The sequence below is a fragment of the Gemmata sp. genome, assembly GCF_051859125.1.
Lineage (GTDB): Bacteria > Planctomycetota > Planctomycetia > Gemmatales > Gemmataceae > Gemmata.
The window spans coordinates 1-41489 of sequence record NZ_JBHYGG010000276.1 but is presented as its reverse complement, the minus strand read 5'-3'; the positions used below and the strand labels follow the sequence as shown (position 1 = coordinate 41489).

Sequence of the window (41489 nt, the reverse complement as noted above, 5' to 3'; positions counted from 1 at the left end):
CGGTCCACGGCCGCATGAAACGAACGTCTACCAACTAATGTGATCCCTACCCGGCTCACTTCCCGAGCGCCTTGCGGACGGCGGCTTCGAGGTCCGCTTTCGCCCCGGGGTGGCCCTCCCACAGCACCGCCCCGCTCGAATTGAGCAGGACGCCGCGGGGGTAGCTCTCGACGCCGAGCAGGTCGCGGACCGCACCCGAGTGCGCCCCGGGCTCGACGAACAGCGGGTAGTTCGTGTTGTTCGCCTTCGCGTACCGGGCGGCGGCGGCCACGCGGTCCTTGATCGGCACGTCGTCGCACAGCACCGCGATCACCTGCAGCCCGGCCGCGCCGTACTTCGACTGGAGGTCCTTGAGGACCGGCACCGCGGGCTTGCAGTTCGGGCACACCGTGGTCACGAACTCGACCAGCACGACCGAGCCCGAGCGGTTGGTCGGGAAGTCCCAGTTCCGCTCCATCGTGTCGACGAGCCGGAAGCTCACCCCGCGGCCGGTCTTCACCGGCTTCGGGTCGGCGAACGGGGCGGACGGCCCCGGCGGCAGTTGCGGGACCGGCGGGCCGGGGATGCTCGCCGCCGGCGGCGCGAACGGGGACCGCGGGCCGTCGGCGACGTTCTCGGGCCGCGCCGGGCGGCCCCCGGTCGGTGTCAGTTCGTCGGGTTCCGGGATCGCGCCGGTTCCGGGCACGGGCGGCCGGGCGGCCGGGGGCGGCGCGCCGAGCGACGCGGGCACCGGCCCGCTGGCCCCGGCCCCGGGACTGTAGGCGCCGTCGCCGGGGCGGGCGGGCGAGAGCGGGCCGACGCCGGCCGACGGGATGCGGTCCCCGTCCGCGGGCACCGGCGGGGGCGGGAACCCCTCGACCGGCCTGTCGTTCGACTTCGGGCCGCCGGGCGCGCCGAGGTCGTCGCGGAGCACGATCGTCAGCACCGGGTTCGGCACCCGCACCTGCACGAGCCCGGTCAGTTGCCGCCCGTCCTGCGTCGCCTCGGCCGTGAGGTTGTAGACCGACCCGGGCTTCAGCCCGCGGGTGAAGAAGTACCCGTTGTTGTCGGCGTAGATGCCCTTGGCCCCGGCCCCGGGCGCGTCGTTGACCGCCTCGACGCGGATGAAGATGTTCTTGGCGGGGCGGTTGAAGACGTCCACCACCTTGCCGCCGACGCCGTCCTGGGCCTCGGCCCGGGCGTCGAAGTTCGCGGCACCGGGGTCGGCCCAGGAGCCGCCCTTGGGCACCGACGTGTTCGTGCCGGGGAGCCGCGCGACCGGGTCGAGCCAGGCCGGCCCCTTGCCGGCGTCCTTGCCCTTGTCCTTGGCGCGGCTGTTGAGGGCGCCGACGGGCTCGCGGTCGGACGGCTTCGGGTCCGTGGTGCTCTTGCACCCGGCGAGCGCCAGCATGGCCGCGATCAGTCCGGCACTGTGCCGCCCCATGCCCTGCCCCCACTCCCGGAACAACCCGGGCGACCGCCACAAGCCGAACAACCATCCGTGCGTCAGAGTGATCCCCGGCGTATCATTCCGCCGGGCGGGCCGGGGGTCAAGCCCACGTCGGCCCCGGACCGCCGCGATTCGGGTTGAGCCCCGACAGTGTGCGGGTTATAGCGGGTCCGCGGGTTCCGGGTTCCTTGACGGCCCCGACCGCCGGGTCTATCGTGAAGCCGGCCGATCCCACTCGCACGACGCGGGCACCGACATGAACGACCGCACCTACCGCTGGCTCCTGGTGACCCTCGCGGTCGTGGGCCTGACCACCGACCTGGTCACCAAGTACCGCGTGTTCCGCTGGCTGTACAACGAGGGCCAGGTCGTCGAGGGCCACGCGGGCTCCTACGACGTCGTGCCCAACTGGTTCATGCTGACGGCCCAGTTCGACCCGACGGCCAAGCTGTGCGACTGCGGGTTCGAGGGGCTCCAGACGTGGAGCGCCCCGGTGATGCCGCGGGTGAACCACGGCGCGCTGTTCGGCCTGGGCGGGGAGCACAAGGGGCTCGCGAACAACACGTTCGCGGTGGTGAGCCTCGGGGCCGCCGTCGCCATCCTCGTCTGGGGGATGCAGCGGAAGACGGCCCGCGAGAAATGGCTGATGGTGGCGCTGGGCCTGATCCTCGGCGGCACCCTCGGGAACCTGTTCGACCGGCTCGTGTTCAACGGCGTCCGCGACTTCATGTTCTTCTACAAGATCGACTGGCCGGTGTTCAACGTCGCCGACTGCTGCCTCGTCGTCGGGGCGGGGCTGCTGTTGGTCCAGGCGATCTTCGTCCCGCCGCCGCCCGACGAGGCCCCACCGGCCCCGGCCGCGGAAGCGCCGAAGGCCTGACCCGGGCACCAGATAACGCGAACGGCCGCCCTTACCGGGGCGGCCGTCTGCGTTGCGTTCACATTCGCGCTTCGAATTTTTCGGCGAAGCCGTTGCGAGGGGTTGCACCGGGTGGGGCGGCGGGCTATGATTCCGTGAGACGCAATCTCAATCCCACCCGAACCGCGTCCCGCGTCATGGACTTCGACCTCGACATCCCCACCACGACTCCCCCGTGCGGCGGCGAATGCCGGTCGTGCCCGTCCGTCGGCAGTTGCCCGGACCGCGTCGTGTGCCGGTGCTTCGGCGTGACCGAAGAGGCGCTCATCGGGGCCGTGATCACCCTCGGGCTGCGGACCCTGAACGAGGTCCGCACCCACACCGAGGCCGGCGACGGGTGCTGCTGCTGCCACCGCGAGATCACGCAGTACCTCGCCGTCTACTCGCCGTCCGCGTCGTCCCCCTCGGTCATCTGCTCGGTCAAGTAGTTCTGCTCGCCGACCTTCTCGATCAGGCCCAGCTGCGTCTCCAGCCAGTCGACGTGCTCCTCCGACTCGTGGAGGATCTCGAGCGCGAGCTTGTGGGTGCCGTTGTCGAGCAGCTTGATCGACAGGTTCACCAGCTCGTTGTACGCCTTCACGCCGCTCGTCTCGAGCTTCAGGTCGTTCTCGAACTGCTCCTTCACCGCCGTGCCGACGCGGATCACGTCGTACCGCGCGATGTCGGGCACGCCGTCGAGGAACAGGATGCGCTCGATGAGCTTGTCGGCGTGCTTCATCTCGCCGATCGACTCCTCGTAGTGCTTGGCCGCGAGCTTCATGAAGCCCCAGTTCTTGCACATCTTGGCCTGGATGAAGTACTGGTTGATGGCCGTCAACTCGATGGTCAGCGCCCCGTTCAGGGCGGTGATGATGTCCGGGTGGCCTTTCATTGCGTGGCTCTCGCGGGGGTGAAGCGGGACGGGCGGTCCCCTGTGTGATAGCTCGCCGGCCGCGGTCGGACAACCACCAAGCCGGTGAGAAGTGCTGGCGCCGTGAGGCGTTGAGACCGGCTCTCATCTCACACCCCGTGGCCCCCGGGGTGGAAACATTGCGAAATACCAACTGGAAGCAACTCCTTCGGGTGTCCAGTTTTAGGACAGGCCGCCGCTGCGGCTGTGCTTGGCAAGCCGGCCGGGAGACGGTAAAAAGGAGGTAGGGCAGGACGCCCAACGTGATCTCTCCGGCACCGCCGCAGGAGTTGGCGGGCCGAACGCAGGAGGTTCAACCCTTATGGCGCGTCGCAGCGCCGACTCGGACACGGTCCCCAGGTCCGCCACCGGCCTCCGCCGGTCCGACCGGTTCCTTTCCGGGTTGCAAGGCACGGAACGTGTCGTCCTCGTGTCCCACGTCAACCCCGACCCGGACGCGCTGGCCAGCATGCTCGGCCTGGCCCACCTGGTCGAGCACCGCCTCACCAAGCCCACGCTGCTCACCCGCGACGGGCTGATCGGCCGGGCCGAGAACAAGGCCATGGTCGACGGGCTCGACCTCGACCTCGTCCCGATCGAGGAGGTCGACTGGCGGCCCGACGACGCCATCGTCATGGTCGACAGCCAGCCCAACACCGGGCGGCACACGTTCCCCGAGGTGCTGCCGATCTACGCGGTCCTCGACCACCACGACACCCCCGGCGACCTCGACCGCGTCTCGTTCGCCGACATCCGCGCGACCGCCGGCGCGACCTCGACCGTCGTCACCAAGTACCTGATCGAGCAGGAGGTGCCGGTCACCGAGAAGGTGGCGACCGCCCTGCTCTACGGGATCGAGACCGAGGTCACGGGCTACCCCCGCGAGGCCGGCCCGGCCGACGACGACGCCCTCCTGTTCCTGTACCCGCTCGCCGACAAGGACCTGATCGCCCAGATCCGCAACGCCCGGCTCCCGCACAGCCACTTCGAGGTGCTGCTCCAGGCGCTGCAGAGCTCGTTCATCTACGACCGGCTCATCATCAGTTGGGTCGACGACCTCCCGCAGCCGGAGCAGGCCGCCGAGGTGGTCGACTTCATGATCCGGTTCGAGAAGGTCGACTGGGCGGTGTGCGGCGGCGTGTGCGGCGACAAGCTGATCCTGTCGCTGCGGGCGGCGATCGAGCACGCCTCGGGCGGCGAGCTGCTGCGGCAGGTGGTCGGCAAGCTCGGGCGGGCCGGGGGCCACGAGCGGCGGGCCGGCGGGTGCATCCCGCTCGCCAGCACGTCGCGGTCCGCGGTGGACGAGCTGCAGGCCGAACTGCGGCGGCGGTTCCTGAAGGCGTTCAAGATCGAGGACGTCCGCGGCCAGCGCCTCGTGCCGCTGCGCGAAATGCTCGAGAACTTGCAGTCGTGACCCGAGGGGTGCGGCCCTCAGTACGCGAGGGTCGCGCCCCCGGCCGGCCCGTCGTACACGAGGACGCACCGCGCCAGCACGTCGCGGCCGATCACCGCCTCGATGCCCATCGTCGCGAGTGTGAGTTCGTCCAGCGGTAGCTCGGCGATGACGAAGTGGTCACTCGCGTTTCCCGACGGATGCAGGATCACTAAGCCCGCATCGTAGGCCGGAACGAGGAGCGAACCACCGAAGATCGCCGGACCGGCTTCCACCCCCGGCGCGTTGGTGAACCCGGCTCCCTTGTACGGCAACTGGGCCTGCGAAATCACCCGCGGGTCAACGCACGACCGCTCGGCCCCCGTGTCGATGACGGCGGTGACGACCACGGGTTGCGGAATTGGTTGGTGGGCTGTTCGCAACCGCAACACCTCGTGCCGACTCAACCCCACCTGAACCCGGACCTGGATTCCGTCGGCAATGCTCTGTTTGAGGGCGATGATGGGCATCAAACAGCCTCCAGGAGAGCTTGTTCCTCCGGGACCTGAAAGTAAGTAGCGAGCAAGGGCAGGAATCGCGGGTCGATGAGTTGGGCCAGAAACCTTCCGTCGGGCACGACGGCGTACCCGTGCTGGATCGCGTCGTGGTAGGTGTCCCAGACGCCGTGGACGGTCTCGCCCTTCGCCACGAAATACTTGCCGGCGTCGCCCGCGTCGAGCAAGCGCGGTAGTTCGCGAGCGTACACGGCGAGTTCGGTTCGGAGCGGGATCAACTTCTCAGGGAATGCGTGCGGTGCGTTCGCGGTCATCGGCGGTCCTCCGGTTCGCGTCGGACCCCATTCTAACCGCGGTTCCCGCCCACCTCTACACCTTGTCGATCGGCAGGATGCCGCCGGGGAGGATCGGGTTCGGGCGGTTGCTCACGTCGTACACCATCGCGTGCGGGTCGATGCCCAGGTTCTTGTACACCGTTGCCAGCACGCTCGGGTACGGGATCGGCTCGTCCTTGACCTCGGCCGCGGCGCTGTCGGTGCTCCCGATCACCTGCCCGACCTTCATCCCGCCGCCCGCCAGCAGCGCCGAGTTCACCCGGCTCCAGTGGTCGCGGCCGGCGTCCTTGTTGATCTTCGGCGTGCGGCCGAACTCGCCCCACACGCACACGGTCACGTCGTCGCCGAGCCCGCGGGCGTAGACGTCCTCGATGAGCGCCGAGATGCCGGTGTCGAACAGCGGCAGGTGCTGCTTGAGGTGCTTGAAGTTGCCGCCGTGCGTGTCCCAGAACCCGTAGGCGACGGTGACCACGCGGCACCCGGCCTCGACGAGCCGCCGGGCCATCAGGAGTTGGTCGTTCAGCATCGGCGCGCCGTCGCCCATGTGCTTCGGCGACCCGCGGCCGTACCGGTTGCGGACCTGCTCGGGCTCGCGGGTCACGTCGAGCGCATCGACCAGCTTGCTCGACGTGAGGACGTCGAACGCCCGGTCGTGGAACGTGTCGGCGGCCACCGCGTTCGTCTGCTTCGCGGCCGCGGCCCTGCGGAACGCGTCGAGGTTCTCGAGCAGCGCCTTGCGGTTCCGGAGTTCGGCCGGGGTGACGGTGAGGTTCTTCATCACCGCGATCTCGTCGCCGTCCACCTTGACCGGGGCGGCGGCGCGGCCCAGCGCGCCGGGGCCGGGCGAGTTGTACGGCTTGTGCTGCATCGTCGGCGACAGGTCCACGAACGCCGGGGTGATCGGGTCCGTCTGGCCCTGGAGCCGGGCGACCACGCTGCCGAAGTGCGGCTTGTTCTCGCGCTTGGCGGTGTCCATCGGCGTCGCGGTGTAGCTCTGCCACGAGCTGTGCTCGTCGCGCTGGCCGACGAGCGACCGGAGGACGATGAGCTTGTCCATCATCTTCGCGAGCTTCGGCAGGTGCTCGCCGAACTGCACGCCGGGCACGTTCGTGCTGATCGGCTTGAATTCGCCGCGGACCTCGGCCGGCGCGTGCGGCTTGAGATCGAACGTGTCCTGGTGGGCGAGCCCGCCGGACAGGTAGACCATGATGACGGACTTCTGCGTCCCCGTGCCGGCGGCGGCCTCGGCCCGCATGAGGCCAGGGAGCGTGAGCCCGCCGAGGCCGAGCGACCCGGCCCGGAGGAACGACCGCCGAGAAACACCGTCGCAGAAGCGGGCAGCGGGGCCGGGGACGGTGAGCATCGAAGGGACTCCGGTGCGGAGCGCGTGGCGGGGGCGGGCAGGTGTGGTCATCGTACCCGGGGCCGGGCCGCGGCCCAACCTCCCAGCGGCCCACGCAGCCGATTTGTGATTGTGTCTATCGGAGCGTCCGGTGCCCGGTCGAGCGGGAACTCGGCGCCGGGCTCGGCCCGCGGTACAATCATCCCCGCATCCCGCCCCGGAGCGCCCAATGAACGGCCCGCAGCCCGACCCCGACCCGACGCGGACGGCCGCGCTGTCGTCGATCGCACCGACCACCCCCACGAACCTGGAGACGGTCGCGCCGGTCCCGGCGGCCGAGCCCGCGGCCGCCCCGGCGGCCCGGTTCGGGGAGTACGTCCTGCTCGGCGAACTCGGCCGCGGGGGCATGGGCGCGGTGTACCGGGCCGAGGACCCGCGGCTCAAGCGCGAGGTCGCCCTCAAGGTCATGCTCCCGCAGTTCGCGGCCCACGACCAGGCCCGCGCGCGGTTCGTCCGCGAGGCCCGCGCCCAGGCCCGGGTCGAGCACGACCACGTCGCCGCCATCCTCCACATCGGCGACCACCAGGGGCTCCCGTTCATCGTCATGCCGCTGCTGAAGGGCATGACGCTCCACGCCGCACTCCGGGCCAACCCGCGGCCCCCGCTCGCGGAGGTCATTCGCATCGGCCGGGAGGTGGCCGAGGGGCTCGCGGCGGCGCACGAGAAGGGGCTCGTCCACCGCGACATCAAGCCCGCGAACGTCTGGCTCGAAGGGAAGAAGCTCCGGGTCAAGATCCTCGACTTCGGCCTCGCACGGGCCGCCGACACCGACGCCACCGACGCCACCGACGGGCCGGTCACCCGCGAGGGGGCGGTCGTCGGCACCCCCGCGTACATGTCGCCGGAGCAGGGCCGCGGGTTGCCGGTGGACGGCCGCACCGACCTGTGGAGCCTCGGCGTCGTCCTGTACCAGATGACCACCGGCGAGCTCCCGTTCCGCGGCGCGAACACGCTCGCCATCCTCACGGCGCTCGCGATCGACCACCCGCCGCCGCCCGCCCACCGCAACCCGGCCGTCCCACAGCACCTCTCCGACTTCGTGGTGCGACTGCTCGCCAAGGACCCGGCGTACCGCCCGCCGACCGCGGAGGCTGCCGCCGAGGAGCTGCGGGCGATCGAGGCCGGGCTGGTGAACGCGGTGCGGGTGATCCCGCTCGACGCCCCGCCGCCGATCGTTCTCGCGCAGGACGGCCAAGACCCGTTCGCCGAACTCGACGCGACCGAGGCCAGCACCGCGGCGTCGGCGCACTCGGTCGGCGCCGTACCGGAGGCGACCCCGGTGCGAGCGGCCGCGGCGAAGAGGCGCGGCGGGTTCCCGGTGTGGGCGCTGGTCGGCGGCGTGCTGCTCGCGGTCGCGGGGGTGATCGGGTTCGTCGCGTCGCAGATGGGCAAGAAGCCCGAGCCGGAGGTAGCGAAGGAGGAGCCGGCCCCGCCGCAGAGGTCCGGCCCGAAGAAAGACTCCACACCGCCCGCAGCCGGGGGCGCGGACCGGGCGGCCATCGAGGCGATCCACCCGTTCGCGCACCTGACGCTGCTCCTCCCGTCGCGGGAAGGGCAGAACTTCGGGCCGGGCGACGCCCTGCCCGACGGGCCGCTGGAGGTGGCCGGGATCAGCGCCGCCTCCAACCACGCCATGCCGCCCGACTTCGCCGCACTGTCACTCAAGGCCATCGCCGGGCAGAAGTCGTTCACGGGCTTCTACGACGCGTACCAGCTCACCGAGTGGACCGAGGCAGAGTTCGCCCGGCTGGCCGAACTCCCGTGCCGGACGACTCTGACCCAGTTCCGCACGGGCCTGCACCTGACGCCCAAGTCGGCGGAAACGCTGAAGCGGTTCCCGAACGTGACCGGCCTCGGCCTCCTCGCCGGGGCGGCCGACGACGCGGTCCTCGGGAACCTGAAAGACGTCTCCCAGCGGCAGCAGTACCTGGTCGTCCGCGACCTGGGCAAGTCCGGGCGGGTGACCGGGGCGGGGTGGGCCGCCGTGGCCGGACAGGACTGCGGCGAGATGGTGCTGGTCAAGCCGGTCGGGATGAACCGCGCGGCGTGCGAGGCGATCGCCCGGATGCCGAAGCTCACCGCTCTGACGATCGACGGCGGCGCGCTCGACGCCGGGATGCTCGAGGCGCTCTCGAAGTGCCCGAACCTTGGGAGCTTGAACCTGACCCGCACGGCCGTTGCCGCGGGGGCCGGGAAGCACTTCGCCGACTTCCGGTCGATTACGCAGTTGCTCTGCACCTTCTGTGGCCCCGGGTTAACGGACGACGACGCTCCCCACTTCGCATCCATGAAGACCCTCCGGTCTCTCAGCCTCAACGGCACGGGGGTCACGGAGGCCGGGGGGAAGCTGCTCAGCGCCGCCCTGCCCCGGTGCCACATCGACGCGGGCGAGAAGTCGTTCGAGCCGACCGACGCCCACTTCCGCGAGGCGAGCCGGTTGCTGGGGCGGGGCGGGTTCGAGGTCGTGCTCAAGCGGGCCGACGGGGGCGTGGTCCGGGCGAAGGTGCCGGGCGACCTCCCGGAAGCGGCGTTCACCCTCAGCGGTGTCGTCGCGATCGGCGCGTCACCGCTGGGGCCGTTCAACGACGACGACCTGAAGCGGTTGGCCGCCACGCCGACGCTCGATCAAGTCATTGCCGCGAACACGGTGGTCACGGCGGACGGCCTCCGAGCGCTGCTGGCCTCTCGAAAGACACTCACGAACTTGTACCTCGCCGGGACGAAACTGTCCGACGCGGAGTGCAAGGTGGTCGGCGCGTTCACGGAACTCACCAACCTCCACGTCGGGGCCGCCGGATCGACGATCACCGACGCCGGGATCGCGGACCTGGGGAAGCTGACCCGACTCGCGAGCCTGACGCTGCACGGTACGGGCCTCACGGACGCCGGGCTGAAGCACCTCACGGGCCTCACGCGGTTGACCTTCCTCTGGATCGATCTCACGGCCGTTTCGGACGAGGGCATCGGCACCCTCGCCGGTCTGACATCGCTCACGGACCTGAACGTCTCGGGCACCCGCGTCACCGAGGCGGGGTACAAGAAGCTCCGGGCCGCGCTACCGAAGTGCAAGATCACCTGGGAGGACCCGAACCGTGCCATCCCGAAGGCGTTCCTCGGCCGCGCCGGCTTCGAGTTCACCTTGCGACTGCCGAACGGTACGACGATGAATGCGACCAAGCCCGAAGACCTGCCTCCCGGGCCCTTCACCGTCACCCGGATCGCGAACGGGTCCACGGTCCCGATCAGTAACGCGGACCTGGTCCGCCTCTCCGCGCTCCCCGGTGTCGAGAACCTGGCCCTCGGCGAGCACCGCCTGACCGACGCCGGCCTCGCCCCGCTCCTGAACTGGAAGGGCTCGCTCCAGTTGATCGCGCTGCGCGGCGGCACGGTCACGGACGAGGGGATGGCGGTCGTGGCCGGCCTGCCGCGGGTCGGCGTCCTCGACCTGGTCGGGATGGGCGTCACCGACGCGGGGGTGGAGCGACTGGCCGGGATGGCGGCCGTGTACCAGTTGGCCCTGAACCGGACCCGGATCACGGACGCCGGACTGAGGCACGTCGCCAAACTCCAGTCCCTCGATACGCTCTGGCTGAACGAGACGGCCGTGTCGGACGCGGGTGTCGACACGCTCGGCACGATGAAGGGATTGAAGGCCCTCGGGCTCCACGGAACCCGCGTCACTGACGCCGGGTTCAAGCGGCTCAAGGACGCCCTGCCGAACTGCAAGATCGAGTGGTCCCCGCCGGCCGCCCGGACCCTGCGGCCGGAGGACGGGTGGGTGCGGGTGCTCGCGGTCGTCGACCTGGCGAGGGACCACCCGCAGGGGGTCGGCACCTGGGTGAAGACCCCGGCCGGGTTCCTCGGCTCGCACGACCGGCCGGACAACGCCGTCCGGCTCCGGTTGCCGCTCACCGTCGCGGGCGACTACGAGCTGGCGGTGGACCTGGAGCGGCCGAAGGGCGCGCGGGCCGCACCCGTCGTCGAGTTCCCCGTCGGGGACAAGAACGGGGCCGGGATCGCGCTGGACCTCGGCGGCAAGGCGGGGCTCGGGGTGATCGACGGCAGGGACATCGACGAGAACGGCACCGCGACCGACTTCGCCCTCGCGGACGAGCGGCCGGTGTCGCTCACGGTGCGGGTCACCACCGCGGGCGACACCGCCACGGTCGTGGCGCTCGTCGACCAGAAGCCGCTCGTCTCGTGGAAGGGGAGGACCAGCGCCCTCACGGTCGAGAGCGGGGCGTTCGCCCCCGGGGCGGTCGACATCACGTTCGGCCCGCCGGGGAAGCTGATCGTCCGCGACGTGCGGTTGCGGATGCTGACGGGCGAGGCCCGCCCGACCCGCCCCGGGGCCGGGGCCGCACTCTTCGACCGGAAGGGGCCCTGACCGGGGTCCGCGGAAAACCGCCCCGGTCGCGCTTCCGGTGGGGCCGACAGTCCGTAAACTATTCGGTGGTGCGCACGCGCACCGGCGCTCCCCAACACCGCAAGGGCTACCCAAGGACCCCGTCGTCATGGCCGCACCGACCTCGACCCCCAGGACCGCACCCACCGGCACCCCCATGAACGGGGCAGACATCCTCGTCGAGGCTCTCATCCGCCACGGGGTCGACACCGTCTTCGCCTACCCGGGCGGGGCGAGCATGCCGATCCACCAGTCGCTCACCAAGGTCACCGACCGGCTCCGCACGATCCTCCCGCGGCACGAGCAGGGCGGCGGGTTCATGGCCCACGGGTACAGCCGCACCACCGGCAAGGCCAGCGTGTGCGTGTCCACGTCCGGCCCCGGCGCGACCAACTTCGTGACGTGCCTGGCCGACGCGAAGATGGACTCGATCCCGATGATCGCCATCACCGGGCAGGTGTCCACCAAGGTGCTCGGCAACGACGCCTTCCAAGAAACGCCGATGGTGGAGATCTGCCGCGGGATCACCAAGCACCACTACCTGCTGACCCGCGTCGAGGACGTCGCCCGGGTGATGAAGGAGGCGTTCCACATCGCCACCACCGGCCGCCCCGGGCCGATCATCATCGACGTGTGCAAGGACGTGCAGCAGGACACGACGATCCCGAACTGGGACGTGGCGATGGACCTGCCCGGGTACCGCCCGATGCGGAAGGCCCGCCGGGCCGAGCTGGAGCCGGTCATCGCCGCGATCCGGGCCAGCAAGAAGCCGTTCATCTACGCGGGCGGCGGGATCACCCACGCCGCCGCGGCCGCGGAGCTCAAGGAGTTCGCCGAGCTCACCGGCATCCCGGTCGGCCTCACGGTGCACGGGCTCGGGAACTTCCCGTCGGACCACTACCTGTGCCTCCAGATGCTCGGGATGCACGGCACCGTGTACTCGAACTACGCGGTCAACGATGCGGACCTGCTGCTCGCGCTGGGCGTGCGGTTCGACGACCGGGTGACCGGCAAGCTCACCGAGTTCGCCAAGCACGGCAAGATCGTCCACATCGACATCGACCGGAGCGAGATCCACAAGAACAAGTTCGCCGCGGTCCCGGTCCACGGGGACGTGAAGTTCGCGCTGGCCGAGCTGAACGCTCTGCTCCGCGAGGAAAAGAACGCGGACCTCGTCGGCGGCGGCCGGTACGGGGACTGGTGGCGGCAGATCGACGCCTGGCGCGAGTCGGACCCGCTGAAGTTCCAGGACCCGGGCCGGAACATCATCCCGCAGTTCGCCATCAAGCGGCTGTGGGAGATCCTCCGGGACCGGAAGCAGCTCGACGACACGATCATCACCACCGGCGTGGGCCAGCACCAGATGTGGGCGGCCCAGTTCTTCCCGTTCAACAAGCCGCGGAAGTGGATCACCAGCGGCGGCCTGGGCACGATGGGGTTCGGCCTGCCGTCGGCCCTCGGCGCCAAGGTCGCGTTCCCGAACAACCTCGTCATCGACATCGACGGCGACGGCAGCTTCCTGATGAACGTGCAGGAGTTGGCCACCGCCCACGCCGAGAAGATCCCCGCAAAGGTGCTGCTGCTCAACAACCAGCACCTCGGCATGGTGATGCAATGGGAGGACCGGTTCTTCGGCTCGAACCGCGGCCACACGTACCTCGGGGCCGGCGAGGACAAGCCCCCGTACCCCGACTTCGTGAAGATCGCCGAGGGGTTCGGGGTCGAGGCCAAGAGCGTCGCCGCCCGCGACGACCTCGACGCGGCCCTGATCGAGATGATCGAGAGCAAGGGCCCGTACCTGCTCAACGTCCACGTCCCGCACCAGGAGCACGTGCTCCCGATGATCCCGGGCGGCATGAGCGTCAAGGACATCATCAAGGCGTGAGCGACTGAGTGAAGCGTCGGAAGCCCGCGGGACCGGTCCCGCGGGCTTCCGACGTTTCGGGGGTCACGCCTTCCGGCGGTAGTGGGCGGTCATGAAGTGGTGCCACCGGCCGTCGTCGCCGAGGACCCGCGACGTCAGAATCCGGTGGTCCGGAGACACGATCTCGATGGCGTCCTTGTACTTCGCCGTCTTCGAGGGGTCGGTGAAGCTCGGGCCGTCGGCGTCGAGCGTGAGCACCGTCCCGGCCGCGTCCAGCTCGCCCTCGTAGACCCACAGGTTCGTCATCATCGAGCCGATGAACGTGCCCACGAACTTCTTCTTCGCCGGGTCGAAGCCGAGGGTCATGACGGTCCGCCCCGGGCTCCCGTCGGGCATGGCGGTCAGCCCCTCGCACAGCACCCACGTCGCCAGCGACCGGACCGACTCGGACCCGGTGTGGGTCGTCGGGGGCTGGCCCGGCCCCATGCTCGCCTCCATCTCGCTGTCCCAGTCGCCGACGAGTTGCTCCAGCCACTTGTGCTCGGCCTGCGGTTCCGCGTGCATCGCTCCTCCGGGGTTGGGTGGAAGCGGGAGGGTACGCTGTCGGCCGCGGACTTTCGAGGTCAGAAGGCGGCCCGCCCAGCAGATGGTGACCCGGCGGTTACAGGGCGATTCCGTGTTTCACACCGGGTTGTTCGGGTGTGCCCCCTCGCTGGCGCTCGGGGTTCGCCAAGAAGCTGGCTGTTCGGGGCGAACCCGGAGCGCCAGCGAGGGGGGTGGGCACACGACCCACACCACCCAACGTGACACACGGAATCGCCCTGCCGGCGGCTGCTGCCGGTGCAGAAGCGGCGCCGCCGGTGCGTGCCACGCACGGGACGCGCGGTGATGAGGGGTCTTCGAGGCAGAGGTCCGAACGCGGGTGCGTCCCGAGTGCCCGTTTTGCACGCCGCGCGGTACTCCCCTTGAGTTCGCCCCGACCCGGGCGAGTGCTCCGGCCGCCGGCCCGCGCCCGGCCGCTCGCGGTGCGGTCGCTTTTCGGGTGAATCGCCGGCGCGCCGGAGCGGATACCGTTGTGTGCGAACCCGGGACCCGGTGCCATGCCCGAAACGGAAGCCCCCGACCGCCGCGCCCTCTTCGCGGACCACCTGCTCCGGCACCGGGGCCGGCTGTTCGCGTACGTCCACGCGCTGGTGCGCAACCTGGCCGACGCCGACGACGTGTTCCAGCTCACCGCGCTGGCCCTGTGGCGGCGGTTCGACGCCTACGACCCGTCGCGCAGTTTCCTCAACTGGGCGCTCGGCGTCGCGCGCCTGGAAGCGGCGTCCTGGCTCCGCGCCCGCGCCCGCGACCGGCTCCGGTTCTCCGACGACCTCACGGCGGTTCTGCTTGAGGCGTTCGCCGCGCTGCCCGACGAGACCAGCTCGCGCCAGGACGCGCTGCCGAAGTGCGTGGACAAGCTGCCCGAACCCGACCGCGAACTGCTGACCGAGTGCTACCACCGCGGGGCCGACGTGGCCGCCGTCGCCGCCCGACTCGGGCGCTCCGCGTCGAGCGTCCACAACTCGCTGGCGCGCGTCCGCCGGGCGCTGCACGACTGCATCGAGCGGGCCGTCGCCCGCGGAACGGGGAAGTGAGCATGGCCGAGCAGCCGATGTCCGACCGGCTCCGCGAACTGGTCGATGCGTACCTCGACGAGACGATCGCCGCCGCCGAACTCGTGGAACTCGAAGGGCTCCTCCGCACCGACGCGGCCGCCCACGGCTACTTCGCCCGGTACGCGCGGACCCACACGGACCTCGCGCTGGAGGTCGCGTCGCGGGCCGCCGCCGCGCGGACCCTCGCCGGGATTCCCCGGTCGCCGGCGGTGCCGGGCGGGCCGCCCGCAACCCGGACCCTCACGCCGCGGTACGCGCGGTGGGTGGCGGCCGCCTCGCTCCTGCTCGGGATGTCGATCGGCGGCGCGGTCGGCCTCCTCGCCGCGCCGCCCCGACCCGGCGTGCCCCCCGTTCCCGTCCCGCGGTCCGTCGCGCTCGACTTCCGCGAGCCCCGGCCCGGCTCGCTCGCCGACGCGACCGGGAGCGGCACCGGGTTCACCCACCGGCTGCCCGGCACGGGTGCGGGACTGCCGGCGGCCGACCCGAACCTGCGGCTCCGCGCCGGCGGGCTGGAGCTGACCGCCACCGGGAGCGACCTGAACACCCGGTTCCGGCTCGACCAGGCCGAGTTCCCCGGGGTCCGCCTGGCCGACCTGGGGTTCACCGGGGCCGAGGACTTCGAGGCGGTCGCGGCCCTGGCCGACGTGCCCGCGATGGCGTTCGTGGGCCAGTTCGGCGTGTACGCGGGGACCGCCGGCGACTGGGCCGTGCGCGGCGGGCTGGTGAGCCAGCGGGCGCCGGACGCGTACCGCCAGTTCGTGGTGAACACCCGCGACGGCCGCGACAAGGACGCGTACTTCGTCGGCCTCGGCGCCCCGGGCGACGACCTGCGGGTGCGGCTGTCGCGCACCGGCGGGAAGTTCGCGGTCGCGGTCGAGAACCGCACCACCGGGGCGACCGGCACCCTCGCCACCCGGCACCCGGAGTTCCTCGACGGGCGGGCCGACCTCGTGGTCGGGGTGTTCGCGTGCGACCCGCGTGGCACCGATCACACGGCCGTCCGCTTCCGCGAGTTCACCGCCACCGTGTGGGCCGCCCCGCCGGCCCGCTGACCGCGGCGACGCGTTCACCGAATCCGGGTGAATCTCGCCCGCCCCGCGGCGGAGTAGGTTGCACACCCCCCAGACTCCCCCGCCGGTCGCCCCATGACGCGCCCCACCCGATCCCGCCTCGCCGCCGTCGCCGCCTGCCTCGCCCTCTGGGCCGGACCGACGGCGGCGCAGACCGTCCTCGTGAAGCCCTACGTCCAGCCCGGCGACGGGGCCGCGCTCGGTAAGGCCGACGCGAAGGTGCTGTGCTGGCTCACCGACCAGACGCCGGGCGAGTTCGTCGTCGAGTACGAGGTGCCCGGCGGCCGCCCGGTGACGCTCAAGCCCGAGCGCGTCGCCCTCGACTTCGCCAAGGGGCCGGAGCCCAAGAAGTCCGGCGCGGACAAGCCCGAGAAGCCCGCGGACCCGGACGACCCGCCCGAGAAGACCGGGGCGCTCCCCCCGGAGCGCGAGCAGCACTACTTCAAGTACGTCGCCAGGCTCGGCGACCTGCCGCTCAACGCCCAGGTGCGGTACCGCGTGAAGCTCGGCGACACCGTGGTGCGCGAGGCGAGCTTCCGCACCCGCGCCACGCCCGAGAAGACCGTCCGCTTCGCCCTCGTCGGCGACCTCGCCAACGGCAAGGACCACCAGAAGGCGATCGCGTACCGGCTCGCCGAGGAGAAGCCCGAGTTCCTGGTGGCGCTCGGCGACATCGTGTACCCCACGGGCCGGGTGAGCCAGTACATGAGCTTCTTCTGGAAGACGTACAACGACGTGGACGCGGCCGACCCGAAGGCCGGCGCGCCGCTCATGGCGTCGGTCCCGTTCTACCCGGTGCTGGGCAACCACGACGTCGCCGCGAAGTTCCCGACCGTGCCGGACGCGCTCGGGGCGTACTACTTCTTCCACGCCCCGCGGAACGGCCCCGGGGTCGGCCCGTGGGTCACCCCGCTTGGCTCCGACAAGGCCGCGGCCGCCGCGTTTCGCGCCGCCGTGGGCGACAGCTACCCGTCGCTCGACGCCTACTCGTTCGACTACGGCCCGGCCCACGTCGTCGTGCTCAACAGCAACCAGTCGGGCAACGTCGACCAGCCGAAGTTGCGGCAGTGGGTCGAGCAGGACCTGAAGGGCTCCGCCGCGCGGTGGAAGCTGGTGTGCCACCACAACCCGGCGTTCTCCAGTTCGCCGCAGCACTACACCGAGCAGTCGGTGCGGCTGTGGCACCCCATCTTCGAGGCGGGCGGCGTGGACCTGGTGTTCGCCGGGCACGTCCACAACTACCAGCGGACGGTGCCGCTGACGTTCGCGCCGGCGTCGCCGAAGCGGGACAAGCGGGGCCGGGCCGACGGCACGTTCGCCCTGGACCGCGAGTTCGACGGCGCGAAGACCACCGTCCCCCGCGGGATCGTCCACGTCGTGGCGGGCGGCGGCGGGGCCACGCTCTACGGCCCCGGCCTCGACAAGACCGCCCCGCTGCTCCGCAAGGAGCACGGCGACAACTACGCCGACTACACCGCGAAGATGGTCGCCGACCGCCACTCGTTCGTCGTGCTCGACGCCTCCCCCGACGCGCTCACGCTCCGCGCCATCGACGCCGCCGGGAAGGTGTTCGACCAGGTCACACTCACCAAGCCGCAGAAGTGAGCCCCGCCCGCACCCCACCGAAGGAGTCCCCGATGCCCGGCACCCTCTCCCGTCGGCAATTCGCGGCGTCGGCCGCGGCCGCCGTCTCGTTCCCCGCCCTGCTGCGGGCCGACGCGCCGAAGGCGGCCGGCGACGCCGTCGCGTTCTTCCTCGTCGGCGACACGCACTTCCTCGCCAACAAGGAGGATGCGGCGAAGCTCGACGAGCGGTCCGCGGCTGTCACGTCGCGGTTGGTCGACGTGCTGAACAAACTCCCCGGCACGGAGATCCCGAAGGAGGCGGGCGGCGGCACCGTGCTGGCCCCGCGGGGCGTCATCCACGCCGGCGACTGCATCGACACCGGCGACAAGGCGAACGTGAAGATGCAGGAGACCGAGTGGGCCGCGTTCCGCGACGCCTACGGCCTCACCGGCACGGACGGGAAGTTGAAGGTGCCGGTGTACGAGGTCCACGGGAACCACGACAGCCCCCGCGGCGACGGCCTCGCGGTGAAGAAGATCGTCGAGCGGAACAAGACGCGACCCGGCGTCGAGAACGTGTCGAAGAGCGGCGTCCACTACTCGTGGGACTGGGGCGGGGTCCACTTCGTCAACCTCGGGATCGTCGTCGGGCAGGCCGCCGACCCGGCCCGCAAGCGCCGCTACGCCCCGCTCGGCAGCCTCGACTTCCTCGTGGGCGACCTCAAGGAGAAGGTCGGCACGTCGGGCAAGCCGGTCGTCGTCACGCACCACGTCGACATGCTCCGGTACGCGCAGCCGCTGCCGGTCGAGGACAAGAAGGCGGAAGGGATGGAGTGGGACCCGGCCGACGTGCGGGGGTTCCACGACGCTCTCAAGGGGTACACCGTCGCGGCCATCCTGTACGGCCACACCCACGCCCGCAACGTGTTCCGCTGGGACGGCTCGAACACGGCCGCGAGGGACGGCATCCCGACGTTCAACGTGGACAACAGCAGCCACTTCTCGGGCAAGCAGCAGGCGTTCTTCTACTTCGAGATCCGCGGTGATGGATTGATTGTCCGCGAGTACCACACCGGGGACGCCTGGGAGACGGGCGCGTGGACCCCGCAGACGTGGACCGCCCCGGTCGCACCGGCGAAGAAGTAACCCCCACCGGAGACACCCATGAAGCGGCTCATTCTCGCACTGCTCGCGGCGCCGCTCGGCGTCGCCCTCCTCGGCCCGGCAGGGGCGGCCCCGTCGGAGGAGGCGGGCGTCACGTTTATCGTGACCTCGGACTCGCACTACGTCTCGTCGAAGAACCTGGAGCGGATCGACCGCAACAAGGTCACCATCGAGCGGATGAACGCCATCCCGGGGACCGCGTGGCCGGACAAGCTCGGCGGCGGGAAGGTCGGCACCCCGCGGGGCGTGCTGGCGCTCGGCGACCTGATCGACGACGGCGACAAGCGGGACGAGACCCCCGTGCAGTGGCGGCACTTCGAGAAGCAGTTCGGCCTCGACGGGACCGACGGGCTCCTCAAGTACCCGGTGTTCGAGGGGTGGGGCAACCACGACGGCCCGCCGGTCGGCAAGGAGAAGTTCGGGTTCAGCGTGCAGGCCAAGATCAAGGAGCGGACCGTCGCGCGCAAGAAGGCCGGGCGGATCGGGAACGTCTCGGAGAACGGGCTGCACTACTCGTGGGACTGGGACAAGGTCCACTTCGTGCAGACCAACCTGTACCCCGCCGACACGCAGCACGCGAAGGTCCGGTACTCGCTGCCGTGGCACGACCCGCAGGGGGCACTGGCGTTCGTGAAGGACGACCTGAAGGCCAGCGTCGGCGACAGCGGGCGGCCGGTGATCATCGTGTCGCACTGCGGCGTCGACACGGACTGGTGGCACCCCGAGGACTGGGCCGCGTTCTACGCGGCGGTGAAGCCGTACAACGTGATCGCCTACTTCTACGGGCACACGGGCACGGGCCCGCGGAGGTACAAGCCCGAGGGCGAGGACAGGGTGCTCGACTGCGTGAACACCGGGCAGTCGGAGAAGGGGTCCGTCGTGGCCGAGGTCACCGAGAAGCGGCTGCGGCTCGCGTTCCACGCCAAGAAGGACGCCAAGGCCGAGCAGGTCGAGTGGGAGTGGAAGTACCCGCTCGACAAGCCCGTCACCGCGGGCAAGTAACGCAGGCGCAAGAGTGTGCCGTCTGGCTCGCACCGAAGCCAGAGGACGCGCCGTGTACTCACGCCGATCCGCGCGCCCCGACCGTGGCAAGCGCGGGCCGGCGTGCGCCCGCTGCCGGTCTGGGGCTGGGCCGACCCCGGCGTGGCGGTGGGCGTGACGCTCGGCGCCGGGGCCGGAGGGGCCGCGGTCACTTCTCACTGACGGCGATGTCGAACTCGTTCGGCCCCGCCTCGGTCACCTCGCGAACGTCCCGGCTGTCGTGCCCGAACCGCTCGGCCACGAGGCTCACCCCGACGGTCGGCTCGATCCGGGCCATCTCCCGGTCCGGGTTCGGCACCTCCTTGAGCGCGTGAACCTGCACCACGTTCTTGCCGGCCCGCGCCTCGCCGGCGAACCGGCCCTTGACGACGGGGATGGACCGCGGCGCGGCCCCGTCGGACGGGACGAACACCACCCGGCCCTCGGTCAGCGGCGCGCCGTCCCGCGTCACCCGCCCGGACACCGGCACGTACGGCGGCTCCGGTTGCGGCCCGCACCCCGGGGCGAGGGCGGCGACGGCGGCGACCGCGGCCAACACCAGTCGAGTCATTGCGTGCTCCCTGAGTTCAGAAGGTCGGTCCCGGTCGGCGCGGCGGTCAGTCGGTCGTCACCTGGCCCTCGTCCCGGATCGCCATCCGGGCCAGGTTCTCGATCGCGACCCCCTCGCCCAGGAACCGCACCGACCCGTCGCCGAACGCCGCGTTCACCCCGCCCGGGTGGGCCGAGTTGAGCGGGGTGTTGTTCCCCATGCTGCCGCACACGCCGGGGTTGGTGACGCAGTCGTTGGTGGTGTTCACGTTGGCCCCGGTGGGCACCTGCCACCCGGTCTTCTGGTTGATGCGGTACCGGATGGTGGTGCACTGGAAGGTGCGGACGTCGGTGTTGGTGGTGCTGCTCGGCAGGCTCGATTTGTTGGTCCCGATGAGCCACCCGTGGTGGGCCATCGCCCCCCACGGCACCCTGGTGCCGTCGACCAGGGTGAGCAGGTCCGACTGCTCGCTGAGGACCAGCGTGTTACTGGTGCCGTCGCTCAGGCCGCCGATGCTCAGCCGGCTCCCGATGAAGAACGCGCCGTTGGCGGCCGCCGGCCCGCCCCGGGCACCGGTCCCGCCGCCCGGGCTCCACCGGGTGTCGGTGTACCCGGGCAGGACCGACGGCAGCGCGCCGGACACGGCCGCGTAGCTCCCGGCCATGATCTCCACCCGCAGGCTCGGGTCCGACAGCTTGGTGTTGCCGGACCCGTCCTGGGCCCAGAGCGGCTTGGGACTGGCCGGGCACCGGTACGCCGGGACCACCACGGCGTCGGCCGCCTGGTAGTTCTGCGCCAGCGCCCACCCCGGGTTCCCGGTGGCCGGGTTGAGGTTGAGGGCGGAGTACAGGGCCTGCTGCTCGATGTACGGCAGGACGAACACCGTCCACCCGTTGCCGAACTGCGCCCCGCCGGTGTAGGTGCCGAACGGCGCGCGGGTGTCGGCCGCGCCGGGGGGCAGCGCACCGCGGGTGTCGTGGTGGGCGTGCATGGCCAGGGCGATCTGCTTGAGGTTGTTCTGGCACTTGGCCCGTGCGGCCGCCTCGCGGACCTTCTGCACGGCGGGCAGCAGTAGGCCGATCAGGATCGCGATAATGGCGATGACGACCAACAGCTCAATGAGCGTGAACCCGTGTCCGGGCCGGCGGAGAGTCGGCATGAGGCACCTTGGAATCGGGACGAAAGCGGCCGGAGAATGAATGCGACGGGGGCGAAACGGTCCGGAACCGGTTGCGGCGGGCCGCCCCGGCCGGGCGGCCCGCACGTACTCCATCTCTACACCCCGTTGGGGCGTTCAGGCATGTTCAATCCCCGGGCCAGATGTTATGAAAGATGAACATCTGGCCCCCGCGGTGTCACATGAAAGCACTCCGGCTCGACCTGTTCGTCAACTACATCGCCGCGGCCCGGGCCGGGAGCCTGAGCCGCGCCGCGGTCGAAGCCGGGCTGTCCCGCACCGCCCTGTGGCAGCAGTTGCGGGGGCTGGAGCGGGCCTACGGGGCGACCCTGTTCCGGCGGAAGCGGTACGGGATCGAGCTGACCGCAGAGGGCGAGCAGTTCCTCTCGCTGGTGGAACCGCTGGTGGCCGGGTTCCGGGCGCTGCCCGCGGCGTTCGACGCGTTGCGGCACGGGCGGGTGCCCGTTCTGCGGGTGGCGTGCCCGGACAGCATCGAGGAGAACGAGCTGGTGCCGGTGCTCGAGCGGTTCCGGGAGGAGCACCCGGGGGCCCGGGTCGAGGTGGTGGAGACGCCGTCCCGCGGGGTGCCGGGGTTGATCGCGGCGGGCGAGGCGAGCCTCGGGCTCGAGGTCGATCCGCCGGCGGCGTCCGCGGCCGGCCCCCTGCGGTACGAGCGCCTGTACGACCGGCGGGTGTTCATCGCGATGCGAGCGGACCACCCGCTCGCGGCCGGGCGGCTCACCCTCCGCGCGCTCGCCGGGGTCCCGTTCGCGACCGAGCCGACCGGGAGCCGGCTCCGGAGCCGGTTGGAGCAATCGTTCGTGACGGCCCGGCTGGCGGAGGGCCTGCGGGTGGTGTTCGAGTCGTCGAGCGAGCGGGTGCTGCTGGGCGCGGTGGCCCGGGGAGAAACGGTGACGGCGATCAGTTGCCGCCGGGGCCCGCGGGCCCCGGGCGGGGTGCGGGTGCGGGCCGCCGGGCACCTCTTCGGCCGGCTCCCGGTGTACCTGGTGTCGCGGCCGGGCCGCCCCCCGGACCGGGTCGCCTCGGCGTTCGAGGCCGTCCTGGTCCGGTGCCTGCGAACGGGGTCCGGCTGACCGGGAGCCGGCGAGCACGGTGCGGGTCGGCCCCACCCACGCCGGCAAGGCGCGGAGCGGGGTGGCCGGGGGGAACAGCGCGGCGCCGGCCTTCGTGTTGCCCCCGGCCCGGCCCCCGTTACGGGTTCGGGCGGGCGCTCGACTTCAGGCGCCCGACCTCGGCCTCCAGTTCGGCGATCCGGGTCTGGAGCCGGCCGACCACCGGGGCGAGTTGCCGCTCGCTGAACCGCCGGTGAATGTGTTGCGGGCAGTTCACGTCCCACGCGGCGACGGTGAACACGACCGCCCGCTCGACCTTCCCCGGGTACGCCGGGTCGGCCAGATTGGCGAGCAGGGCCGGATCGTCCTCGACCACCCGCGCGGTGCCCCACACCTTCACCCGCCGGCGGTTCGCGTAGTCCACCAGGAACAGAAACGCCTTGGGGTTCTCGCTCAGGTTGCCGACCGAGAGGTACTGCCGGTTCCCGCCGAAGTCAGCGAACGCCAGGGTGCGGTCGTCGAGGGCCTTGAGGAACCCGGGCGGGCCGCCGCGGTACTGCACGTACGGCTGGCCGTCGGCGGTCGCGGTGGCCAGGTAGAACATGTCCAGGTCGGCCAGGTACTCGCGGAGTTCGTCCGTGACGGCGGTCTCCCACCCGCCGGACTCCTCCATCCGGGCGTAGCCCCGGCGCGAGCCCTTCTCCGCCTGAACGGCCTTCACCGCCGGGGTGAAGGCCACGTCGCTCGTGTACGTCGTCATCGTCGTGCCTCCTGGTGGTTACCCGCGGCTGACGTGCCGGCCGAGGAAGTCCCTCATCAGGGCGGCGACCTCGGCGGCGTGCGTCTCCAGGGCGAAGTGCCCGGCGTCGAGCAGGTGCGTCTCCACGGTCTCGAGGTCGCGCGTGTACGGGCGGGCCCCGGCCGCCGGGAAGATCTGGTCGTTCTTGCCCCAGGCGATCAGCACCGGGGGCTGGTGCGTGCGAAAGTACTCCTGCCACGCGGGGTACAGCGGCGGGTTCGACCCGTAGGAGAGGAACAGGTCGAGCTGGACCTCGGCGTTGCCGGGCCGGTCGAGCAGGAACTGGTCGTGGGCCGCGCCGTCCGGGCCGACCAACTCGGGGTGCGGCTCGCCGTGCGTGTACTGCCACTTCGTCGCGTCGTAGGTGAGCAGCCCGCGGAGGGCGTCCCGCTTCTCCCTGCTCGTCGGCTCGGCCCAGTACGCCTTGATCGGCTTCCAGAAGTCGTTGTCCAGCCCCTCGTCGTAGGCGTTCCCGTTCTGCACCACGATCGCGGTGACGCGGTCCGGGTGCTTGCTCGCCAGCCGGTACCCGACTGGGGCGCCGTAGTCCTGCACGTACAGGGCGTACTTCGTGAGGCCCACCTTCTCGGTGAAGGCGTCGATCACCGACGCGAGGTTGTCGAACGTGTACGCGAACTGGTCGCGGGGCGGCATCGCGCTGTGGCCGTAGCCGGGGTAGTCGGGGGCGATCACCCGGTACTCGCCGGCGAGCCGCGGGATCAGGTCGCGGAACATCTGCGAGCTGGTCGGGAACCCGTGCAGCAGCAGGATCGCCGGGGCGTCGGCCGGGCCGGCCTCGCGGTAGAAGATGTCGAGGCCGTTCACTGTTACCGTCTTGTGGGTCACCTTCGTCGCGCGGGTCGTGGCGGTCATGGGAAGTCCTCCGGTTGGGTGTGTCTTGATTCGGGTCGGGATTAGTGGGTGAGAGCCAGGGCCGGTTCGCTCGCCGGGGTCGCGGCGCCGGCGTCGGCCCGTCGCCGCAGGTGCGCCTTCGCCGAGTCGGCCATCGTGACGACCGCGGCCCCGAGCATGATGGCGTCCTTCACCACCAGCCGCCCCGGGCCGGTCAGCAGCGGGAACCCGTGCTCGCCGCTGCCCAGGTCCGGAACCCACGCCTCGGGCGTGGTCACCAGGAACGACAGGGTGACGACCGACATCACCGCCACCAGGAAGCTGCCGACGGCCGCGACCCGCGGGAACACGGGGTGCAGGGCGATCAGCACCCCGTACAGCACGATCACCGAGCCGAGCCCCCACGCGAACGGGTAGGTGCGGTTCGCCTCGTGCCAGGCGCGGTTCTCGGGCACCAGCGCGCCCTCCTTGTTCATGTGCTCCCTGTAGCGGCCGGGGTCGGCGTAGAAGAAGCTCATCGCCGGGCTGTTGGCCACGAACGGGACGATCCCCTCGGCCTCGTAGCGGTACGCCTTCAGCCCGCCGATCCACACGAGCACCACCACCAGCCCGATCCGGGTCAGGGCGGTGCCGAGCCCGTCCAGCCGGGCGGCGTACTCGAACAGTCGGTCGAAGCGGTCCATGGGTTGCCCTCGTGTGAGTGTCTCGCGGAATCGCCGTGCGGCTCAGCGGGCGGCGCGGCGGGGCTCGTCGTAGCGGGCCCGCTCGAGCGCCGCGGGGTCGGTGACCGAGTCGAGCACGGCCCCGCACGTCGGGCAGACCCAGTCGATCCGGGCCGGGCGGGCGGTGTAGCCCATCAGCAGGGCCATCGCGCCCAGCACCGACCGGCGCTTGACCGGCAGCGCGGCCGGGTGCGTGTCATCGTTCCCGCACGGGCACCGGGCGGCGGGCGGCGTGTTCGTCGTGCGCATCGTGGTCTCGGGTTCGGGGGGTCAGGGGTTCGCGTGTCACGCCGCCGCGCCGGCGGCGAGCGGGGCGGCCGGCGGGAAGTCGAGGTCGGTGGCGGCGACGGTGTTGAAGTAGTTGGTGAACACGTTGAGCGCGACGTGGGCGACGACCTCGGCGACGGCCGCGTCGTCCCACCCGGCGGCCCGGACGGCCGCGAGGTCGGCGTCGGTCACCCGCCCGCGGGCGTCCACCACGCGGCGGGCGAACTTCACCAGCGCGTCGGTCCGGCCGTCCACCGCGCCGCCGAGCCGGGCGTCGCGCACCTGGTCGGGGGTCAGCCCGACCGCCTTGCCGACGGCGCTGTGGGCGGCCAGGCAGTAGTCGCACCCGTTGGCCTCGGCCGCGGCCAGGGCGATCTGCTCGCGGACCTTCGCCGGCAGGGCGCCCTTCGCCAGCGCTCCGCTCAGGCCGAGGTAGCCGTCGAGGACGGCCGGGCTGTTCGCCATCGCGCGGGTCATGTTCGGGACCAGCCCGAGCTTCTGCTTCACGGCGTCGAGCAGCTCCTTCCCGCGGCCTGTGGCGGTCTGCGGGTTGACGGCGGGGATGCGGGACATGGCCTTCTCCTGTGGGTCTGCGGTTCGCTCCGGGTCGTTCCGGAGGTGAATGACCCCCAGTAATCCACACGCCGTGCCACCTCATCACGGATTCCACAACCAGAATAACTGCAGTATCTTGTGGATATTCACGTGAATCATCATCGCTGACGAGATTACGTAAATTTGCGATTTCTCGTAATCTGGTCCCGAACTCTCGTCAGGGGACCAGTCATGTCCATCGAGCCGTCCGGACCTCTCTTCGCCGATCCCCGACGGCTCCTCCTCGACATGGCGCGCGAGCACGCGCTGCCGGACCTGCTGCGGCTGGTGGTCACGCGCCTCGCCGAGTCGCCACGGGTAGCGCTGGCTCGCGTCTGGCTGGTGCAACCGACCGCGGGGTGCGCCGGTTGCCCCGACGCGGCGGCGTGCCGCGCCCAGTCGAGTTGCCTGCACTTGGTCGCGAGTGCGGGCCGCTCGGCCGTCGATCCGCGAGTCGAGTGGACGCGCCTCGACGGCGCGTTCCGGCGCATCCCGCTCGGCGCACGCAAGGTGGGGCGGATCGCGGCGACCGGCGAGCCGCTGGAGGCGCCCGACCTCTCCGCCGCGAGCCCGCCGGAGTGGATCGCGCGCCCGGACTGGCTGCGGGCCGAGGGGATCGGGGCCTTCGGCGGCCAGCCGCTCGTCCACCGCGGTCAGGTCCTCGGGGTGCTGGCCGTGTTCGCCCGCGGGTCGGTCGACGGGGAGTGCATGGACTGGCTCCGCACGATCGCCGACCACGCCGCCGCGGCCATCGCCACGGCGCGGGCGTTCGAGCGGATCGAGGAACTGACCCGGCGGCTGGAGTCGGAGAACGAGTACCTGCGCGAGGAGGCGGCCGGGGGGTTCGGCGAGCTGGTCGGCCAGGGGCCGGCGCTGGGCGCGGTGGCCCGGCAGATCGACCTCGTGGCCCCGACCGACTCGGCCGTGCTGGTCCTCGGCGAGAGCGGCACCGGCAAGGAGCTGGTCGCCCGCGAGGTCCACCGCCGGAGCAAGCGGGCCGCGCGGCCGCTGGTGAAGGTGAACTGCGCCGCGGTGCCCCGCGAGTTGTACGAGAGCGAGTTCTTCGGGCACACCCGGGGGGCGTTCACCGGCGCGCTGCGGGACCGGGCCGGGCGGTTCGAGCTGGCCCACGGCGGCACCCTGTTCCTCGACGAGGTGGGCGAGATCCCGCTCGACCTCCAGGCCAAACTCCTGCGGGTGCTGCAGGAGGGGGAGCTGGAGCGGGTCGGCGAGGAGCGGACCCGCCGGGTGGACGTGCGGGTCATCGCGGCGACCAACCGCGACCTCCGCGCCGAGGCCGGGGCCGGGCGGTTCCGGCAGGACCTCTACTACCGACTGAGCGTGTTCCCGATCGCCCTGCCGCCGCTCCGGCAGCGCGCGGAGGACGTGCCGCTGCTGGCCGACCACTTCCTCGCGGCCGCCGCACGCAAGCTCGGGCGGCCGAAGCCGCGGCTGACCCTTGCGGCCGTGCAGGCGCTCCAGCGGTACCGCTGGCCGGGGAACGTCCGCGAGTTGCAGCACGTGATCGAGCGAGCGGTCATCACCGCCGAGGGCGGGCGGCTGGCGATCGAGCTGCCCGAGGACGCGCCCGGCCCGCCGCGGAAGGCGGCCGCCCCGCCCGCAGCCGGGGAGGACGTGGTGCGGACCGACGCGGAGATCCGCCAACTGGAGGCGGACAACATCCGCGCGGCCCTGCGCCGGGCGAAGGGGAAGGTGTCCGGCGCCGGGGGCGCGGCCGAGGTGCTCGGGGTGAGGCCGACCACCCTCGCCTCGCGGATCAAGGCGCTCGGCCTGTCGGCGCCCCGGGACGGGTCCGCCGGGTAGGCGGTGACCTGGCGACTCGTTTCAGCGCCGCGGGACGTCGAACTTGACGACCTCGCGCCCGCACCGCGTGGTTCGCGTCCGCCAGCTCGACGGCGCGGGCCGGGCTACCCCGGTGACGTCTCCGCGATCCGCTTGCGGAACTCCGGGGTCGGCAGCCCGCCCACGCCCCAGTCCTCGAGGTTCACCTCCTGGATGATCACGAAGGTCAGCGCCGGCGGCTTGTTCAGCACGTCCACCAGCAGGTCCGTCGCCCCTTTAATCAGGGCGGCCTTCTGCTCGGGCGTCGCCCCCTCGCGGGTGATCTGAATGGTCACGATCGGCATCGCACTCTCCTCGTTGGTTACCAGTGCCCGGCGTGCGCGCCGCCGTCGACGTGCAGCGTCTCGCCGGTCACGAACTTCGCCGACTCCAGGTACAAGACGGCATCGACCACCTCCTGCACCGTGCCCATGCGCCCGACCGGGTGCAGCCCGGCGAGGAAGGCGTGCGTCTCGGGCTTGTGCATCGGGGTGGCGATCACGCCGGGCGCCACCGCGTTCACCCGGACGCCCCGGTCCGCGTACTCGATGGCCAGCGACCGGGTGACCGCGTCCAGCCCGCCCTTGGTGAGCGACGCCAGCGCCGACGGCACGCCCTTCACCGGCTGCCCGACGAGCGTGGTGGTCAGGTTCACGACGTGCCCCCCGCCCTGCGCGAGCATCTGCCGGATCGCGCTCTGCGACACGTAAAAGAAGCCGGCGAGGTTGAGCGAGACCTTGGCGGCGAAGTCCGCGGGGGTGTACTCGGTGAACGGCTTGGCGATGAACATCCCGGCGTTGTTCACCAGCGTGTCCACCCGGCCGAACTTCGCCACCGCCTCGGCGATCACCCGGTCGGCGACGGCCGGGTCGGCGATGTCGCCGGCGACGGCCAGCACGTCCGCCGCGGCGTCGGGTGCGATCGACCGGGAGTTGGCGACGACCCGGTAGCCCCGGTCGAGGAACCCGCGGACCAGCCCGGCCCCGATCCCTTGTGACGCGCCGGTGACGACGGCGACCTTGCGCTCGGTGCTCATGACAGTCTCCCTGTTGAAGTGAAGGCTTGTACGCCGCGGAACCGGCCCGCCCGCACTGTGCGGGCAAGCGGGTCCGGGGGGTTCGGCTCAGACGAGGGTGACGGCGACGTCGATGTTCCCGCGGGCGGCCCTGGAGTACGGGCACGTCTCGTGCGCGACGTGCACCAGCGCCTGTGCGAGCTCGCGGTCCAGCCCCGGCAGGCTGACGTCGGGCCGCGCCCGGAGGGCGTACCCGCCGGGGTTGGTACCGGGGTCCGCCTCGGCGTCGACGCCCCGGCCGGCCGGCCGCGCGACCGTCTGTTGCGCGGCCGCCGGCCCGACGGCGCTCATGAAGCACGCCGACCGGCCGGCGGCGAACAGTTGCTCCGGGTTGGTCCCGCCGCCCGCGGCGCCCGGGTTCGGGAGCTCGACGTCGAGCCGGCCGCCCGGGGTGCGCGACCTGCCGTCCCGGCCGCCGGTGGTGCGGGTCTTGGCGGCGTACAGGACATTGTCGATCGCGTTCACGACGGTCTCCCGTTAAGTGCCGCGGGTCCGGCCCCGCGGTTGCAAATCGCAACTGAGCGGGTATACTGGAGGTACGGTTGCCTCTTGCAACCAAATTCCGCATTCGGGAGCTGGGTCATGAAGCGCACGAGTTTCACGGACGACGCGTGCCCGGTGGCGCGGTCGGTCGAGGCGGTGGGCGACTGGTGGTCGCTCCTGATCGTACGCGACGCGTTCATCGGGAAGAAGAGGTTCGGCGAGTTCCAGACGTCGCTCGGCGTCGCGAAGAACATCCTCACCGTCCGGCTCAAGAAGCTGGTCGACGACGGGGTGCTGGAACAGGTTCCGGCGTCGGACGGCAGCGCCTTCAAGGAGTACGCGCTGACCGAGAAGGGGCGCGGGCTCCTGCCGGTCATCGCCGCACTCGGCCAGTGGGGCGGCGCCGGATCGGAGTTCCGGCTGGTGGACCGCAAGAAGGGCAAGGCCGTGCGGCTGGAGTTCCGGTCCGCGGACGGGCACCGGCTCGCCCCCGACGACGTGAAGCTGGTCCACGGCGCCGCGGTGTGAGCCGCGCTGCGTCCCCGCGGGCACGGGCCCGCGCTCGCAACGGGTCGACTCGACGGCCAGCGAAGAGCGCGCCGCGCGGCCCCGCGCTCAGCCGACGGGGCGAGGGTCCGGGCCGGCCGGGCCGCCAGTCGCTGACGGGAGCGGGGCGGTCACTTCCCGATGCAGAACCGCGAGAAGATGCGGTCGAGCAGGTCGTTCGTGTACACGGCTCCGGTGAGTTCGCCGAGCTGGTCGAGGGCCGCCCGCAGCGCCGCGGCCGCGAGTTCGGGCGGGTCGGCGGCCGCCACGTGGTCGCGGGTCGCGAGCAGGTGGTCGAGGCACGCCGCGACGTGGTGCCGGCACCGGCTCTGGCTCGGGGCCAGCGCCGGCCGCGCCCGCGACGCGACCGCCTCGCCGAGCGCCGCGCGAACCGCTCCGGTGCCGCCCGGAACGGAGCAGGAGATTGGCGAGCGGGGGGCGTGAGCCCCCCGCGGTTCTTTCTGAGTCACACCCTAGGGGGGCGGACGCCCCCCCCGCGCCGGGGGCGGGAGGTGGCCCTTAGGTAGCACGCGGAGGACGGAGGCCCCCGGGGCCCCCCGGTCCCGGCGCTGGCTTGGGGCGGGGGGGGGGGGTGCCCCCCCCGGGTTTCTTAGTGACCCCCGCCGGGGGGGGCCCCCCCCCCCCCGCTCGCCGGGCTCGGCAGGTCGCACTTCGTTCGCACGCGGAGCACGTCGGCCCCGGTCGCCGCCAGGCGCGCCGCGTCGGCGGTGCCGAACGCGCCTTGCTCGTCGCACCACAGGACCACGTCGGCCGCGGACGCCGCGCCGCGGCCGAGCCGCTGGGCCTGCTCCTCGATCGTGTCGGCCGCGTCCTGCCAGCCGGCCGTGTCGATCAACTCGACCCGCACGCCGGCCACGTCGGTCCCGCGGGTGAGGTAGTCGCGGGTCGTGCCGGGGACCGGGCTCACGAGCGCGTCGCCGCCCGCCAGCGCGTTGAACAGGCTGCTCTTCCCGGCGTTCGGGAGCCCCACGAGCGCCACGCGGACCGGCCGCCCCGACACCGTGCGGTCGTCGAGTTGACCGAGGAGTGCTTCGAGGTGGCGAACGGCCGCGTTCACCCGGCGGAGCGTCTCCGGGGTGCCGACGAACTCGATGTCCTCGTCGGCGAAGTCGAGCGCCGCTTCGAGGTCCGCGAGCAGGTTCAGCAGGTCGTCGCGGAGCGCCGCGAGCGGCTCCGAGACGCCGCCGGCGAGCTGCGCGAGCGCCGTGCGGAGTTCGGCGTCGGTGCCGGCCTCGATCACGGCGTGAACGGCCTCGGCCCGCGGCAGGTCCTTCTTCCCGCTCAGGAACGCGCGCAGCGTGAACTCGCCGGGTTGCGCCGGGCGCGCGCCGGCGGCGAGGAGGTCGGCCACGAGGCGCTCGACGAGCGGCGGCGAGCCGATGGTGTGAAGCTCGGCGAGGTCCTGCCCGGTGTACGACCGCGGCCCGGGGAACACGTACAGCGTCGCCGGCAGCGGCGCGTGAACGCCGGTGAGGCGCAGCGCGCCGGGAACGAGGCGGCGGGCGGCGGCCGCGAGCCCGCTGTTGGGCTGGAACACCGCGGCGACGACCGCGAGCGCCTTCGGGCCGCTGACGCGCACGACGGCCCGCGCCCCGGCACCCGGGGCCGACGACACCGCGACGATCGTGTCGCCGGGGTGCGGCAACGCGGACTTCTCGAACGACATGGCGGCCTTACTAGAAGGGGGAGGATTCCGGCATCACCTCCGGGGAATCTCACCCACGATCCCCCCGACAGGCTCCGAGGAATAGTCATCAAGGCTGCTCGGGTCAACGCTCCAGAGAGCGGCGAGTTGCAGCACGCAACTCTCGTCTGCGGTGGTTGGGTCATCAGCCCGATTAACGACGGGTGGTGTGGTCGGCCCGTCAGTGAACCGGAAGCCGAGATCGAATTCTTGTTTTGTTTGTGGGCCTTCGTTCCAGATCACCGAGCTTCGCTGTCCGAGCCAGCCGTAGCCGCGGAGGAACTGCCCCTTCCGGGCACGCGCCCACACGTGCAATTCGGACTCTCGGTGCGTGCAAAAGTATTGAGCGTCTTGAAAGCGCCGACTCAATTCTTCCAGTAGCGGCTTCGCGAACGCCTCCACCTGTTCCGGTGGGAACAGACACCGCCCCGTGGCGAGCGTCCAGTCGCCAACCGGGGGCGTTACGAACACGCTCGACTTGCACGCCGCAGCCACACCTTCCTCCCAAGTCACCGGGCGTCGCCGTTGCAGGCCGAGGGCGGTAGCTACCGCCAGAGGGTCAGTGGATTCGAGTGCCACCCAGGCGAGGTCAGAGCCGAACGAGACCGGGCCATCAACGCTCGAATCCTCGGGGCCGAAGGCGAACTTCACGAGCAGCCCACCGAGCACACCACCGAAGGCGAACCCGAGCAAAGGGAGCAAATCGCCGCGGACCTGGCCGGGAGAAGGCAGCGGGGCGTCTTTCAGGGGAACACGAGGTTCTTTGCCGAGTCCCGCGACCCGTTCGGCCAAGACCTCCTCCGCGGCGGCAAACGCCTCGTCGGACCATCGGTCGCGGTCCTTCCGCTGAACGACCTCTTCCAGTTCAGCGGTGGATTTCTGCGTGAAGTGTACCTTTACCGTCTCGACCAGTTGGCGGTTCAGTCCCATCAGCTGGTTCCTCCCGGGGCATTCGTTCTTCCGCAGTGTCGTTGTCCGTACACCGACAATACCGCAATTCGCCGAGTTCGCACAGGAGTTCACATGACCGCCGCAGACGCCTACGCCGAACTGGTCCGCCGCAGCAAGGAACTCGGCGTCCTGAACTCCTGCGCCGCGGTCCTCGGGTGGGACCAGCAGACGTACATGCCCGCGAAGGGGGCCGGGCTCCGCGGCGAGCAGATGGCGTTCCTCGCGGCGCTGTCGCACCAGAAGTTCACCGACCCCAAGATCGGCGAGTTGCTCGCGGCCGTCGAGGGGTCCGACGCCGTCGCGAACCCGGAGGCCGACGCGGCCGCGAACGTCCGCGAGTGGCGGCGGGCCTACGACCGCGCCACCAAGCTCCCCGAGGCGCTGGTCGCGGAGCTGGCCCGCGTCACCACGCAGGCGCAGCAGGCGTGGGAGCAGGCGAAGAAGGCCAACCAGTTCGCCACGTTCCGCCCGCTCCTCGAGCGCGTCGTCGAACTCAAGCGCCAGGAGGCCGACGCCGTCGGGTTCAAGGAGCACCGCTACAACGCGCTGATCGAGGAGTACGAGCCGGGCACCACGGTCGCCGACCTGAAGGCGCTGTTCGCGGGGCTGACGAAGCAGCTCGTGCCGCTCATCCAGAAGTTCGCCGACCTGCCGAAGAAGCCGGACCGCTCGGTCCTGGAGCGCGAGTACGCGGTGGACCGGCAGAGGCTGTTCGCGGAGTCGGCCGCGGTCGCGATCGGGTACGACTTCGCCGCCGGCCGGCTCGACACCACGTCGCACCCGTTCTGCTCGGGGTTCGGCCCCGGCGACTGCCGCATCACGACCCGGTACAACCCGCGGTCGTTCTCCGACGCGTTCTTCGGCGTGCTCCACGAGACCGGGCACGCGGTGTACGAGCAGAACCTGCCGGCCGAGCACTTCGGCACCCCGCTCGGGGTCGCGTGCTCGTTCGGGGTCCACGAGTCGCAGTCGCGGCTGTGGGAGAACCAGGTCGGCCGCGGCCGGCCGTTCTGGGACCACTTCTTTCCGCGCCTGCGCCAGGCGTTCCCCGCGGCGGTCGGCGACGTGAGCCCGGACACCTTCTACGCCGCGATCAACGACGTGCGGCCGTCGCTCATCCGGGTCGAAGCGGACGAGGCGACGTACAACCTGCACATCGCGCTGCGGTTCGAACTCGAGCTCGCGCTGCTGTCTGGAGATCTGGCAGTTGTCGACCTTCCGGACGCCTGGAACACGCGATTCACCGCACTCTTCGGCCTCACGGTCCCCGACGACACCCGCGGGTGCCTGCAGGACATTCACTGGGCGTTCGGCGGCATCGGGTACTTTCCGACGTACACGCTCGGAAACCTCTACGCGGCGCAGTTCATGGCGGCCGCGAAAACCCAGCTCGGGGCAGAAAGCCTTGAGGGCGACATCCGCCGGGGGGAGTTCGGGCGCCTGAAAGAGTGGCTGGTGAAGAACATCCACCGCCACGGGCAGCGGTTCCGGGCGGCCGAGTTGTGCCGGCGGGTGACGGGAAGTTCACTTGTGCCGGAACCATTCGTGGCGCACCTGAATGAAAAATATACCGCTCTCCAAGCCGTGTGCTAGGGTTCCAGGTGACCGTCCGTGCCGTCGCGAGTCGCGCGTCCGGCACGTTCGACAAGCCTGGCGAGAGTTTTGTCCCTCAGAGACCGGCGAGCCGCCCCGCTGGCACCGGAAGTGCAAGCGCAACACGGGGACGCCACCCCCGCTCGCCCCTACCGGGATTTCCTGACGTCATGCTTCCAACAAAAACCTCGGACGCACGGGAAACCGCGGACGACGTGAAGGGAACCGTGTCGGCACACTCGAGCGACACCCAGACCCTCCTCAACCTCCAGCGGGACGTCCCGGCGCCGTCCCCCCCCGAGAACGCGCCGCCGCCCGAAGCGGGCATGCAGGTGGGCCGGTTCGTGCTGCGCGAGAAGCTCGGCGAGGGCGTGTCGTGCCACGTCTTCTGCGGGTGGGACTCGGCCACCTCGACGCGGGTGGCGATGAAGATCCTGAACTGGGCGAACGTGTTCGACCGCCCGGCGGCGTTCAAGCAGTTGCGGATGGAGGCGGCCGGGCTGGCCCGGGTCAAGCACCCGTGCGTGGTCCGGTTCATCGACTTCGCCTTCGACCCCCGGTGGCCGTACCTCGTCACCGAGTTCTTCGAGGGCCAGACCCTCGGCGAGATCCTGCGGGCCGGCGGGGCGCTGCCCCCGGCGTGGGCCGTGTACATCACCTCGCAGATGGTCGACGCGCTCGGGGCCGTGTGGCGGTCCGGGCTCGTCCACCGCGACGTGAAGCCCGACAACATCATGATCGGGGCCGAGGGGAACATCAAGCTCATCGACTTCGGGCTCGCGAAGGCCGACGCGCTCCAGGCCAAGGAACTCGCCGGGGCCGAGCTCGCCGGCACCGCCGCGTACATCTCGCCCGAGCAGGCCAAGGACGCCAGCCTCGTCGACCGCCGGGCCGACATCTACTCGCTGGGCGTGACCCTGTACGAGGCGCTCACCGGCCGGCTCCCGTTCGAGGGCCGCAACCGCATGCAGGTGATCTTCCAGCACCTCAACACGGCCCCGGTCCCGCCGGCCGAGCGGGTGCCCGAGATCCCCGCCCTCGCCAGCGACGTGTGCCTGTGGATGCTCGCCAAGGACCCGAACGACCGCCCGCAGAACTACGAGGAGCTCCGCCAGGCGTTCGACACCGTCCTGAGCGTCGTCCGCTGACGCGGCCCGCAACCCGAACCACCACGCGGCGACCACCCGGTCGCCGCGCTTCGTTTCGCCACCTCCCCTCGCCTGCTCCGGGCGAACCACCTCCCGCGCGCGACTGTCGTTTGGTGGCACCGGCCGAGATCCTGTGAGACAATGGGCGGCCGCGGCCGCCCGCGTTCCCCGGAGTCCCCGACCATGCCGTTGACCGTCGGGCTCAAGGAACTCCCCGTCCAGATCGATCCCGGCACACTGGCCGCGGTGGCGTACCCGGACCCGATTGCCGACGTCGGCCGCGGGCTCGTCCGCCGGCTGTCGTGCCTGGTCGAGTGCCCCAAGGAGGTCGCGCCGCACGCCGCCCACGCGGTCCGCACGTGGGTCCAGCCGCACGGGCTGAAGTGCGTGGTCATCGACGCGCGGGCCGAGACCGGGGACCGCGCCCCGCTCGTGTCGTCGGGCCTGGTGGGCAACATGCGGGCGGCCGTGGCGCGGGCGGTCGCCGGCCCGCTCGCGAACTCGGTGCTGCTGCTCCCGCACCTCGACCTCCTCGCGGGCGGGGCCGGGGCGCTCGGCGACGCCCGCGAACTCATCGCGCTGCTCGTCGAGAACCCCGACCTCCTCTGGGTCGGGTTCCGCGACCCGGCCGTCCCCCTCCCCCGGCTCGTCGAGCAGCTCCCGCTGAACCGCGTCCGGCTGGGCGGCGTCCCGCGGGGCCGCCTCCGGCACCTCGTCACCCAGGGCGAGGCCCGCAAGTTCGGCGACGAACTCGACGTCGGCCGCCTGCACCGCGTGGCCTCCGGCCTGAACGTGATCCAGCTCCGGAAGTACCTCGCCGCGCTCGACCGCGAGGACCGGCCCGCCTCCGCCGCCGAGGCGTTCGCGGCGTTCCGGGCGCTGACGCTCTCGCACGGGGGGCGGGTCCCGGGCGAGACACTCGCGGGGGTCGGCGGGTACGAGCACGCCAAGCGGAAGCTCCGCGAGGAGCTCCTCGACGTGTTCGACCTCGCGGACGCCGCCCCGACCGAGGAGGCGCGGGACCGCCTCGACGCCCTCGCGCCACGGGGCGTCCTGCTGGTCGGGCCGCCGGGCGTCGGCAAGCGGCTGTTCGCCCGGGCCCTGGCGAACGCGGCCGGCGGCGTGTTCCTGGAGACGACCGGGGCCGAGCTGAAGAGCCGGTACCTCGGCGGCAGCGAGGAGAACCTGCGGCTCCTGTTCGCCCGCGCCCGGGCGGCCGCGCCGGCCGTCGTCCTCTTCAAGGAACTGGACGCCTTCGCGGCGCGGCCCACCCGCGGGGCCGCCGAGCCGTCGCTGTTCCTCCAACTCATTCAGGAGCTGGACGCGCTCCCGGCGTGCGAGCGCGTCGTCCCGGTGGCGACGGCCCCGAGCGCCGGCGCGCTCGACCCGGCGGTGGTGCAGCCCGGCCGGTTCGAGTTGGTGATCGAGTTGCAGCCCCCCTCGCTGGCCGACGTGCCCGCGGTGCTGGAGCACCTCGGCCCGCCGCTCGGGCTGTCGTTCTCACCGGAAGCCGCCGCGCGGGCGGTCGAGTTGGTCGATGCGCACCCGGCGGCCGGCCCGCCGCACCACTGCGCGCGGCTCGCGGCCCTGTGCCGCGCTCTGGCCCGGGGCCGGGCCCGGTCGGGCGCGGCCGACCCCGTCTCGCCCCTGGAGGTCACTCGGGCGTGGTGGGGGTTGTGAGCGGCGGCCGCCGTGGTGTAACCTGGGTGGGCCACCAGGGGAGCGCGATGACCTTTGCGACCTTGAGCGACCTGCTCGCCCGCTTCGCGGACTACCCGCCCGAGCGGGTCCGGCTGCGGCCCGTTCCCGGCACCGCCACGAAGCAGGACGTCGTTGACATCGAGCGGCGCGAGGGGAAGCTCTGCGAACTGATCGACGGCGTCCTCGTGGAGAAGGCCGCGGGGTTCAAGGAATCGCTTCTTGCTGCGTACCTGATCGGCCTTTTGGACCCGTTCGCCCGCGGCAACAAGCTCGGCATCGTCCTCGGGGCCGACGGCACGGTCGAGCTCTTCCCGGGGCAGGTCCGCATCCCGGACGTCGCGTTCTACTCGTGGGCCAAGCTCCCCGGCGGCCGCGTGCCCGACGAGCCGGTCCCCGAGTTGCACCCCGACCTCGCCATCGAGGTGCTGTCGAAGTCGAACACGCGGGGCGAGATGTTCGCCAAGCGAAAGGACTACTTCTTCGCCGGCGTGCGGCTCGTGTGGTACGTCGATCCGCGAACCGACACAGTCACCGTCTACACCTCGCCCGACCAGTCCATTACACTCACACACGCCGACACCATGACTGGCGGCGACGTCCTCCCCGGGTTCTCCGTGCGGGTCGCCGACATCTTCTCCGCCGGCCAGTCCCCCGCCTGACGAATTGCCGGAGCCCCGGGGCTCCGTGTCGGTCGCGGCACTCGGCTCGGCGACGCAATCCATCCGACCGCGTCGTACGGGTTCCCACGGGGCGGGACTTTCGCTCCCCGGTCTCAACTCCCGGGGAACCCGTTCTTCTGTAGGCGAGCGGCCCGCGCGCGTGTTAGAATCAGTCGAACCGAACTCCGATCTGGTGCGGGCGGCCGCGTGCGGCTATGAGCCGCGGTCGCCACATGTTGAGTCGCTTTCCGAGGCGCGTGTGAAACGCACGATCCGACTCCGCGGGATCAGCGGGGAGATCAAGGGCCGGGTGTGGGAGTCGGAGACGATCCTGCGGGCCGGCCGCCTGGCCTCGCTCGAGATCGTCCTCGACGACAGCTCCGTGAGCCGCCGCCACGCCGAGGTCCGGCTCGGGGACCAGGGCTGGTACGTCCGCGACCTGGAGAGCACCAACGGGACGTACGTCAACGGGGTCCGGATGGGGCCGGGCGAGCACCCGCTGCACCAGCGGGACATCGTCCAGTTCGGCAAGGTCGCGGTGATCGTGGAGGGGGCCGAGACGACGGTGTCCGACGGCCCGGCGTCGAACCAGCACATCGTCGCGGCCGCCGAGTCGACGTTCGAGGACGGGATCCGCCGGCTCGCGTTCGACCGGAACCACATGCCCCGGGCCGGGGAGCAGATGTTCGCCCTGCTCCGGGCCGGGCACCACTTCGTCCACATGCAGAGCGAGGACCAGCTCCTCAACGCGGTGCTCAACGACGCGGTCAGCGTGCTCGAGGCCCAGCGGGGCGCGATCGTGCTGGCCGACGGCGACGGGGCCGAGCCGAACCTCCAGCTCCGCGCCCTGGCCGTCGGCTCGGGCGAGCCCCCGGGCCGGTTCCACTTCTCCAAGAAGCTCGCCCAGCGGTGCTACGCGGGCGGGGTCTCGCTCCTCTACAGCACCCTCAACAGCGAGTCCGAGGGCGGCGCGACCCAGAGCATGTCCGACGGCGGCATGGCCAGCGTCCTGTGCGTGCTGCTCCGCACCCCCCGCAAGCGGCTCGGGGTGCTGCACCTGGACCGGAACCTCGCCCAGGCCCCGTTCAACGAGGACCACCTGTTCCTCGCCGACGCCCTGGCCGCCCACGTGTCCGCCGCCATCGAGAGCGCCCAACTGCTGCGGAAGCAGCGGGACATGTTCCTCAAGACGATCACCATCCTGGCCCAGGCCGTCGAGCTCCGCGACGACTACACCGGCGGGCACACGCAGCGGGTGACCCGGTACGCCATCATGCTCGCCGAGGCGCTGGAGGTGCCCGACGACCAGATGGAGCTGGTCAAGTTCGGCGGGCCGCTCCACGACATCGGCAAGATCGGCATCGACGACGCGATCCTCCGCAAGCCGGGCAAGCTCACCGCCGACGAGTTCGCGAAGATGCAGACGCACACCACGATGGGGGCCGAGATCCTCGCGACCGTGCCCGACATGCACCCGATCATCCCGATCGTCCGCAACCACCACGAGCGGTGGGACGGCACCGGGTACCCGGACAAGCTGGCCGGCGAGGACATCCCGTTCCTGGCCCGGATCCTCGCGGTGGCCGACGCGTTCGACGCGATGACCTCTCACCGCCCGTACTACGAGAACCAGCGGGGCAAGCCGCCCGCGTGGGCGTTCAACGAGGTGGCGAAGCAGGCCGGGCGGCACTTCGACCCGCGGTGCGCCGCGGCGTTCGTCGGCATCCGCGAGAAGGTGGTGCAGGCCATGCTCGAACTGATGCCGGGGACCGACGTGGACGCCCCGGTCGTGCCCGCGGTCCACGGCGAGTACGTCCCCGACCCGCGGAACTGACGGACACCTCGTTCGAGCCGCGGGGACAAGCCCCGTGGTCTTCCGCGGTGCGAACCACCACGGGGACGTGCCCCGTGGCTCGGCGGCCACTGCCGCCTCACTCCACCACCTCGAACGTGTTCAGGAACTCCGTCGCGGCCTCGGCGCTGGCGAACGCGGCCGGGCCGGTCACCGACACCTGGTACAGCCGCTTCCCGACGAGGAACACCCGCACCCGGGCGACGCGGTCCTCGCCGCCCTTGGCCGGCAGCTTGTACACCATGTCGCGGCCCTGGTACTTCCCCTGGAGCAGCCCCTTGGTGCTCGATTCGAGCGTCGCCCGGTGGATCGCCGTGAACGCGGCCTGGGCCTCGTCGAGCCGCTTCGTGGCCTCGGCCGGGGCGGTCGTCTCGGGGAGCGGCAGGTCGGCGACGCCGACCGCGTAGCTCCCCTGCGGGGTCGCGGTCGCGAACACCTTCAGCCGCGTGGCGAACGGCCCGGCCTGGTCCTTCGTCTCGGGCGTCCCGGCGAGCTTCGCCTTGAACTTCCACTCCTTCGACTCAAACTCGTCGGCCCCCCCGCCCCCACCGGCCGCCGGCGTGGTCCCGTCCGAGACCTGGAACGAGTCGAGGAACTCGGTCACCCTGGCGTCGCTCATGAACGAGGCGTCGCCCATCACCATGACCTGGTACTGGCGCTTGCCCGCCATGAAGATCCGCGACCGGATGAGAAGGTCCGTGGTGCCGCGTGCGACCTTCGCGGTGAACTCCCGGCCCGGGTACTTACCCTGGAGCGTGATCGGGCTGCTGGTCTGGAGCTCACCTTTGACGTTATCGATCGCACCCTTACGGGCCCCGTCGAGACTGTTCTGGACATCGGCCGGGCTCATCCCATCGGGAAGGGGCAGGTCACCAATACCAACGACGAACGCCCCGTTTCGCTCTTCCTTGCTGAACATGTGCATCGTGACTTGCCCGCCACCGGGGATCGGGGCCGCCTGGCTCTTGCTCTCCGGCTTGCCCGGGAACTTCGCCTTGAACTTCCACTCCTTTGAGTCGAACTCCTCCATCGGGCCGGACTTCTTGCACCCGGCGGCGAGGGCGGCGAGGCACACGAGCAGCGTGACGGGGCGAAACATTGCGGTCCTTTCGCGGGTGCGGGCGGGATTCAGGAGGCAGAGTGACGGTTACCTTCTCGCCACCCCGGCGGTTCCGATAGTACACGCCGTGCGGCCCGGCGCACAGCCGGGAGCGGTTCACGAGTCGGTCCGAGCCCGAGCGCCGAGCGAGGGACCGACGTGACCCCGCGCTCGGCGCTCGGGCTCGGAGCGTGGGGCCGGTCGTTGGGGTCGCACTCGACCGCTACACCTCGCCCCAGAGCCAGCGGATCACTCCGTCCTGCCGCGAGTAGTCGGGGACGATCAGGTCGGCCCCGGCCGCGATGAGGCGGGCGCGCTTCTCGGGTTGCACGGTGCCGTGCGGCGTCCCGGCGGGGCAACTCGCGACGCCGACCGCGACGCCGCCGACCCGCTTCACCTCGCCGGTCTCGACCACGCCGTCGCCGAACCCGAGCAGTTCCTCGCCGCGGATGCCGAGGTCCTTCAAGATGCGGTCGATGACCTTTCCCTTTCCGAACGACGGGTCGTTGTCGCGCGGGGCGTTGATGCCGGTCGGGAAGAACCGCTCGACGCCCAGCAACCGGGCCTCGGTCGAGACGTGGTCGTACTCGGTGCCGCTGGCGACGAACAGCGGGACGCCGCGCCCCTTCAGGTTCGCGAGGATCGCGTGCGCGTTGGGCACCACCCAGTCGGCGGCCGCCGCCGCGCCGCTCTCGAGTGCCGTCCACCGGCCGCGGACCTCGGCCATGAGCCGGTCGATGTAGTCGCGGAGGCACTCCCACGGGTCGACCGGCGGGCCGCCGCGGCGCGCCACCTCCTCGGCGAACACGTCCATCTGCTTGATGGTCGGCGCGCCGTTCTTGGCCATCACGAGCCGGTCGATCGCGGCCCAGTCGTCGCTCTCGGGCCGGCGGAGCAGGTCCATCGCGCGGAGCCGCTCGACCATCATGCCGACCATGACCGTCGGCCACCCCTCGCGGATCAGCGACAGCGTGCCGTCGAAGTCGAACAGCACGGCGCGGAACGGCCCGCGGCGGACGGTCGGGTTGACGAGTTCGGCCGGCAACATGGGGCTCTCGGCGGCGCGGCTGGTGGGGCGCGTGGGTCGCGGCAGTGTCAGTCTATAGTTCAAGGAGTGAGGGGTGCGGCCGCGGGTGCTGTTGGCGAACCCTGAGCGCCAGCGAGGGGGTGCGCCTCACCCCCTCGCTGGCGCTC

Annotated in this window: 39 protein-coding genes; 18 read left to right on the top strand and 21 right to left on the bottom strand. The window is 71.5% G+C overall.

Annotation, left to right across the window (positions count from 1 at the left end):
• Positions 1-55: 55 nt before the first annotated feature.
• Positions 56-1423: a TlpA family protein disulfide reductase gene (locus ACTIGN_RS27950; protein WP_439630086.1), complete on the bottom strand. Its 1368-nt coding sequence runs from the start codon at positions 1421-1423 to the stop codon at positions 56-58.
• Positions 1424-1685: 262 nt separating this feature from the next.
• Here ACTIGN_RS27950 and lspA point away from each other — a divergent pair, with 262 nt between their 5' ends.
• Entirely contained in the window at positions 1686-2309 is a 624-nt protein-coding gene (gene lspA, locus ACTIGN_RS27945) for a signal peptidase II (protein ID WP_439630084.1), read from the top strand.
• A 176-nt stretch (positions 2310-2485) separates the two neighbouring features.
• Entirely contained in the window at positions 2486-2776 is a 291-nt protein-coding gene (locus ACTIGN_RS27940) for a (2Fe-2S)-binding protein (RefSeq protein WP_439630082.1), read from the top strand.
• Here ACTIGN_RS27940 and bfr read toward each other — a convergent pair.
• Positions 2728-3219 carry a bacterioferritin gene (gene bfr, locus ACTIGN_RS27935; RefSeq protein ID WP_439630080.1) on the bottom strand — a complete coding sequence of 164 codons (492 nt, stop codon included), beginning with the start codon at positions 3217-3219 and terminating at the stop codon, positions 2728-2730. The two genes, ACTIGN_RS27940 and bfr, sit on opposite strands and share 49 nt — an antisense overlap.
• 340 nt (positions 3220-3559) lie before the next feature.
• On the opposite strand from bfr, the gene ACTIGN_RS27930 reads away from it, so the two are divergent.
• Positions 3560-4651 (top strand): DHH family phosphoesterase, encoded by a 1092-nt coding sequence (locus ACTIGN_RS27930; protein ID WP_439630078.1) that lies wholly within the window; start codon positions 3560-3562, stop codon positions 4649-4651.
• Positions 4652-4668: 17 nt separating this feature from the next.
• On the opposite strand, the gene ACTIGN_RS27925 is transcribed toward ACTIGN_RS27930, so the two are convergent.
• Genes ACTIGN_RS27925 through ACTIGN_RS27915 form a run of 3 tightly spaced genes read right to left on the bottom strand, consistent with a single transcriptional unit; the run spans position 4669 to position 6822 of the window.
• Complete coding sequence (locus tag ACTIGN_RS27925; RefSeq protein ID WP_439630076.1) at positions 4669-5139, bottom strand: hypothetical protein; 471 nt, start codon at positions 5137-5139, stop codon at positions 4669-4671.
• Positions 5139-5438, bottom strand: a complete 300-nt coding sequence (locus tag ACTIGN_RS27920; protein WP_439630075.1) for a hypothetical protein — start codon at positions 5436-5438, stop codon at positions 5139-5141. The genes ACTIGN_RS27925 and ACTIGN_RS27920 overlap by 1 nt, the downstream gene beginning before the upstream one ends.
• Before the next feature lie 55 nt (positions 5439-5493).
• Positions 5494-6822, bottom strand: a complete 1329-nt coding sequence (locus ACTIGN_RS27915; RefSeq protein ID WP_439630073.1) for a DUF1501 domain-containing protein — start codon at positions 6820-6822, stop codon at positions 5494-5496.
• 208 nt (positions 6823-7030) lie between these two features.
• On the opposite strand from ACTIGN_RS27915, the gene ACTIGN_RS27910 reads away from it, so the two are divergent.
• Positions 7031-11248, top strand: a complete 4218-nt coding sequence (locus tag ACTIGN_RS27910; protein WP_439630071.1) for a protein kinase domain-containing protein — start codon at positions 7031-7033, stop codon at positions 11246-11248.
• Between the two features lie 127 nt (positions 11249-11375).
• Positions 11376-13151 (top strand): biosynthetic-type acetolactate synthase large subunit, encoded by a 1776-nt coding sequence (gene ilvB / locus ACTIGN_RS27905; RefSeq protein WP_439630069.1) that lies wholly within the window; start codon positions 11376-11378, stop codon positions 13149-13151.
• 63 nt (positions 13152-13214) lie between these two features.
• Here the strand turns inward: ilvB and ACTIGN_RS27900 are convergent, their stop codons facing one another.
• The gene (locus tag ACTIGN_RS27900; RefSeq protein ID WP_439630067.1) at positions 13215-13694 is read right to left on the bottom strand and encodes a DUF1579 domain-containing protein; all 480 of its coding nucleotides are present in this window, start codon (positions 13692-13694) and stop codon (positions 13215-13217) included.
• Positions 13695-14230: 536 nt separating this feature from the next.
• Here ACTIGN_RS27900 and ACTIGN_RS27895 point away from each other — a divergent pair.
• The 5 genes from ACTIGN_RS27895 (at position 14231) to ACTIGN_RS27875 (ending at position 19589) form a co-directional block, all read left to right on the top strand.
• The gene (locus ACTIGN_RS27895; protein WP_439630065.1) at positions 14231-14767 is read left to right on the top strand and encodes a sigma-70 family RNA polymerase sigma factor; all 537 of its coding nucleotides are present in this window, start codon (positions 14231-14233) and stop codon (positions 14765-14767) included.
• 2 nt (positions 14768-14769) lie between these two features.
• Positions 14770-15840 (top strand): hypothetical protein, encoded by a 1071-nt coding sequence (locus ACTIGN_RS27890; protein WP_439630063.1) that lies wholly within the window; start codon positions 14770-14772, stop codon positions 15838-15840.
• 93 nt (positions 15841-15933) lie between these two features.
• Positions 15934-17463: a metallophosphoesterase gene (locus ACTIGN_RS27885; protein WP_439630061.1), complete on the top strand. Its 1530-nt coding sequence runs from the start codon at positions 15934-15936 to the stop codon at positions 17461-17463.
• Between the two features lie 32 nt (positions 17464-17495).
• On the top strand, positions 17496-18569 hold the full coding sequence (locus ACTIGN_RS27880) for a metallophosphoesterase (RefSeq protein WP_439630059.1): 1074 nt from the start codon (positions 17496-17498) through the stop codon (positions 18567-18569).
• A gap of 18 nt (positions 18570-18587) precedes the next feature.
• Complete coding sequence (locus tag ACTIGN_RS27875) at positions 18588-19589, top strand: metallophosphoesterase (RefSeq protein ID WP_439630057.1); 1002 nt, start codon at positions 18588-18590, stop codon at positions 19587-19589.
• A 187-nt stretch (positions 19590-19776) separates the two neighbouring features.
• Here the strand turns inward: ACTIGN_RS27875 and ACTIGN_RS27870 are convergent, their stop codons facing one another.
• Positions 19777-20178, bottom strand: coding sequence for a hypothetical protein (locus tag ACTIGN_RS27870; RefSeq protein ID WP_439630055.1), 402 nt, complete (start codon positions 20176-20178; stop codon positions 19777-19779).
• Between the two features lie 46 nt (positions 20179-20224).
• Positions 20225-21316 (bottom strand): DUF1559 domain-containing protein, encoded by a 1092-nt coding sequence (locus ACTIGN_RS27865; protein WP_439630053.1) that lies wholly within the window; start codon positions 21314-21316, stop codon positions 20225-20227.
• Between the two features lie 200 nt (positions 21317-21516).
• On the opposite strand from ACTIGN_RS27865, the gene ACTIGN_RS27860 reads away from it, so the two are divergent.
• The gene (locus ACTIGN_RS27860) at positions 21517-22428 is read left to right on the top strand and encodes a LysR family transcriptional regulator (RefSeq protein WP_439630051.1); all 912 of its coding nucleotides are present in this window, start codon (positions 21517-21519) and stop codon (positions 22426-22428) included.
• Positions 22429-22546: 118 nt separating this feature from the next.
• On the opposite strand, the gene ACTIGN_RS27855 is transcribed toward ACTIGN_RS27860, so the two are convergent.
• Genes ACTIGN_RS27855 through ACTIGN_RS27835 form a run of 5 tightly spaced genes read right to left on the bottom strand, consistent with a single transcriptional unit; the run spans position 22547 to position 25620 of the window.
• A complete protein-coding gene (locus ACTIGN_RS27855; protein WP_439630049.1) occupies positions 22547-23167 on the bottom strand; it encodes a pyridoxamine 5'-phosphate oxidase family protein in 621 nt (206 codons plus the stop codon).
• Between the two features lie 18 nt (positions 23168-23185).
• Positions 23186-24079, bottom strand: a complete 894-nt coding sequence (locus ACTIGN_RS27850) for an alpha/beta fold hydrolase (RefSeq protein ID WP_439630047.1) — start codon at positions 24077-24079, stop codon at positions 23186-23188.
• 41 nt (positions 24080-24120) lie between these two features.
• Positions 24121-24741 (bottom strand): DUF417 family protein, encoded by a 621-nt coding sequence (locus ACTIGN_RS27845; RefSeq protein ID WP_439630045.1) that lies wholly within the window; start codon positions 24739-24741, stop codon positions 24121-24123.
• A gap of 42 nt (positions 24742-24783) precedes the next feature.
• On the bottom strand, positions 24784-25029 hold the full coding sequence (locus ACTIGN_RS27840; RefSeq protein WP_439630043.1) for a hypothetical protein: 246 nt from the start codon (positions 25027-25029) through the stop codon (positions 24784-24786).
• A 36-nt stretch (positions 25030-25065) separates the two neighbouring features.
• Entirely contained in the window at positions 25066-25620 is a 555-nt protein-coding gene (locus ACTIGN_RS27835) for a carboxymuconolactone decarboxylase family protein (RefSeq protein ID WP_439630041.1), read from the bottom strand.
• A gap of 213 nt (positions 25621-25833) precedes the next feature.
• Between ACTIGN_RS27835 and ACTIGN_RS27830 the strand changes: the two genes are divergently transcribed.
• Positions 25834-27465, top strand: coding sequence for a sigma 54-interacting transcriptional regulator (locus ACTIGN_RS27830; RefSeq protein ID WP_439630039.1), 1632 nt, complete (start codon positions 25834-25836; stop codon positions 27463-27465).
• 104 nt (positions 27466-27569) lie between these two features.
• Here ACTIGN_RS27830 and ACTIGN_RS27825 read toward each other — a convergent pair whose 3' ends face one another.
• The 3 genes from ACTIGN_RS27825 to ACTIGN_RS27815 form a co-directional block, all read right to left on the bottom strand.
• On the bottom strand, positions 27570-27788 hold the full coding sequence (locus ACTIGN_RS27825) for a tautomerase family protein (RefSeq protein ID WP_439630037.1): 219 nt from the start codon (positions 27786-27788) through the stop codon (positions 27570-27572).
• A 17-nt stretch (positions 27789-27805) separates the two neighbouring features.
• Complete coding sequence (locus ACTIGN_RS27820) at positions 27806-28519, bottom strand: SDR family NAD(P)-dependent oxidoreductase (protein ID WP_439630035.1); 714 nt, start codon at positions 28517-28519, stop codon at positions 27806-27808.
• Positions 28520-28606: 87 nt separating this feature from the next.
• Positions 28607-29023, bottom strand: a complete 417-nt coding sequence (locus tag ACTIGN_RS27815; protein ID WP_439630033.1) for an Ohr family peroxiredoxin — start codon at positions 29021-29023, stop codon at positions 28607-28609.
• A 117-nt stretch (positions 29024-29140) separates the two neighbouring features.
• On the opposite strand from ACTIGN_RS27815, the gene ACTIGN_RS27810 reads away from it, so the two are divergent.
• Positions 29141-29569, top strand: coding sequence for a winged helix-turn-helix transcriptional regulator (locus ACTIGN_RS27810; RefSeq protein ID WP_439630031.1), 429 nt, complete (start codon positions 29141-29143; stop codon positions 29567-29569).
• Positions 29570-29718: 149 nt separating this feature from the next.
• On the opposite strand, the gene ACTIGN_RS27805 is transcribed toward ACTIGN_RS27810, so the two are convergent.
• The 3 genes from ACTIGN_RS27805 to ACTIGN_RS27795 all read right to left on the bottom strand — a co-directional run bounded on the left by ACTIGN_RS27805 (position 29719) and on the right by ACTIGN_RS27795 (position 32222).
• The gene (locus ACTIGN_RS27805; RefSeq protein ID WP_439630029.1) at positions 29719-30057 is read right to left on the bottom strand and encodes a hypothetical protein; all 339 of its coding nucleotides are present in this window, start codon (positions 30055-30057) and stop codon (positions 29719-29721) included.
• Positions 30058-30197: 140 nt separating this feature from the next.
• Complete coding sequence (locus tag ACTIGN_RS27800) at positions 30198-31274, bottom strand: tRNA modification GTPase (protein WP_439630027.1); 1077 nt, start codon at positions 31272-31274, stop codon at positions 30198-30200.
• 33 nt (positions 31275-31307) lie between these two features.
• Positions 31308-32222, bottom strand: a complete 915-nt coding sequence (locus ACTIGN_RS27795) for a hypothetical protein (RefSeq protein ID WP_439630025.1) — start codon at positions 32220-32222, stop codon at positions 31308-31310.
• Positions 32223-32315: 93 nt separating this feature from the next.
• Here ACTIGN_RS27795 and ACTIGN_RS27790 point away from each other — a divergent pair, with 93 nt between their 5' ends.
• The 5 genes from ACTIGN_RS27790 to ACTIGN_RS27770 all read left to right on the top strand — a co-directional run bounded on the left by ACTIGN_RS27790 (position 32316) and on the right by ACTIGN_RS27770 (position 39178).
• A complete protein-coding gene (locus ACTIGN_RS27790) occupies positions 32316-33836 on the top strand; it encodes a carboxypeptidase M32 (protein WP_439630023.1) in 1521 nt (506 codons plus the stop codon).
• Positions 33837-34063: 227 nt separating this feature from the next.
• Positions 34064-34984, top strand: coding sequence for a serine/threonine-protein kinase (locus tag ACTIGN_RS27785; protein ID WP_439630021.1), 921 nt, complete (start codon positions 34064-34066; stop codon positions 34982-34984).
• Between the two features lie 183 nt (positions 34985-35167).
• The gene (locus tag ACTIGN_RS27780; protein ID WP_439630019.1) at positions 35168-36664 is read left to right on the top strand and encodes an AAA family ATPase; all 1497 of its coding nucleotides are present in this window, start codon (positions 35168-35170) and stop codon (positions 36662-36664) included.
• A gap of 47 nt (positions 36665-36711) precedes the next feature.
• Positions 36712-37344 carry a Uma2 family endonuclease gene (locus ACTIGN_RS27775; RefSeq protein ID WP_439630017.1) on the top strand — a complete coding sequence of 211 codons (633 nt, stop codon included), beginning with the start codon at positions 36712-36714 and terminating at the stop codon, positions 37342-37344.
• Between the two features lie 259 nt (positions 37345-37603).
• Positions 37604-39178, top strand: a complete 1575-nt coding sequence (locus ACTIGN_RS27770) for an HD domain-containing phosphohydrolase (RefSeq protein WP_439630015.1) — start codon at positions 37604-37606, stop codon at positions 39176-39178.
• Positions 39179-39275: 97 nt separating this feature from the next.
• Here the strand turns inward: ACTIGN_RS27770 and ACTIGN_RS27765 are convergent, their stop codons facing one another.
• Together ACTIGN_RS27765 and ACTIGN_RS27760 are read right to left on the bottom strand one after the other, a co-directional pair.
• Positions 39276-40295, bottom strand: coding sequence for a hypothetical protein (locus ACTIGN_RS27765; protein WP_439630013.1), 1020 nt, complete (start codon positions 40293-40295; stop codon positions 39276-39278).
• A gap of 223 nt (positions 40296-40518) precedes the next feature.
• The gene (locus tag ACTIGN_RS27760; RefSeq protein WP_439630011.1) at positions 40519-41343 is read right to left on the bottom strand and encodes an HAD family hydrolase; all 825 of its coding nucleotides are present in this window, start codon (positions 41341-41343) and stop codon (positions 40519-40521) included.
• Positions 41344-41489: the final 146 nt, after the last annotated feature.

Bases quoted from the DNA above. Each gene is read 5' to 3' on its own strand.
- ACTIGN_RS27855 (WP_439630049.1), bottom strand. From the start codon at position 23,167: ATGACGACGTACACGAGCGACGTGGCCTTCACCCCGGCGGTGAAGGCC.
- ACTIGN_RS27885 (WP_439630061.1), top strand. From the start codon at position 15,934: ATGACGCGCCCCACCCGATCCCGCCTCGCCGCCGTCGCCGCCTGCCTC.
- ACTIGN_RS27900 (WP_439630067.1), bottom strand. From the start codon at position 13,694: ATGCACGCGGAACCGCAGGCCGAGCACAAGTGGCTGGAGCAACTCGTC.
- ACTIGN_RS27930 (WP_439630078.1), top strand. From the start codon at position 3,560: ATGGCGCGTCGCAGCGCCGACTCGGACACGGTCCCCAGGTCCGCCACC.
- ACTIGN_RS27845 (WP_439630045.1), bottom strand. From the start codon at position 24,741: ATGGACCGCTTCGACCGACTGTTCGAGTACGCCGCCCGGCTGGACGGG.
- ACTIGN_RS27830 (WP_439630039.1), top strand. From the start codon at position 25,834: ATGTCCATCGAGCCGTCCGGACCTCTCTTCGCCGATCCCCGACGGCTC.
- ACTIGN_RS27870 (WP_439630055.1), bottom strand. From the start codon at position 20,178: ATGACTCGACTGGTGTTGGCCGCGGTCGCCGCCGTCGCCGCCCTCGCC.
- ACTIGN_RS27780 (WP_439630019.1), top strand. From the start codon at position 35,168: ATGCCGTTGACCGTCGGGCTCAAGGAACTCCCCGTCCAGATCGATCCC.
- ACTIGN_RS27850 (WP_439630047.1), bottom strand. From the start codon at position 24,079: ATGACCGCCACGACCCGCGCGACGAAGGTGACCCACAAGACGGTAACA.
- ACTIGN_RS27875 (WP_439630057.1), top strand. From the start codon at position 18,588: ATGAAGCGGCTCATTCTCGCACTGCTCGCGGCGCCGCTCGGCGTCGCC.
- ACTIGN_RS27790 (WP_439630023.1), top strand. From the start codon at position 32,316: ATGACCGCCGCAGACGCCTACGCCGAACTGGTCCGCCGCAGCAAGGAA.
- ACTIGN_RS27820 (WP_439630035.1), bottom strand. From the start codon at position 28,519: ATGAGCACCGAGCGCAAGGTCGCCGTCGTCACCGGCGCGTCACAAGGG.
- ACTIGN_RS27800 (WP_439630027.1), bottom strand. From the start codon at position 31,274: ATGTCGTTCGAGAAGTCCGCGTTGCCGCACCCCGGCGACACGATCGTC.
- ACTIGN_RS27940 (WP_439630082.1), top strand. From the start codon at position 2,486: ATGGACTTCGACCTCGACATCCCCACCACGACTCCCCCGTGCGGCGGC.
- ACTIGN_RS27880 (WP_439630059.1), top strand. From the start codon at position 17,496: ATGCCCGGCACCCTCTCCCGTCGGCAATTCGCGGCGTCGGCCGCGGCC.
- ACTIGN_RS27765 (WP_439630013.1), bottom strand. From the start codon at position 40,295: ATGTTTCGCCCCGTCACGCTGCTCGTGTGCCTCGCCGCCCTCGCCGCC.
- ACTIGN_RS27835 (WP_439630041.1), bottom strand. From the start codon at position 25,620: ATGTCCCGCATCCCCGCCGTCAACCCGCAGACCGCCACAGGCCGCGGG.
- ACTIGN_RS27795 (WP_439630025.1), bottom strand. From the start codon at position 32,222: ATGGGACTGAACCGCCAACTGGTCGAGACGGTAAAGGTACACTTCACG.
- lspA (WP_439630084.1), top strand. From the start codon at position 1,686: ATGAACGACCGCACCTACCGCTGGCTCCTGGTGACCCTCGCGGTCGTG.
- bfr (WP_439630080.1), bottom strand. From the start codon at position 3,219: ATGAAAGGCCACCCGGACATCATCACCGCCCTGAACGGGGCGCTGACC.
- ACTIGN_RS27810 (WP_439630031.1), top strand. From the start codon at position 29,141: ATGAAGCGCACGAGTTTCACGGACGACGCGTGCCCGGTGGCGCGGTCG.
- ACTIGN_RS27760 (WP_439630011.1), bottom strand. From the start codon at position 41,343: ATGTTGCCGGCCGAACTCGTCAACCCGACCGTCCGCCGCGGGCCGTTC.
- ACTIGN_RS27895 (WP_439630065.1), top strand. From the start codon at position 14,231: ATGCCCGAAACGGAAGCCCCCGACCGCCGCGCCCTCTTCGCGGACCAC.
- ACTIGN_RS27865 (WP_439630053.1), bottom strand. From the start codon at position 21,316: ATGCCGACTCTCCGCCGGCCCGGACACGGGTTCACGCTCATTGAGCTG.
- ACTIGN_RS27915 (WP_439630073.1), bottom strand. From the start codon at position 6,822: ATGCTCACCGTCCCCGGCCCCGCTGCCCGCTTCTGCGACGGTGTTTCT.
- ACTIGN_RS27840 (WP_439630043.1), bottom strand. From the start codon at position 25,029: ATGCGCACGACGAACACGCCGCCCGCCGCCCGGTGCCCGTGCGGGAAC.
- ACTIGN_RS27925 (WP_439630076.1), bottom strand. From the start codon at position 5,139: ATGCCCATCATCGCCCTCAAACAGAGCATTGCCGACGGAATCCAGGTC.
- ACTIGN_RS27890 (WP_439630063.1), top strand. From the start codon at position 14,770: ATGGCCGAGCAGCCGATGTCCGACCGGCTCCGCGAACTGGTCGATGCG.
- ACTIGN_RS27860 (WP_439630051.1), top strand. From the start codon at position 21,517: ATGAAAGCACTCCGGCTCGACCTGTTCGTCAACTACATCGCCGCGGCC.
- ACTIGN_RS27775 (WP_439630017.1), top strand. From the start codon at position 36,712: ATGACCTTTGCGACCTTGAGCGACCTGCTCGCCCGCTTCGCGGACTAC.
- ilvB (WP_439630069.1), top strand. From the start codon at position 11,376: ATGGCCGCACCGACCTCGACCCCCAGGACCGCACCCACCGGCACCCCC.
- ACTIGN_RS27910 (WP_439630071.1), top strand. From the start codon at position 7,031: ATGAACGGCCCGCAGCCCGACCCCGACCCGACGCGGACGGCCGCGCTG.
- ACTIGN_RS27920 (WP_439630075.1), bottom strand. From the start codon at position 5,438: ATGACCGCGAACGCACCGCACGCATTCCCTGAGAAGTTGATCCCGCTC.
- ACTIGN_RS27950 (WP_439630086.1), bottom strand. From the start codon at position 1,423: ATGGGGCGGCACAGTGCCGGACTGATCGCGGCCATGCTGGCGCTCGCC.
- ACTIGN_RS27825 (WP_439630037.1), bottom strand. From the start codon at position 27,788: ATGCCGATCGTGACCATTCAGATCACCCGCGAGGGGGCGACGCCCGAG.